The 56,611-nt window shown below is 66.0% G+C and carries 49 protein-coding genes, 1 tRNA gene and 1 pseudogene (2 of these 51 only partly in view); 31 read left to right on the top strand and 20 right to left on the bottom strand.

Annotation, left to right across the window (positions count from 1 at the left end):
• From KXV01_RS14925 to thiS, 4 genes are all read right to left on the bottom strand, one after another.
• A protein-coding gene (locus tag KXV01_RS14925) for an SLC13 family permease (RefSeq protein WP_111096915.1) crosses the window boundary here: on the bottom strand, window positions 1-1,384 show its 5' portion. Its footprint begins 464 nt before the window's first position; 1,384 of the gene's 1,848 nt are visible here — the first part of the coding sequence; the start codon lies at window positions 1,382-1,384; the stop codon falls past the left edge of the window.
• 27 nt (window positions 1,385-1,411) lie between these two features.
• Window positions 1,412-2,146: a tRNA (guanosine(46)-N7)-methyltransferase TrmB gene (trmB, locus tag KXV01_RS14930; protein WP_049412694.1), complete on the bottom strand. Its 735-nt coding sequence runs from the start codon at window positions 2,144-2,146 to the stop codon at window positions 1,412-1,414.
• Window positions 2,146-2,940 carry a thiazole synthase gene (locus tag KXV01_RS14935; protein WP_005418798.1) on the bottom strand — a complete coding sequence of 265 codons (795 nt, stop codon included), beginning with the start codon at window positions 2,938-2,940 and terminating at the stop codon, window positions 2,146-2,148. Before KXV01_RS14935 ends, trmB begins: the two co-directional genes overlap by 1 nt.
• Window positions 2,941-3,093: 153 nt before the next feature.
• Window positions 3,094-3,294, bottom strand: coding sequence for a sulfur carrier protein ThiS (gene thiS, locus KXV01_RS14940; protein ID WP_005418796.1), 201 nt, complete (start codon window positions 3,292-3,294; stop codon window positions 3,094-3,096).
• A 207-nt stretch (window positions 3,295-3,501) separates the two neighbouring features.
• Here thiS and KXV01_RS14945 point away from each other — a divergent pair, with 207 nt between their 5' ends.
• Entirely contained in the window at window positions 3,502-5,337 is a 1,836-nt protein-coding gene (locus KXV01_RS14945) for an autotransporter domain-containing protein (protein ID WP_263467894.1), read from the top strand.
• A 161-nt stretch (window positions 5,338-5,498) separates the two neighbouring features.
• Window positions 5,499-5,572, top strand: a tRNA-Gly gene (locus KXV01_RS14950).
• Window positions 5,573-5,694: 122 nt separating this feature from the next.
• On the opposite strand, the gene KXV01_RS14955 is transcribed toward KXV01_RS14950, so the two are convergent.
• Window positions 5,695-6,522 carry a helix-turn-helix transcriptional regulator gene (locus tag KXV01_RS14955; RefSeq protein ID WP_049439043.1) on the bottom strand — a complete coding sequence of 276 codons (828 nt, stop codon included), beginning with the start codon at window positions 6,520-6,522 and terminating at the stop codon, window positions 5,695-5,697.
• A gap of 130 nt (window positions 6,523-6,652) precedes the next feature.
• On the opposite strand from KXV01_RS14955, the gene KXV01_RS14960 reads away from it, so the two are divergent.
• From KXV01_RS14960 to KXV01_RS15000, 9 genes are all read left to right on the top strand, one after another.
• Entirely contained in the window at window positions 6,653-7,876 is a 1,224-nt protein-coding gene (locus tag KXV01_RS14960) for an FAD-dependent monooxygenase (RefSeq protein ID WP_111096913.1), read from the top strand.
• A 323-nt stretch (window positions 7,877-8,199) separates the two neighbouring features.
• The gene (locus KXV01_RS14965; RefSeq protein WP_099495941.1) at window positions 8,200-8,442 is read left to right on the top strand and encodes a hypothetical protein; all 243 of its coding nucleotides are present in this window, start codon (window positions 8,200-8,202) and stop codon (window positions 8,440-8,442) included.
• 97 nt (window positions 8,443-8,539) lie between these two features.
• Window positions 8,540-9,418 carry a 30S ribosomal protein S6--L-glutamate ligase gene (rimK, locus tag KXV01_RS14970; protein ID WP_005418651.1) on the top strand — a complete coding sequence of 293 codons (879 nt, stop codon included), beginning with the start codon at window positions 8,540-8,542 and terminating at the stop codon, window positions 9,416-9,418.
• 258 nt (window positions 9,419-9,676) lie between these two features.
• Complete coding sequence (locus tag KXV01_RS14975; RefSeq protein ID WP_262257672.1) at window positions 9,677-10,156, top strand: hypothetical protein; 480 nt, start codon at window positions 9,677-9,679, stop codon at window positions 10,154-10,156.
• Between the two features lie 98 nt (window positions 10,157-10,254).
• On the top strand, window positions 10,255-10,725 hold the full coding sequence (locus tag KXV01_RS14980) for a hypothetical protein (RefSeq protein ID WP_049412683.1): 471 nt from the start codon (window positions 10,255-10,257) through the stop codon (window positions 10,723-10,725).
• Window positions 10,726-10,840: 115 nt separating this feature from the next.
• Window positions 10,841-11,302, top strand: a complete 462-nt coding sequence (locus KXV01_RS14985; RefSeq protein WP_049438355.1) for a hypothetical protein — start codon at window positions 10,841-10,843, stop codon at window positions 11,300-11,302.
• 162 nt (window positions 11,303-11,464) lie between these two features.
• Window positions 11,465-12,142, top strand: coding sequence for a response regulator transcription factor (locus tag KXV01_RS14990; RefSeq protein WP_005410804.1), 678 nt, complete (start codon window positions 11,465-11,467; stop codon window positions 12,140-12,142).
• Window positions 12,105-13,475: a HAMP domain-containing sensor histidine kinase gene (locus KXV01_RS14995; RefSeq protein WP_164284512.1), complete on the top strand. Its 1,371-nt coding sequence runs from the start codon at window positions 12,105-12,107 to the stop codon at window positions 13,473-13,475. The genes KXV01_RS14990 and KXV01_RS14995 overlap by 38 nt, the downstream gene beginning before the upstream one ends.
• Before the next feature lie 541 nt (window positions 13,476-14,016).
• Complete coding sequence (locus tag KXV01_RS15000; RefSeq protein WP_072167640.1) at window positions 14,017-14,403, top strand: hypothetical protein; 387 nt, start codon at window positions 14,017-14,019, stop codon at window positions 14,401-14,403.
• Window positions 14,404-14,528: 125 nt separating this feature from the next.
• Here the strand turns inward: KXV01_RS15000 and coaE are convergent, their stop codons facing one another.
• The 3 genes from coaE to KXV01_RS15015 are packed head-to-tail and all read right to left on the bottom strand — an operon-like array spanning window position 14,529 to window position 17,283.
• Complete coding sequence (gene coaE / locus KXV01_RS15005) at window positions 14,529-15,140, bottom strand: dephospho-CoA kinase (RefSeq protein WP_263467895.1); 612 nt, start codon at window positions 15,138-15,140, stop codon at window positions 14,529-14,531.
• Window positions 15,141-15,151: 11 nt separating this feature from the next.
• Window positions 15,152-16,015, bottom strand: a complete 864-nt coding sequence (locus KXV01_RS15010) for an A24 family peptidase (RefSeq protein WP_049416956.1) — start codon at window positions 16,013-16,015, stop codon at window positions 15,152-15,154.
• Window positions 16,016-16,023: 8 nt separating this feature from the next.
• Window positions 16,024-17,283: a type II secretion system F family protein gene (locus KXV01_RS15015; RefSeq protein ID WP_263467896.1), complete on the bottom strand. Its 1,260-nt coding sequence runs from the start codon at window positions 17,281-17,283 to the stop codon at window positions 16,024-16,026.
• 354 nt (window positions 17,284-17,637) lie between these two features.
• Here KXV01_RS15015 and KXV01_RS15020 point away from each other — a divergent pair, with 354 nt between their 5' ends.
• The 6 genes from KXV01_RS15020 (at window position 17,638) to pilB (ending at window position 24,956) form a co-directional block, all read left to right on the top strand.
• Complete coding sequence (locus KXV01_RS15020; RefSeq protein WP_263467897.1) at window positions 17,638-18,042, top strand: pilin; 405 nt, start codon at window positions 17,638-17,640, stop codon at window positions 18,040-18,042.
• Window positions 18,043-18,123: 81 nt separating this feature from the next.
• Complete coding sequence (locus KXV01_RS15025; RefSeq protein WP_263467898.1) at window positions 18,124-20,028, top strand: hypothetical protein; 1,905 nt, start codon at window positions 18,124-18,126, stop codon at window positions 20,026-20,028.
• Window positions 20,025-20,492 carry a GtrA family protein gene (locus tag KXV01_RS15030; protein WP_263467899.1) on the top strand — a complete coding sequence of 156 codons (468 nt, stop codon included), beginning with the start codon at window positions 20,025-20,027 and terminating at the stop codon, window positions 20,490-20,492. The genes KXV01_RS15025 and KXV01_RS15030 overlap by 4 nt, the downstream gene beginning before the upstream one ends.
• Window positions 20,489-22,033 (top strand): NAD(P)/FAD-dependent oxidoreductase, encoded by a 1,545-nt coding sequence (locus KXV01_RS15035; protein ID WP_263467900.1) that lies wholly within the window; start codon window positions 20,489-20,491, stop codon window positions 22,031-22,033. The genes KXV01_RS15030 and KXV01_RS15035 overlap by 4 nt, the downstream gene beginning before the upstream one ends.
• A 97-nt stretch (window positions 22,034-22,130) precedes the next feature.
• Window positions 22,131-23,108, top strand: coding sequence for a UDP-glucose 4-epimerase GalE (galE, locus tag KXV01_RS15040; RefSeq protein ID WP_263467901.1), 978 nt, complete (start codon window positions 22,131-22,133; stop codon window positions 23,106-23,108).
• A 117-nt stretch (window positions 23,109-23,225) separates the two neighbouring features.
• Window positions 23,226-24,956 (top strand): type IV-A pilus assembly ATPase PilB, encoded by a 1,731-nt coding sequence (pilB, locus tag KXV01_RS15045; RefSeq protein ID WP_263467902.1) that lies wholly within the window; start codon window positions 23,226-23,228, stop codon window positions 24,954-24,956.
• A gap of 84 nt (window positions 24,957-25,040) precedes the next feature.
• Here pilB and KXV01_RS15050 read toward each other — a convergent pair whose 3' ends face one another.
• Both KXV01_RS15050 and KXV01_RS15055 read right to left on the bottom strand, forming a co-directional pair.
• A complete protein-coding gene (locus tag KXV01_RS15050) occupies window positions 25,041-26,414 on the bottom strand; it encodes a sigma-54 dependent transcriptional regulator (RefSeq protein WP_263467903.1) in 1,374 nt (457 codons plus the stop codon).
• Window positions 26,415-26,474: 60 nt separating this feature from the next.
• Window positions 26,475-28,088 carry an ATP-binding protein gene (locus KXV01_RS15055; RefSeq protein WP_263467904.1) on the bottom strand — a complete coding sequence of 538 codons (1,614 nt, stop codon included), beginning with the start codon at window positions 28,086-28,088 and terminating at the stop codon, window positions 26,475-26,477.
• A gap of 406 nt (window positions 28,089-28,494) precedes the next feature.
• Here KXV01_RS15055 and sucC point away from each other — a divergent pair, with 406 nt between their 5' ends.
• From sucC to KXV01_RS15070, 3 genes are all read left to right on the top strand, one after another.
• Window positions 28,495-29,664, top strand: a complete 1,170-nt coding sequence (gene sucC / locus KXV01_RS15060) for an ADP-forming succinate--CoA ligase subunit beta (protein WP_049416943.1) — start codon at window positions 28,495-28,497, stop codon at window positions 29,662-29,664.
• Window positions 29,665-29,688: 24 nt separating this feature from the next.
• Entirely contained in the window at window positions 29,689-30,564 is an 876-nt protein-coding gene (gene sucD / locus KXV01_RS15065) for a succinate--CoA ligase subunit alpha (protein ID WP_005418610.1), read from the top strand.
• 179 nt (window positions 30,565-30,743) lie between these two features.
• Window positions 30,744-32,378: an NAD+ synthase gene (locus KXV01_RS15070; protein ID WP_164284056.1), complete on the top strand. Its 1,635-nt coding sequence runs from the start codon at window positions 30,744-30,746 to the stop codon at window positions 32,376-32,378.
• A gap of 36 nt (window positions 32,379-32,414) precedes the next feature.
• On the opposite strand, the pseudogene KXV01_RS15075 reads toward KXV01_RS15070, so the two are convergent.
• Window positions 32,415-32,675, bottom strand: a pseudogene (locus KXV01_RS15075) (lipase); the annotation flags it as partial.
• 80 nt (window positions 32,676-32,755) lie between these two features.
• Entirely contained in the window at window positions 32,756-33,643 is an 888-nt protein-coding gene (locus KXV01_RS15080; protein WP_032960726.1) for an outer membrane protein assembly factor BamD, read from the bottom strand.
• A 113-nt stretch (window positions 33,644-33,756) separates the two neighbouring features.
• Between KXV01_RS15080 and rluD the strand changes: the two genes are divergently transcribed.
• From rluD to KXV01_RS15100, 4 genes are read left to right on the top strand one after another with little or no spacing between them, the layout of a single operon-like run.
• Window positions 33,757-34,746: a 23S rRNA pseudouridine(1911/1915/1917) synthase RluD gene (gene rluD, locus KXV01_RS15085; protein ID WP_080354703.1), complete on the top strand. Its 990-nt coding sequence runs from the start codon at window positions 33,757-33,759 to the stop codon at window positions 34,744-34,746.
• Window positions 34,746-35,516 (top strand): peptidoglycan editing factor PgeF, encoded by a 771-nt coding sequence (pgeF, locus tag KXV01_RS15090; protein WP_111096908.1) that lies wholly within the window; start codon window positions 34,746-34,748, stop codon window positions 35,514-35,516. Before rluD ends, pgeF begins: the two co-directional genes overlap by 1 nt.
• A gap of 20 nt (window positions 35,517-35,536) precedes the next feature.
• Entirely contained in the window at window positions 35,537-36,043 is a 507-nt protein-coding gene (locus KXV01_RS15095; protein ID WP_049416934.1) for a DUF4166 domain-containing protein, read from the top strand.
• On the top strand, window positions 36,018-36,455 hold the full coding sequence (locus tag KXV01_RS15100) for a thiol-disulfide oxidoreductase DCC family protein (RefSeq protein ID WP_099495927.1): 438 nt from the start codon (window positions 36,018-36,020) through the stop codon (window positions 36,453-36,455). The genes KXV01_RS15095 and KXV01_RS15100 overlap by 26 nt, the downstream gene beginning before the upstream one ends.
• A 72-nt stretch (window positions 36,456-36,527) precedes the next feature.
• On the opposite strand, the gene otsA is transcribed toward KXV01_RS15100, so the two are convergent.
• The 4 genes from otsA to KXV01_RS15120 all read right to left on the bottom strand — a co-directional run bounded on the left by otsA (window position 36,528) and on the right by KXV01_RS15120 (window position 43,054).
• Entirely contained in the window at window positions 36,528-37,892 is a 1,365-nt protein-coding gene (gene otsA, locus KXV01_RS15105; RefSeq protein ID WP_005418588.1) for an alpha,alpha-trehalose-phosphate synthase (UDP-forming), read from the bottom strand.
• Entirely contained in the window at window positions 37,889-39,670 is a 1,782-nt protein-coding gene (locus tag KXV01_RS15110) for a glycoside hydrolase family 15 protein (protein WP_049411744.1), read from the bottom strand. Before KXV01_RS15110 ends, otsA begins: the two co-directional genes overlap by 4 nt.
• Before the next feature lie 39 nt (window positions 39,671-39,709).
• Entirely contained in the window at window positions 39,710-40,468 is a 759-nt protein-coding gene (gene otsB, locus KXV01_RS15115) for a trehalose-phosphatase (protein WP_049440966.1), read from the bottom strand.
• A gap of 150 nt (window positions 40,469-40,618) precedes the next feature.
• On the bottom strand, window positions 40,619-43,054 hold the full coding sequence (locus KXV01_RS15120) for a TonB-dependent receptor (RefSeq protein WP_263467905.1): 2,436 nt from the start codon (window positions 43,052-43,054) through the stop codon (window positions 40,619-40,621).
• Window positions 43,055-43,266: 212 nt separating this feature from the next.
• Between KXV01_RS15120 and KXV01_RS15125 the strand changes: the two genes are divergently transcribed.
• From KXV01_RS15125 to KXV01_RS15140, 4 genes are all read left to right on the top strand, one after another.
• On the top strand, window positions 43,267-43,749 hold the full coding sequence (locus KXV01_RS15125) for a DUF3574 domain-containing protein (RefSeq protein WP_049410962.1): 483 nt from the start codon (window positions 43,267-43,269) through the stop codon (window positions 43,747-43,749).
• 36 nt (window positions 43,750-43,785) lie between these two features.
• Window positions 43,786-44,640: an SH3 domain-containing protein gene (locus KXV01_RS15130; protein WP_263467906.1), complete on the top strand. Its 855-nt coding sequence runs from the start codon at window positions 43,786-43,788 to the stop codon at window positions 44,638-44,640.
• Between the two features lie 131 nt (window positions 44,641-44,771).
• The gene (locus tag KXV01_RS15135; protein WP_263467907.1) at window positions 44,772-46,490 is read left to right on the top strand and encodes a thiamine pyrophosphate-dependent enzyme; all 1,719 of its coding nucleotides are present in this window, start codon (window positions 44,772-44,774) and stop codon (window positions 46,488-46,490) included.
• Window positions 46,491-46,778: 288 nt separating this feature from the next.
• Complete coding sequence (locus KXV01_RS15140) at window positions 46,779-48,389, top strand: hypothetical protein (protein WP_111096904.1); 1,611 nt, start codon at window positions 46,779-46,781, stop codon at window positions 48,387-48,389.
• Between the two features lie 165 nt (window positions 48,390-48,554).
• Here the strand turns inward: KXV01_RS15140 and KXV01_RS15145 are convergent, their stop codons facing one another.
• Window positions 48,555-49,265 (bottom strand): glutathione S-transferase, encoded by a 711-nt coding sequence (locus tag KXV01_RS15145; RefSeq protein WP_019660153.1) that lies wholly within the window; start codon window positions 49,263-49,265, stop codon window positions 48,555-48,557.
• A gap of 169 nt (window positions 49,266-49,434) precedes the next feature.
• Here KXV01_RS15145 and KXV01_RS15150 point away from each other — a divergent pair, with 169 nt between their 5' ends.
• The 3 genes from KXV01_RS15150 to KXV01_RS15160 all read left to right on the top strand — a co-directional run bounded on the left by KXV01_RS15150 (window position 49,435) and on the right by KXV01_RS15160 (window position 53,662).
• Window positions 49,435-50,256, top strand: a complete 822-nt coding sequence (locus KXV01_RS15150) for a DUF3014 domain-containing protein (RefSeq protein ID WP_111096903.1) — start codon at window positions 49,435-49,437, stop codon at window positions 50,254-50,256.
• A gap of 181 nt (window positions 50,257-50,437) precedes the next feature.
• On the top strand, window positions 50,438-53,023 hold the full coding sequence (gene clpB / locus KXV01_RS15155) for an ATP-dependent chaperone ClpB (RefSeq protein WP_111096902.1): 2,586 nt from the start codon (window positions 50,438-50,440) through the stop codon (window positions 53,021-53,023).
• A gap of 93 nt (window positions 53,024-53,116) precedes the next feature.
• On the top strand, window positions 53,117-53,662 hold the full coding sequence (locus KXV01_RS15160; RefSeq protein WP_238378509.1) for a hypothetical protein: 546 nt from the start codon (window positions 53,117-53,119) through the stop codon (window positions 53,660-53,662).
• Between the two features lie 39 nt (window positions 53,663-53,701).
• Here KXV01_RS15160 and KXV01_RS15165 read toward each other — a convergent pair whose 3' ends face one another.
• From KXV01_RS15165 to KXV01_RS15175, 3 genes are all read right to left on the bottom strand, one after another.
• On the bottom strand, window positions 53,702-54,502 hold the full coding sequence (locus tag KXV01_RS15165; protein ID WP_100478649.1) for a MipA/OmpV family protein: 801 nt from the start codon (window positions 54,500-54,502) through the stop codon (window positions 53,702-53,704).
• A 140-nt stretch (window positions 54,503-54,642) separates the two neighbouring features.
• Entirely contained in the window at window positions 54,643-55,932 is a 1,290-nt protein-coding gene (locus tag KXV01_RS15170; protein WP_049412122.1) for an ATP-binding protein, read from the bottom strand.
• A protein-coding gene (locus KXV01_RS15175) for a response regulator transcription factor (protein ID WP_005418539.1) crosses the window boundary here: on the bottom strand, window positions 55,929-56,611 show its 3' portion. Its footprint extends 55 nt past the window's final position; the window shows 683 of its 738 coding nt (coding positions 56-738); its start codon lies off the right edge, out of view; it ends in the stop codon at window positions 55,929-55,931. Before KXV01_RS15175 ends, KXV01_RS15170 begins: the two co-directional genes overlap by 4 nt.

Here is a 56,611-nt window from a genome sequence, read left to right on the forward strand (position 1 = left end):
CGCCGGTCAGCAGCATGCCGGCCACGCCGGTCATCAGCGTCAGCGCCACCGGCAGCTTGCTGGTCAGCGCGATCAGGATGGTCAGCGCGAAGATCGCCATCGCAATCTTGAACTTGTGCGGGCGCTGCTCGCCGGTCGGGTAGTCGGTCACCACCACGAAGTCGCGGCTGCGAGCGGCCTGCGCCAGGTCGGTCCAGATGCTGTGGAACACCAGCATGTCGCCGGCGCGCAGCTGCACGTCGCGCACGTCTTCGCGGATCACCTGCTTGTCGCGGTTGATCGCCAGCAGGCTGATGCCGCGCTCCTTGCGCAGGCGCAGATCGGCCGCACTCTTGCCGATCACGTTCGAGGTCGGTGGCACCACCGCCTCGGAAATGCCGGCGCGGCTGGGGTTGAACAGGTCACCCAGGTGCTTCAGGCGCGAGGACATGCGCAGGAACTGGTTCTGCGCGAAGTCGCTGATCTGCTGGCGCGGTCCCATCGCACCAAGCACGCTGCCGACCCAGATGCGCATCTCCGCCGGCGGCGCCAGGCGGGTGTCGTTGCCAGTCTTCAGCGCCAGCAGCAGCGGCGCATCGTGCAGGGTCTCGGCCTCGCCCAGGGTCATGCCCACCAGCGGGCTCTCGGCGGTCACCACCAGCTCGAATACATCGCCTTCGATGCCATAGGTCTTGGCGAAGTAGCTCTCGGTGCGTGCCGGGGTGACCCCGTCATTGACCAGGCTTTCCTCTTCGATCAGCTTGCGGTCGCCGTAGTAGCGGAAGTACAGCAACGAAGCGATCAGCAACGCCGCGCCGATCGGCAGCGGCGCGAACATGCGCAGCGGCTCGATGGTGGCCAGGCCGGAAGGCAGGTTGTTGTTGGCCGAGGCCAGCAGATCGTTCAGCAGGATCAGCGGCGAATTGCCGACCATGGTCAGCGCGCCGCCCATCACGATCGCCGCCGAGATCGGCAGCAGCAGGCGCTGCATCGTCAGGCCCGTGCGCGCCGCCAGCCGCGAGGCGACCGGCAGGTACAGCGCCATCACCGACGGGTTCTGCATGAAGGACGAATTCAGGCCGGCGATGGCGGTAGTCATCATCAGCAGCCGTTGTTCGACGCCGTGGCCGCGCCGCAGCAGCCAGGCCGCCAACCGGTTCAGCGCCCCGGTGCGGTCCAGGCCCGCACCGAGGATGGTGGTGGCGATGATGCTCATCACCGCGTTACCGGAGAAACCGCCGAAGATCTCCTCCGGCGCGATCAGGCCGGTGACACCGAGCACCACCAGCACCACCAGCGCGACCACGTCGGCGCGGATGCGCTCGAACAGGAACATCGCCATCGTGAAGCCGACCAGCCCGAGCACGAGCTTCATGTCGTTGGTCAGCGTCAGCGCGGTATCCATGTGGGGCGCGGCGTCCTCAGGCGATCGTCAGGTGCGGTCGTACAGCAGGTCCCAGACGCCATGGCCGAGTTTCTGGCCGCGGGTCTCGAAGTGGGTCTGCGGGCGCCAGTCCGGGCGCGGCACGCTGCCCCGCGGGCCGGCGCGGTTGACCAGGCCGGCGGTGGCGTCGAGCACGTCCCACATCTGCTCGGCGTAGTCTTCCCAGTCGGTCGCACAGTGCAGGCGGCCCCCCGGGCGCAGCTTGCGCACCAGCAGTTCGGCGAATGCCGGCTGCAGCAGGCGGCGCTTGTTGTGGCGCTTCTTGTGCCACGGGTCCGGGAAGTAGATGCGCACTTCATCAAGCGCGCCGTCGGCGATCTCGTTCTGCAGCACTTCCACTGCGTCGTGGTGGTACAGGCGCACGTGGTCGGCATTGTCCTCGGCCAGCGCGTTCAGCAGCCGGCCCACGCCCGGGGCGTGCACTTCAATGCCGATGTAGTCGCGCGATGGGTCGTGCTGGGCAGCGAAGCGCAGCGCAGCACCATTGCCGAAGCCGATCTCCAGCACCTTGTGTGCCGGGCGGCCGAAGGTGGCGTCCAGGTCACGCGGCTGGCCGGTGTAGTCGAGGCCGAAGCGCGGCCAGCGTTCGTCGAACGCGCGCTGCTGGGCGGGAGTGAAACGGCCCTGGCGCAACACGAAGCTGCGCACCTCGCGGCGACCCTCGTTCACGGTGAAGGGCTTGGGCGGGGCCTTGGAACCGGCGCTGTCGAAAGGATTGGTCATCAGCCGATCAGCCCGTCCACTGGCGAAGAAGCGCTGGCGTAGCGCTTGCGCGGGATGCGTCCGGCCAGGAACGCCTCGCGGCCGGCCTCGACCGCCTTGCGCATCGCGCTGGCCATCAGCACCGGGCTGCGCGCACCGGCAATGGCGGTGTTCATCAGCACGCCGTCGCAGCCCAGCTCCATCGCGATCGCCGCGTCCGACGCGGTACCCACGCCGGCATCAACGATGATCGGCACCTTGGCGTCTTCGATGATCTGCAGCAGGTTGTACTTGTTCTGGATGCCCAGGCCCGAACCGATCGGCGCGGCCAGCGGCATCACCGCAGCGCAGCCGATCTCCTCCAGGCGCTTGGCCAGGATCGGGTCGTCGGAGGTATAGACCATCACCTCGAAACCGTCCTTGACCAGCTGCTCGGCAGCCTTGAGGGTCTGCATCACGTCCGGGTACAGGGTCTTCTGGTCGCCCAGCACTTCCAGCTTGGTCAGGTTGTGGCCGTCCAGCAGCTCACGGGCCAGGCGGCACGTACGCACGGCGTCTTCGGCGGTGTAGCAGCCGGCGGTGTTGGGCAGGATGGTGAAGCGTTCCGGCGGCAGCACGTCCAGCAGGTTCGGCTCGCCCGGGTTCTGCCCGATGTTGGTGCGGCGGATGGCCACGGTGACGATCTGGGCACCCGCGGCCTCGGTCGCCAGGCGGGTTTCTTCCAGGTCCTTGAACTTGCCGGTGCCGGTCAGCAGCCGCGAGCCATAGGTCTTGCCGGCGATTACCAGCGAATCGGGGGAGACATGAACGTTCATGGCGCGATTATCGCTTATCCGCCTGAAGATGGGGTCACGCAATGGCGTGCCGGCCGCAGATCGGTATGGGTAGTGCCGGCCGCTGGCCGGCAAATGCAGGGTGCCTGACAGCGTCGGATTGCCGGCCAGCGGCCAGCACTGCGCGGATAGGTCTCAGCCCCCACCCAGCGCGTGCACGATCTCCACCACGTCGCCCTCGGCCAGCACGTGCTCGCCATGGCGGCTGCGGCTGACGATCTCGCCGTTGACCTCGACCGCGACCCGGCGTTGCAGCAGCTGCTCGGCCTGCAGCAGGTCGTGGAGGGTCGCCGAGGCGGGCAGGGTACGGGGTTCGCCGTTGAGCTGGATGTTCATCACCGCATTGTCGCCTATGGCCTGCGCGGATCGGAACCCTTGCAAATTGCCTCGGCCGCCAGCCCCGGCACAGCGTTGTCCGGCGCTGCCGGGCGACAATCCATGCGGCGGCGCAGCGTGAGCAAAACGCGGCGCAGTGAAACCATTCACCGTGCGCCGGCGTACGTGCGCCGGGTTCTCAACGATATCCCCACAGGAGTTTCTTACATGCTGCTCAGCAAACGCCCGATCCGCTCCCTGATGGCGGCCGCGATCGCGCTGGCCGCGGTTCCGGCCATGGCAGGCGAATCCCCGTATTCCAAGGCCGTGTTCTTCGGCGACAGCCTGACCGACGCCGGCTATTTCCGCCCGCTGCTGCCGGCCGATGTGCGTCCGGTGACCGGCCAGTTCACCACCAACCCGGGTTGGGTGTGGGCGCAGCAGGTCGCCAACTACTACGGCCTTAATGGCGCCGCCAACGGCAACGGCCAGAGCGGTGACAACTATGCAGTCGGCGGTGCCCGCGTCGGCGTGGACGTGGCGAGCCCGATGGGAACCATCCCGTCGCTGAAGTCGCAGGCGGCGCGTTATCTGGCTGCCAATGGCGGCAAGGCTGACGTCAACGTCCTGTACACGGTGTGGGGCGGTGCCAATGACCTGTTCGCGGCCGCCGCTGCGCCGGCGCAGGCACAGGCCATCATCGGCGCCGCCGTCACCGATCAGATCGCCCTGGTCGGCGCGCTGAAGCAGGCCGGTGCCGAGTACGTGCTGGTGCCGAACCTGCCCAACGTCGGCCTGACCCCGGCCTTCCGTGGTCCGAATGCCGCCGCCGCCACCGCGCTGTCGGCCGGCTACAACAAGGCGCTGTACGGCGGCCTGAAGCAGGCCGGCATCGAGTTCATCCCGCTTGATACCTTCACCGTGCTGGGCGAAGTCGCCGCCAACCCGGGCATGTACGGCTTCACCAACGTCACCAGCACCGCCTGCAGGATCGATCCGGCCAACTCGACGCAGAGCATCCTGACCTGCAACCCGACCAGCTACGTCAGCCCGGATGCGGCCAACACCTACCTGTTCGCCGATGGCGTGCATCCAACCACCGCCGGCCATCAGCTGCTGGGCCAGTACGCCGTGTCGGTGCTGGAAGCGCCGCGCCTGCAGCAGGTACTGAGCCACTCGGCGCAGACCATCGGCCGCTCGCGCGCCGACCAGGTCAGCATGCACCTGGGTGGTCGTGCGGCTGACGGCCTGTCCTGGTGGGGTGGCGTGCGCGGTGACCTGCAGCGCTACGACCACGCCGACCTGTACGACGGGCTGGCCCCGGCCGGCCTGTTCGGTATCGACTGGGCCCGCGATGGCATGGTGTTCGGCGGTTTCGCCGGCTTCGGCCGCCTCAACGCCGACTTAGGCAACAGCCGTGGCGACTTCACCCAGAAGGACACCACCGCCGGTCTGTTCGCCGGCTGGTATGGCGACCGCATCTGGGTGAACGGCCAGGTCAGCTACACCTGGCTGTCCTATGACGTGAACCGCAAGGTCCAGCTGGGCCCGGCCACCCGCGAGCATGGTGGTTCGCCGGACGGCAGCAACCTGACCGCGGCCCTGAACGCCGGTTACGAGTTCGGCACCGAAGGCGGCTTCCGCCACGGCCCGATCGCCTCGGTGATCTGGCAGAAGGTGAAGATCGACGGTTACACCGAAAGTGCTGCGGCTGGCACCCTGGCCACCGCACTGGGCTACGACCGCCAGAACGTCGATTCGACCGTCGGCCGCATCGGCTGGCAGGCCCGCTTCGATGGCGGCACCCTCAAGCCGTACGCCCAGGTGACCTACGATCACGAGTTCGAGGACACCAAGCAGGCCAGCGCCTGGCTGCAGACCCTGCCGGAACTGGGCAGCTACCGCGTGCCGGGCCTGAAGTTCGACAAGAACTACGCCACCGTCGTGCTGGGTGCCCGCACCGAACTGTTCGGCCTGCAGAGCAACTTCGGCCTGAGCGCGTCGACCGGCCAGAAGCGCGCGCAGGATGCCACCCTGTTCGCCAACTTCAGCGGCACGTTCTAAGCAGCAACCGCCGGGGTCGGAGCCCTTTCCGCCTAGGAAAGGGCTCTGACCTGTTGCGCCAGGGGTCGGATCCGTTTCCGCCAGGAAACGGCTCTGACCCCATTGCGGCATGCTGCCATTGCGCAACACTGGCCCAACCGCATAGACTTTCACCGCGCACTGCGGGCGTAGCTCAATGGTAGAGCTGTAGCTTCCCAAGCTACTGACGTGGGTTCGATTCCCATCGCCCGCTCCAATCCCGCCACGCCTTGAAGCGTCGGCAGCCGTGACGTCGGTACTGACGTCAGCACTCTTCCTGAAGCGCAAGGTCCCATTGCATGCCGGGCACGACCCGTTTATGCAGTGGGTCGCATACCGTCAGCGGAAGGCGCCATGCTGATTTCTGCTGGAGAAGTAGCGCGCCGGAGAATCGCCAAAGGCTCTGCGGAACATCGCAATGAAGTTGCTTGGCGAAGAATAGCCAAGAACATCCGAAACCTCCGCCACCGGGACGCCCCGCGCGAGCATCTCCAGACCGTGCATCAGCTTCACCTGTTGCCGCCACTGGCCGAAACTCAATCCGGTCTCAGCAAGCGTCAGGCGGCGCAGGGTGCGCGATGACATTGCCCCGGACGATGCCCACGCCTCGAGGGTACGGGGATTTCCCGGATCCCGCAGGACAGCGCGGGCCACGCGAAGAAGGCGGGGGTCCCTGGGCATCGGCACATGCAAGGACTCGTGCGGAGCCCGACGGATTTCGTCTTGAATGACTGTGGCGATGCGCTCCTGCTCAGGCGTCAACGAAGCGCGCTTGTCCCATTCCGTGGTCCTCTGCGCCAGTGCCCGCAGCACGTCACTGATTGCGACAACGCAGGGTGTTGCAGGGAGGTTGCTGCAGAACGAGGGCGCCATCAGCAACGTCCAGCCACTCAGCGCGCCACTCACGCGAACCTCATGACGCACACCGGGTGGTATCCACCCTGCGCGATAGGGAGGAAGAAGCCAGGAGCCCCGCGGTGTATTGACCTGGATCAACCCGGTTTCAACACAGAACAACTGGCCACGCACATGCTGGTGCCAGTCGTATTCGCGCGTTCCCAGCCGGAACTCATGTGCCGGGCTGTCGTCTCCCCTGAGGCCAACGAGAAGCGGGCCGTCAGGCATCTCACTGAAGTCTGCCGTGCTGCCTGTAACGCCATTGCTCATGCTGGCCGAATTTCACTATTTGTGGTCCGAATGACGTTACTTGGCTATGCGGTGCGCGTGCAACCCTTCAGCCATCACCTCGTGGCTCTGGCATCGAGCTGCAACCGAGGGGCCACTATCAGGAGAATCCGTGAGCAGAATCCATGTGAGCATCATCGGCGCCGGTCTGGGTGGTCTGGCGCTGGCGCAGGCGCTGAAGCGCGGCGGGGTTGCATTCGACGTGTTCGAGGCGGACAAGACGCTCAACTCGCGGCCACAGGGCTATCGCATCCGGATCGACGCCGAGGGTCAACGGGCCCTGGCGCGAACGCTCTCCCCAGAACTGTACGATCTCTTCCGCGGAACCGTTTCGACAACGGCGACATCAGGCCGCTTTCTCACGCCAGGTTTGCTGCCTGCACCGGGCCGCAAGCCCGATAGCTGGCGCTCGGCCGACAGCGTGGACGATGGCGCACAGGGGGGCGGGGACGTAAGCGTCAATCGACGCACCCTGCGCGAGATCCTGATGTGCGGGATCGAAGACCGTGTCCATTTCGATCGCGCATTCGATCGCTACGCATTGACCAGCGATGGCAGGGCCGAAGTGCGTTTCCGGTCCGGTGGTCCTGCGTCGACATGTGACGTGCTGGTAGGCGCGGACGGTGTCAATTCTCGGGTCCGCTCCCAGCTGGCGCCGGATGCGCAGCCGGTGGATACCGGCGCAGTCTGCATTTACGGGAAAGTAGATCTGGACCGGTTGGGCGGCAACCCTTCACGTCTCGAAGGAACCACTATCGTCTTTGCAGACAGATTCGCCGCCATCTTCGATCAGATGCAGTTTGACCGGCACTTCCTGGAGCATGCCTGCGCTCACCTCAGCTGCAGCGTCACGCCCACACCTGACTACCTCTATTGGTGCCTGATCGGGCGCGCTGACCGCTTCGGGGTGGCGTCGGATCATCGATCGGATCCGGATCACATCCGCAAGGCGATAGTGGCTGCGACCGATGACTGGCACCCCGATCTTCGGGAAATCCTGCAGCAGAGCAAGGTCGGGGACACCGCGATGCTCCCGATCCGCAGTGGGCGTCCTGAAGTGCCATGGCCGGTTGGGCCGGCAACGCTGCTGGGCGATGCTGTCCACGCGATGACGCCAGCAGGTGGGTTGGGTGCAAACACTGCACTCGCCGACGCGGCCGCTCTGGCCGAGCTGATGCTGGACGCCGACCGTGGCGCGCTCTCCATTTCGAATGCGCTGGCGCAGTACCAGTCGGATATGCGTGAGAGGGCCCGGCATGCGGTGGATATCTCCAACCGAGGTGGGGACAGACTGTTCGGGCCTGCGGTGCCCGAACATTGCCACAGTGCCCGCTGATCAAGCGTCTGGGGCCAGCCGGGATTCGATGGCGGCGCATGTGGCGCGGGCGTTCGGCCTGCTGCGCTATGTCAGCCATTCACGCGGGTGCCTCACTACGCCGCGAGCGCGCTGGCCCCAGGTCTCGGCGCCCGGCAGGTGTCCCCGACGGCGACTGTATGTGCAGGTGCTACGGGCGTTTCCTGACCAGAACCTCCCCGCTCCCTGGCAGCCGAAGCGGAAGCGGTGCTGCCGAGATGGCGCGTAACGCTTCAAACTTTTCCCATGGGCAGGCCGGAGCTGACCGACTAGCGTGAGCGGATATTGATCAGGAGCTGCCTTCCATGAACTGCCGGGACGACGTCGTCGAGCGCATCCACAGGATTTTTCTTTCCGCCGGCGTCGGCTCGAACAAGCAGCTTGAGGCCGTGCGCGCGCTCGGGCGTGCTGGTGGTCCCAGGGCCGCGGAACTGCTCGAGCAGATCTACCAGCAGGCGTTCAGCAATTCCGCCCTGCAGATGGCCTGCGTGGCGGCGCTGGGCGAGGCCGCCCGTGGCTTCCAGGTCAGTACTGAACGGGACAGCTGAAGCTTCACCCACAACGCTCGAGATCGTCGGCGACGGGCATCATCCGCCCGCCACACGCCCGCGCTATGCTGCGCGCCTGCCGACCGATCCCTCCGCGATGAAGCTCGCCATCCTGTCCCGCAACAGCTCCCTGTATTCCACCCGTCGGCTGGTCGAGGCGGCACGCGCGCGCGGCCATACCGTGCGCATCCTCGACCCGTTGCGTTGCTACATGCGCATCGCCGCCGATGGCTTTTCCATGCACTACAAGGGCCGGCCGATGACCGGCGTGGACATGGTCATTCCGCGCATCGGTGCCTCCATCACCCGCTACGGCACCGCCGTGCTGCGCCAGTTCGAACTGATGGGCGCGCGCACGCCCAATCCGTCCGATGCCATCCTGCGTTCGCGCGACAAGCTGCGGGCGCACCAGCTGCTGGCGGCCAAGGGCATCGACATGCCGGTCACCGTGTTCGGCGACAACCCTGATGACACCGTCGACCTGCTGTCCATGCTCGGTCCGCCACCCCATGTGGTGAAGCTCAATGAAGGCACCCAGGGGCGTGGCGTGATCCTGACCGAAAAGGCCAGTGCCTCGCGCGGCATCGTCGAGGCCCTGCGCGGTCTGTACGCCAACTTCCTGATGCAGGAATTCATCGGCGAGGCCAAGGGGGCCGACCTGCGCTGCTTCGTGGTCGGCGACCAGGTGGTGGCGTCGATGCAGCGGCAGGCACCGGAGGGTGATTTCCGTTCCAACCTGCACGCTGGCGGCACCGCCGTGGCGGCCAAGGCCAGCCGTGCCGAGCAGCAGGTGGCGGTGCGTTCGGCCAAGGCGCTCGGCCTGTCGGTGTGCGGCGTGGACCTGATCCGCTCCGCGCGCGGCCCGCTGGTGCTGGAGGTCAACTCCACGCCCGGGCTGGAAGGCATCGAAGCGGCCTGCGGAGTCGACGTGGCCACACGCATCATCGAACACGTAGAGAAGATCAAAAAGCCCTGATTATTCATGGGGTTGTGATTCTCATGGGTGGATGAGCCACGGCTTTAACGAGGCTTTAATCGGCGTCGGCGTAGGCTTCAGCGAACCGCAGCTCTGCCTCTCAGCAGGATCGGTATCGGGATACGACTTCAGGCCCAGGCGGGTTCACCGTCTGGGCCTTTTTTATGCCTGTCGGCTCTGTGCCCAAGGTCTCTTGTGGAGGCCGCGTGACGGTCGTAGAGTTGGCCCTTCGTTCCGGGATGGATCGGGAGGTTGGCGATGTACCGCATCATGACGATCGCGTTGCTGCTGGGCCTGTCTGGCGCTGTTGCCGCCAAGCCGGAGAAAGCCGCTGTACAGATGGACCGGCAGGGCTCGGTCGCCGAACAGATGCGCCAGGTGGAAACCGCGCTGGCCGCCCCCGACTATGCCGAACTGTCTGCCGAGGATCGCGGCCAGGTGCAGCAGTCGCTGTCGCGCATCCGCCAGCACCTGGGCGAGCGCCAGACCGTGCAGGAACTGCCGCCGCAGTTGCAGGCCGAGGTCTTCAACGAGCAGGAACGCATCAACACCCTGATGGCGCGTGGCCATGACGACAGCCGGCAGATCTGCAGGTACGAACGCACCACCGGCAGCAACATGCCCAGGAGCCGCTGCCTGACCGTGGCCGAACGGCGCCGGATCGAGGAGAAGGGCAAGGCGCTGATCAACGACCAGCGCAGCTACAACACGCTCAGCCCACCGCCCGCCGGGCGTTGAGCGCACACTGGCCTGTGGCCTCGCCGACCGTGCCGTGACGGCGCATCGGCGGCAGCGCAGGATCGATGTTCCACTCATGGAAGAACCTGGAGGTAACGATGCAGCGCATGATTCCCGTCGCCCTGATGCTGGGCCTGGCACTGGCCACCACCGGACACGCCAAGCCCGAGAAGGCACAGGTGAAGTTCGACGCCAATGCACCGGTGGCCGAACAGATCCGCAGCGTTGAGGCGGCCATCAACAGCGAGGACTACAGCGAGATCGGGCTGGAAGACAAGAGCCGCGTGCAGCAGGCGCTGGGCCGCATCAAGATCAAGATGGGCGACCACGAACGCATCGAACAGGTCAGCCCGCAGGATCGCACCCAGATCTTCAACGACCAGGAAGTGATCAACACGATCATGACCCGCGCCCATGCCGACAGCCGCATGGTCTGCCGCCGCGAGCGCACCACCGGCAGCAACATGCCGCAGAGCGTCTGCCTGACCGTGGCCCAGCGCCGCAAGGCGCAGGAAGACAGCCGCAAGACGCTCAACGACAACCAGCGCTTCAACAACTACAAGCCGTAACCGTGGTTGGACCGGTCGCAGGTCGCCATCGGTCACCCTGCCGTGCGTCCCTTGTGGACGCATCGGCGGAACCGTAAAGTCGAGACCCTATTCATGGACGAACATGGAGCTCGTCATGTACCGCACCACTACGCTCGCCCTGATGCTGTCGCTCGGCCTGGTGGCCACCGTGCAGGCCAAGGCGCAGAAGGACACCGTGCAGATGGATTCCTTCACCCCGGTATCCGAACAGATCCGCCGCGTTGAAACGGCCATGGGCAGCGAGGACTACAGCGAGATCGGGCTGGAGGACAAGAGCCGCGTGCAGCAGGCGCTGAACCGGATCCGGATCAAGATGAATGGCCGCGAGAAGGTGGATGAGCTGGCGGCGCAGGAGCGCAACGACCTGTTCAACGAGCAGGAGATCGTCAACACCATCATGACCCGCGCCCAGGCCGACAGCCGCATGATCTGCCGCCGCGAGCGCCTGACCGGCAGCAACATGCCGACCAGCGTCTGCCTGACCGTGGCCCAGCGTCGCAAGGCCCAGGAAGACAGTCGCCAGGCGTTGACCGACCAGCAGCGCATCAGCCGCTGATCGCTCGCTCCGGGGGCATTTGCCGGTGTCGCCCCGTCGGTACGAAATGTTAAGAATGGAACCTGTATCGTTCAGCAGGTAGACGTCGCGTCCACCCGCACAGGGGCATCCTGAGCGGGTGGGCCTGGCCCCCCGACGACCCTTCAAGAACCAGAGGTCCCAGTGCGCATTCTCGTAATCGAAGACAACAGCGACATCGCCGCCAACCTTGGCGACTACCTTGAGGATCGTGGCCACACCGTGGACTTCGCCGCCGACGGCGTGACCGGCCTGCACCTGGCGGTGGTCCACGAGTTCGACGCCATCGTTCTGGACCTGAACCTGCCGGGCATGGACGGCATTGAAGTCTGCCGCAAGCTGCGCAACGAAGCGCGCAAGCAGACCCCCGTACTGATGCTGACCGCCCGCGACTCGCTGGATAACAAGCTGGCCGGTTTCGACTCCGGCGCCGACGACTACCTGATCAAGCCGTTCGCGCTGCAGGAAGTGGAAGTGCGCTTGAACGCTTTGTCGCGCCGCGGCAAGGGCGTGCAGACCCGCGTGCTGGAAACCGGCGATCTGGAATACAACCTGGACACGCTGGAAGTGCGTCGCCAGGGCAAGCTGCTGCAGCTCAATCCGACCGCGCTGAAGATCCTGCAGGCCCTGATGGAAGCCGCGCCGGCCGTGGTCACCCGCCAGGAGCTGGAAACCCGCGTCTGGGGCGAAGAGCTGCCCGACTCGGATTCGCTGCGTGTCCACATCCACGGCCTGCGTGCGGTGGTCGACAAGCCGTTTGAAGTGCCGCTGATCCAGACCCGCCATGGCATCGGATACCGCATCGCCACCCCGGAAGCCTGATTCCGTGGCAACCAAGGGGGAGCGCCGGCGTTCGCCGTATCGGCGGCGCCTGCGCAGCCGCATCATCGTCTCGTTCGTGTTGTTGGGCTTCTGCCTGACGACACTGTTCGCGTTCGCCACCAACTGGGCCCGCATGCGCGTGGAAAACCAGCTGGTGGAAGACGTGATGAACCGCAACATCAACGAGTACGTGCGGCGGTTCTACGAGAGCCCGGATCGCAACCCCGACCTGCCCGTGCAGCAGATGCGTGCGCGCCTGATCAAGCCTGACAAGTTCGAGGCGCTGCGCGAGGAAGAGCCGGACTGGTACGAGTTCAAGGATGGCCTGTACAACATGGGCGGCGTGGACGAGCGCGGCCAGCGCTATTCCTACAAGTTGGCCGTGCGCAAGACGCCCGACGCCTGGGCATTCCTGGCCTACGACATGACCGACAGCGTGCGCGGCGGGCAGCAGCTCAACCGCGCGCTGGTGCTGTCCGTGCTGGTGTTCAGCCTGCTGTCGCTGGTGCTGGGCTGGTGGTCGGCCTCGAAGGTGATGAAGCCGGTCTCGGACCTGGCCGCGCGGCTGCGCGCCTATCGCGGCGGCACCAGTGATCCCGAGCCGCTGGCGCCGCGTTTCCCCGATGACGAAGTGGGGCAGCTGGCGCAGGCGCTGGATGATTATTCGTCGCGGCTGACCGAAGTGGTGCAGCGCGACCGTGAGTTCAATGCCGACGTCAGCCACGAGCTGCGCACGCCGCTGGCGGTGATCCGTGGTGCTACCGAGCTGCTGCTGACCCGGCCCGGCCTGGATGAGAAGGTGTTGCAGCGCCTGCAGCGCATCCAGCGTGCCGAACAGCAGTGCAGCGACCTGATCGGCGCGTTGCTGCTGCTGTCGCGCAACGAACGCGGGCAGGGCACCAGCAACGTCGCCCGCGTGGCCGAACAGCTGCTGGACGCCCACCGCGCACAGCTGGGCGGCAAGCCACTGGAGCTGGCACTGGAAGGCGAGCGCAATCTGGTGATCGATGCGCCGGAGGCGGCCTTGTCGGTGGCGCTGGGCAACCTGATCGGCAATGCGGTGAAGTACTCGCAGGATGGCGAAGTGCGCGTCTTTGTCGGTAGCAATTCGGTGTCGGTGACCGACAGCGGCCCTGGCCTGAGCGAAGAGGATGCGGCCAAACTGTTCCAGCGCGGCTACCGCGGCACGCACGCCGGCCATTCGCAGGGTGGTGGCATCGGCCTGTCGATCGTCAGCCGCCTGTGCGATCTGTATGGCTGGCAGGTGAGCGTGCGCCCCGGCGGCGAGCGCGGCGTGATCGCCACCCTGACGTTCTCGCCGAAGCCGTTGTAAGGGGCTTTACTTTGGTGGGTGCTCCACTTTTGTAGAGCCGAGCCCGCGCTCGGCTGCGGTGGCTTCCCGGAGCCGAGCATAGGCTCGGCTCTACAGTGGGTTCGTTTTGCGCCCTGTGTCGCTTGTGCCATCGAATTAACTTCGCAGTCGTGATGCGCCAGAAGCCCAACACGACATCACCGTGATCGCCGCCACGCCGCGCGCGTGTCCGCATGCACGTATTCGTGCCCTCAGCGGCGGCTTGAGAATTTCCTTACAGATCACAGCGCTACGTGATGGCCAGATGGGTCGGCCGGGGCAGGTGCCCTGGCCGGGATTGGCGTCCTGAAAAAAACCTTCAACTCAAGCGCTCCGGGTGGGCTGCGGCTCATCATGGAAAATGCATCGCCTGCCTCGTTTCGGCGGATGGTGCGTGGGGATTCATCAGAATCCGCTGGAGTCTTTTTCCTCGCGCTTGAGTTGTTGGGTCTCCGGTACGCCAACCCGCACCGTCCGCCACCTCGCATCCGCAGGTGGCTCGTCGTCTGCGAGGAGATTCACCATGTCCGCACGCCCCTTGTTCCCCCAACTGCACGCACTGATCGGCGAAGCCGCCGACCTGCTCCCCGCCGACGTCGCCGAGCGCATCGAGACCCTGCTCGATGATCCCAAGGATCTGCTTCCTGCGCTGCTGGCCCGCATGGACGGTCGCGATGCAGCCGACGGCCGGCGACTGGAGGCCGAGGGTCTCAGCCCGGCCCAGGCGGCCACCATGGCCGGCCTCAGCCGCACCCTGGCCGGCTTGAACGCACTCATGCAAGTGCTGCACGCCGCCGAAGCCGCCCGCGAGCAGGGCGGTGCCCACCAGCAGCTCAGCCCGGACGTGGTAGATGGATTGCTGCTTGGCGCACGAGAACTGGCCCGCTATGCCCGCCTGCAGCTGGAGTAGGTCCACGCCATGCGTGGATGCGTTTCGGTAGTGCCGGCCGCTGGCCGGCAACCGAGTCGTCCAGTAGATCCACGCCACGCGTGGATTCGCTTTGGTAGTGCCGGCCGCTGGCCGGCAACCAGGCCTCAACCCCCAGCCAACTCCAGATACCGCTCATGCAGCGCTTCCACCTGCGCCTGCAGGTCTTCTGGGTGGCCATCGTTGACCACCACATCATCGGCCAGTGCCAACCGCTGCGCGCGGCTGGCCTGGGCGGCGATCATCTTGTCGGCCAGCGCGGCGTCGATGCCGTCGCGCTGCATCAGCCGGGCGTGCTGCACGGCTTCGGGCGCGTCCACCAGCAATACCCGGTCCAACCACGGGTAGGCCTGCCGCCCACCGACCTCGGTCAGCAGCGGGATGGCGGCAATCGCATAGGGACTGGTGGCCTGGTCGCACTGCTGTTGCATCAGCAGGCGAATGGCCGGGTGGGTGATCGCTTCCAGCGCGGCCCGTTCGGCCGGGTCGGCGAATACATGGGCACGCAGGCGCGCCCGGTCCAGGCTGCCATCCGCCTGCAGCATGCCGGCGCCGAAGCGCTCGGCGATGCGGCCCAGGGCGGGGCTGCCGGCAGCGACCACTGCTCGGGCGGCAAGGTCGGCGTCGGCCACCACGATGCCCTGCGCCTCGAAGCGCCGGGTCACCTCGCTCTTGCCGGCGGCAATGCCGCCGGTCAGGCCAACCACATACCGGCTCATGGGGATTCCCCTCAGCGCAGTCCGCTCATCACCAGGTACTGCTCCACCACGGGCGCGCCCCACATGAAGTACAGCCAGCCCGCGATGGCCAGGTAGGGGCCGAACGGGATCGGCGTGGCGCGGTCACGGCCCCGGGTGTACAGCCAGATCGAGCCGATGATGGCGCCCAGCACTGACGACAGCAGGATGATCGGCAGGATGCCCTTCAGCCCGCACCAGGCGCCGAGGGCGGCCAGCAGCTTGAAATCGCCGTGACCCATGCCTTCCTTGCCGGTCAGCTGCTTGAACAGCCACCAGACCATCCATAGCGACAGATAGCCCACCGCCGCGCCGACCAAGGCAGGCTTGGCCGGCATGTACAGGTTGTCGATGTTGCCTATCAGGCCCAGCCACATCAGTGGCAGGGTCAACTGGTCGGGCAGCAGCTGGGTGCGCAGGTCGATGCCGGACAAGGCGATCAGGAAGCAGGTCAGCACGATGGCGCCGAAGCCCTGCCAGCCGAAGCCGAACTGCCAGACGCAGGCCAGCACCAGCACCGAGGTCAGGGCCTCGACCAGCGGGTACTGCAGCGAGATCGGCGCCTTGCAATGGCGGCACTTGCCGCCCTGGATGATCCAGCTGAACAGCGGGATGTTCTCGTACCAGCTCAGCTTGTGCTTGCAGTGCGGACAGTGCGAGGGCTCGACCACGATCCCCGGTGGTGGGGGCTCGTAGAAGTCTGGTTCTTCCAGGACCTCGCGCGCATCGCGCTTCCACTGCCACTCCAGCCGCTTGGGCAGGCGCAGGATGACGACGTTGAGGAAACTGCCCAGCAGCAGTCCCAGGGCGGCCGCGGCGGGGTAGCCGAGGCCGGGATGCTGGTCGAGAAATGCCATTGATACCTTCAGCCGACGACGGCACCGAGTTTGAAGATGGGCAGGTACATGCCGATGACCATACCGCCGACAATGGTACCAATGAACACCATGATCATCGGTTCCAGCAGGCTGCTGAGGGCATCCACGGCATTATTCACTTCCTGTTCGTAGTACTCGGCCACCTTAAATAGCATGGTGTCGAGGGCGCCGGCCTCTTCGCCGATACCCGTCATCTGGATGACCATATGCGGGAACAAGTTCAGCTGCTTCATGGCCATGTTGACCGGATAGCCGACCGAGACGTCGTCGCGCATCCGCAGGACGCCTTCCTCGTACACCTTGTTGCCGGTGGCGCCGGCCACGATGCTCAGAGCTTCCACAAGTGGCACGCCAGCCTTGAAAGTCACAGCGGTAGTGCGCGCGAAGCGGGCGATGGCGCTGTTGTTCATGATCTCGCCTAGCACTGGAACCTTCAGCACGATTCGGTCGATCCGGTGCTGCAGAGCGGGTGACCGTTTGAACGCCATGACAAAGCCGACGAGGCTACCTACTGCGACAATCAGCATCAGCCACCACCAAGACACCATGAAGCGTGAGGCAGCCACGATCATCTGAGTGAAGGCGGGTAGATCGGCTCCGAAGTTCTTGAAGACCTCTTCGAACTGTGGTACCACGAAGATCAGTAGGATCGCCGAGACGATGATGGCCACAGCTACCACCATGGCCGGATAGAACATTGCCTTTTTGATCTTGCCCTTCAGGGCTTCGATGTTTTCTTTGTAGCTGGCGATAGTTTCAAGCACCGTCTCCAGTACACCGGCGCCTTCACCGGCACGGACCAAATTGCGGTAAAGCTCATCGAACTGCACGGGGTGCTTGCTGATGGCCTCGTGCAGGGAGGACCCGCCCTCAATGTCGGTGCGGATACCGTCCACCATCTTCTTCATCCGCGGGTTCTTATGCCCGCTAGCTATGATTTCCAAGGACGAGACGATCGGGACGCCCGATTTCATCATTGTCGCCATCTGGCGGCTGAAGAATGCGATGTCCTTCGGCGTGACCCTCTTGCCCGTAGCGCCGAACAACGGTTTTGGCTTTACCTTCACCTGCCCAGGATTAATGCCTTGGCGGCGCAGCTCGGCGCGCAGGAGGTTGGCGTTCTTCGCGAGCTGTTCGCCCTTCATCTTCACGCCCCGCTTGTCGGTTCCCTCCCAGACAAACGGTTGCAAGTCCATCGTGGCACGCGCCACGGGCTCCTTCTTGATCGAACTGCGACTGACTGACATGTTGGCTCCCCGGCCCGCCATCCCCAGACGGGCGTCTGCCGATGGTAGCGGGTTCATCGCCGACTTGGCAGAGCCGCGGCCAGCCGGAATGCGAATTCGTGCTGGTTGCCGACCAAAGGTGACGCACTACGTCACATTGCTGGGTTCGTCGCAGATTGGGGGCTGGGGGGTTCACATCCTGGAAATTGCTGCCATCATGGGCGCGGGGAAATCTAGGGGGGCAGCGTGCCGGGGTTGGCACGCAACCTGCGTTGATCCACCCGCAGGACGCAGAAACCCGCTCAACCAGACAACTCGCTGGCCCGGTCCTGCGTACTGACTCTTAACCACCACCTAATCTTGGGGATGTACCAAATGAAGAACCAGAAGGGCTTCACCCTCATTGAACTGATGATTGTTGTCGCGATCATCGCGATCTTGGCAGCCATCGCTCTGCCGGCCTATCAGGACTACCTGATCAAGTCGCGCGTGTCGGAAGTCGTACTGGCGGCTTCGTCGGCCCGTACCACCGTTGCGGAAGCGGCTGCTTCGGACACCGCCACCACCATGCCGGCCACCGTCGCTATCGAAACCCAGTCGTCCAAGTATGTCTCGGGCGTGACCTACGCTTCCGGCGTGATCACCGCCACCGCGCAGGCTCTGGGCGGTAGCGCCACCGGTAACATCACCCTGACAGGTACCAAGGCCGCCAACGGCCAGGTGACCTGGGTCTGCAGTGGCTCGATCCCGGCCAAGTATCGTCCGGCTACCTGCCAGTAATTCGGCAGGCGTAAGACGCCAGACGTTGTACCCGAGCCCCGCGTCTGCGGGGCTCGCCTTTTCTGGATGCGGACCTCGTTCATGCTGACGTTGCGCAGGATCGCGCCGTGGTGCTTTGCGGCGGCGCTGATCGTCTACCTAAGACCCTATACAGGTATTCGCCATGACGCGACGCTTTATCTCGCTCAGGCATTACGACTGATTTCGCCGGATATCTTCAACCGTGACCTGTTCTTCGTGGCAGGCAGTCAGGCCAGTTTCACTCTGTTTCCCCAGCTTCTGGCGCTCCTGCTCGCCCATGTGGAGCCGGGCAAGGCGTTCATGGTGCTTACCTTTGTCAGTCGCCTGCTTTTCTACGCGGCCAGTGCGTGGTATGTGCATGTGCTGTTCCCGCCGCGCTGGCGCTGGCCCGCGCTACTGGCGTTAATCGTAATGCCCACCGGCTACGGCGCGTTCAGTATGTTTTCCTATGCCGAACCTTTCCTGACCGCACGGCCGATTGCCGAGGCTATCTGCCTGCTGGCGCTGGCCGCCTTGCTCCAGGGACAATGGGTTGGGGCGATGGTTGGGTTCGCCGTGGCGGGGCTGCTACACCCGCTGCAGTCCATCGCGGCGGTGTTGGTGGCGTGGTGTTGGTTGGTGCTGGGGGATCGCCGCTGGCTGTGGTCGCTGCTGCTGGCAGTGCCGGTGCTGGCGCTGGCAGCTCTGAAGGTGGGGCCGCTGGCCGGTCTGCTGCAGGTAATGGATCTACAGTGGCGCGCCTTGATCGATGGCGTAGGCGACCAGGTGTTCCTGAGTGCCTGGGCGCTGCGGGACTGGTGCATCGTCCTCGCTGACATCTATCTGCTGCATCTGGTAGCGCAACGCGGTGGCGCCGGCACACTGCTTGGCCGCCTAGCCAATGCAGTGCTGCTCGCCACGATTGTGGGTCTTGGACTCAGCTATCTGCTGGCCGATGTGCTGAGGTTGATTCTGCCCATCGGCCTACAACTATGGCGCGTGCTGTGGCTGGCCCATTGGCTGGCGGCTGCTGCAATTCCCTTTCTTGTCTGGGAGCAATGGCAACGTGGCGGGCGTGATTGGGTAGGCCCGCTGCTGGTCATTGCCATCGCTGTCATTGGTGCCAGCGTGCCGCGCAGCACGCTGCCTTGGGCGATACTGGGTCTCATTCCATTGCATATGGTCTGGCCTCTGGTCGCCGCCAAGGTCAGCGCTCCCATCCGCCGCCTGTTGCTGGTCGGCCTGATACTGGCGTTGGCCGTGGCCTGCTTCCGATACCAGCTTCAGATATGGACCGTGTACGAGATGACGGGCCGCAACTCCGAGATCATCCGCCAAGACGTGATGATCTTCGCCTATCCGCTGCTGTGCGGTGGAGCTGTGGTCTTGCTGGTCTTGAGCTATGAGCGCAGTGGCGAAAGAGGCCAGGCATTGCTGGGGGGCTTGTCAGTCCTAGCCTTGGCCGGGGCGTTGTGGCTGTGGGATTCGCGTAGCCCGTGGACGCATGCCCAAGAGTCTGAGCACCGCACTCCTGTGTTTACCGAGAATATCCCGTCCAGCGCAGTTGTTTTCTGGTATGCCAGCGAGGCGTCCCCTCGCGCCGCCTGGATGGTGCTTCGTCGCGCTAACTACTTTAGTCCGCAGCAGCTGTCCGGGCAGATGTTCAATCGGCAGACCGCGCTCCTTGGAAAACAATTGAATATCCAGGTTGAGCCGGTGACATTACAGGCAGAAATCTGCGAAGTGTTGGCCAATGTGCAGGAAAATCCGGAGCCCTGCCGGGTGAGCGAGGCGGGGCTACGTCACCTGTGCACCCGACATGGCGAACTGGCGCCACCCGACTATTTTGTGCTTCCGTACGACCAAGAAGAGCATGTGCGCAGCAGGTGGCAGGTGCGCCACCCCGGCACCGATGAAGTAATCACGACCGAGTATCTGTACAAGTGCTCGGATTGGGTGGCATCCGACGGCGGGGGCATGTCATGAGCGACCAGCCGCTAATGGAGTTGGAGGGGCAACTCGCGAGTCGGCGGGGCTGGCTGTCTGAAGGCAGTGGTTACCTGCTGGCTTCTGCGGCAGCGCTGTTGGCTGATCTGGGGATGTTCTTTCTGCTGGCCTATTTGGGGTGGGGCTGGTATATCGCCGCGACCGCTGGCTTTCTGGTGGGCAGTATCGCGGCCTATATCATCAGCGTGCGCTGGGTGTTCGCAGCGCGCAGTTTCCGTTCCCGTTCGGCGGAACTGGCGACCTTCCTGCTGATAGGCTGCTTGGGCCTGCTGGTCGTGCAATGCGTTATGTGGTTGTGTATCGAGTGGTTTGGCGTGCGGGGGGGCACTGCCAGGGTAGTTGCGGTGGGCTTTTCGTTCACCAGCAACTTCGTACTGCGTAAATTGATTCTGTTCCGGTCGCGCGTGCGCGACCGGTCCATTGGGGAACGGGAAGCGGCATGAGCAAGCAGATAGTAATAATAGGTGCCGGCCCCGCCGGCCTGACCGCAGCACTGGAGCTGGTGGGGCAGCCCGACGTGCAGGTGACGATTGTCGAGGCCGATGATTGCGTGGGTGGTATTTCGCGCACGGTCATTCACAACGGGAACCGCATTGATATCGGCGGTCATCGGTTTTTTTCGAAGTCTGATTGGGTAATGCAGTGGTGGGCCAATCTGATGCCCATTGAGCACGTCGAGGATGGGCCGCTGAATCTGCGCTATCAGGGGCAGGTCCGCGAAGGGCTCCCACTGGGCACGACCCGGGCCGAGGGGGGCGTGCCAAAGACCATGTTGGTACGTAACCGTCTTTCTCGGATCTACTTCAACCGTCGCTTCTTCTCTTACCCGCTGAAGTTGAACGCGGACAGCTTCCGCAACCTCGGGTTTGGCAAGACCATACAGTTTGGTTTCAGCTATCTGCACTCACAGATCAGCAAGATCGAGCCTGAGCGCAGCCTTGAAGATTTCCTGATCAATCGCTTCGGTCAACGCTTGTACCGCCAGTTCTTCAAGGAATACACCGAAAAGGTCTGGGGCGTGCCTTGCAACCAGATCAGCGCGGAATGGGGCGCGCAACGCATCAAGAGCCTGTCCATTACCAAGGCGGTGTTTCACGCACTGCGTGGCATGCTGGGTATGAATGGTAAGGCAGTGCAGACTTCGCTGATTGAGAGTTTCCTCTACCCCAAGCATGGCCCGGGTGAAATGTGGGAGACCGCTGCGCAGATCTTCCAAGCACGTGGCGGCACCCTGTTGATGAAGCAGAAAGCCGTAGGACTGGCAGTTGAGAACGGCAAAGTGCGCAGCGTGACGGTGCAGGGCGAATCGGGCGAAGCGTTCCAGCTAGAGTGCACCCACGTCGTCTCCACCATGCCGGTGCGCGACCTAGTGGCGGCGTCACGACAGAACTGGAGCCACGAGGTTGCGGTCATCGCAGATAATCTCCAGTACCGCGATTTCATTACGGTGGGCTTGCTATACCGGGCCGATGAGCTGCCGCGCGCGCTCGGCGATAATTGGATTTATATACAGGAGCCCGGTGTGAATGTCGGGCGTGTGCAGGTCTTCAATAACTGGAGCCCGTACATGGTGAAGGACGCATCCATGATATGGCTGGGCCTAGAGTTCTTCTGTCGGGAGACCGACGATCTGTGGAAAATGTCCGACGCGGAATTGCAGGCGCTGGCGCAGCGTGAAATGCTGCAGATTGGTCTGGTCTCAGCCGCATTGGCGCACGATGCGGTCGTCATCCGGGTACCCAAGGCCTATCCGGGGTACTTCGGTGAGGCCTACGAGAACTTTGATCGACTGCGTGCTGCGCTGGACGCGGTGCCCAATTTGTTCTTGGTAGGGCGCAATGGCATGCACCGCTACAACAACCAAGATCATTCCATGTTGACGGCCAAGGAAGCTGCCGACCAGATCATGAGCGGCGTCGTAGACAAGAGTCGCCTGTGGTCGATCAACGTGGACGACGAGTACCATGAAGAGGCCAAGGCCTAAGATCAATTACTCTTGATCCTGCCTCAATCTGCGCTGTGCGGCGATTGCGGCGTGGCAGGAGTTGTTGGAGTTGGGGATTGTGTGCGGAGACGGGCAGATGTGGAAAGTCCTGGTCTGTGGAGGGGCAGGGTATATAGGCAGCCACATGTCGCAGTGGCTCGCCGAACACGGGCATTCGGTTACCGTGCTGGACAATCTGTCCACGGGCCACCGCGCGGCTGTGAAATGGGGCGACTTCATCCATGCAGACCTGCTAGATGAGTCGGCCCTAGAACGGGCATTTGTGGGTCGCCGCTTCGACGTCGTGATGCATTTTGCAGCGACTTCGCTGGTGGCCGATTCCGTAGTGGACCCTTTCACCACCTACCAGAATAACGTCACCGGGTCGTTGAATCTGCTGCGGCAGATGCGACGTCGAGATGTTGAACGGATAATTTTTTCCTCGACTGCGGCAGTTTTCGGGGAGTCTGCGACCGGGCTGATCGACGAGCAGCACCCCACGTATCCGATCAACGCGTACGGGACAAGTAAGTTGATGGTGGAACGGATACTGTCCGATGCCTGGGCCGCGTATGGCATGTCTTCAGTTGTTCTGCGTTACTTCAATGCAGCGGGAGCGCTTGCGGAGCACGGAATAGGCGAGGCCCATGCCTGTGAAACCCACCTGATTCCCAACGTCCTGCGAGCCGCGGCTGGGCAGGCGCCGCCCCTCCGGATATTTGGGTCCGACTATCCTACCGTCGATGGCACATGTGTCCGCGATTACGTTCATGTCCAAGATCTATCGCGTGCCCATGCCCTGGCGGTGGACTTGCTTGAGCGTTCGCCCGGCGCCCACAACTTCAACCTAGGAAGCGAAGAAGGATCGTCGGTGTTGCAGATCGTCGCGGCGGCTGCCGAAGTGGTCGGCCGCGCCGTGCCTTTTGAGCTGGCTGCGCGGCGTCCGGGTGATCCTGCACGTTTGGTCGCCTCCAGTGGAAAGGCCCAAGAGGTACTGGGATGGACACGCGAGTGGCGCGACCTTGGCGGGATCATTGAAAGCGCCTGGCGGTGGCACCGTGCGCAGTCCTTCTGAGCGTATGCGTGCAGCGCTGAGGTATGCGTTCACGCCAGCTACGCGGTTAGTATGTCACCCGTGTGCATAGCACGGCGTCCGCCTTCGGTGGAGCACCTGCCCTAGTAGAGGAATCGCATGAACACCGTAACCACCGCCAATCTCGTCGGCATCACCGGCCTGGCCCGTCGCTTGGTCCAGGATGGCGCCCTGGACGAGGCTTCTGCCCGTGACGCCATGGCCAAGGCCGCTGCGGCCCGCCAGCCGCTGCCGACCTGGTTCGCGCAGAACAAGGTGGTCGGGGCGGCCCAGTTGGCGGCGGCCAACGCGGTGGAGTTCGGCATGCCGCTGTTCGACGTGTCCACGTTCGACGCCAGCCAGAACGCGATGAGCCTGGTCAGCGAGGAACTGCTGCGCAAGCACAACGTGCTGCCGCTGTTCAAGCGCGGCGGCAAGCTGTTCGTGGGCACCAGCAATCCGACCCATTCGCTGGACGAGATCAAGTTCCACACCAACCTGGTGGTGGAGCCGATCCTGGTGGATGAAGACCAGATCCGCCGCACGCTCGAGCAGTGGCATGCCAGCCATGACACGCTGGGCGACGCGCTGGGCGGTGACGACGATGGCATTGGCAACCTGGAAGTGTCCGGCGGTGACGAGGACATTTCCGGGGGCGGCGACTCCGGCATCGATGCCAAGGGCGACGACACCCCGGTGGTGAAGTTCGTCAACAAGGTGCTGGTGGACGCGATCCGGAAGGGCGCCTCGGACATCCACTTCGAGCCCTATGAAGACGACTATCGCGTGCGCTTGCGCATCGATGGCCTGCTGAAGATGGTCGCGCGCGCGCCGGTGAAGCTGAACCAGCGCATCGCCGCACGCCTGAAGGTGATGGCGCAGCTGGACATCGCCGAGAAGCGCGTGCCGCAGGACGGACGCATCAAGCTCAACCTGTCCAAGACCAAGCAGATCGACTTCCGCGTGAGCACCCTGCCGACCCTGTTCGGCGAGAAGGTGGTGCTGCGTATCCTGGACGGCAGCGCGGCCAAGCTGGGCATCGACAAGCTGGGGTACGAGCCGGACCAGCAGAAGCTGTTCCTGGACGCCATCCACAAGCCGTACGGCATGGTGCTGGTAACCGGCCCGACCGGTTCGGGCAAGACGGTGTCGCTGTACACCGCGCTGGGCATCCTCAACGACGAGACGCGCAACATCTCCACCGCCGAAGACCCGGTGGAAATCCGCCTGCCCGGCGTGAACCAGGTGCAGCAGAACAACAAGCGCGGCATGACCTTCGCTGCGGCGCTGCGCTCGTTCCTGCGACAGGATCCGGACATCATCATGGTCGGCGAAATCCGCGACCTGGAAACGGCCGAGATCGCGATCAAGGCGGCGCAGACCGGCCACATGGTGCTGTCCACGCTGCACACCAACGATGCGCCGCAGACCATCGCGCGCCTGATGAACATGGGCATCGCGCCATACAACATCACCAGCTCGGTGACGCTGGTGATCGCCCAGCGCCTGGCGCGCCGGCTGTGTGGCAACTGCAAGCGACCGGCCAACCTGCCCGAGCATGCGCTGCTGGCCGAAGGCTTCACCCAGGCGCAGCTGGACGCGGGTATCGAGCTGTACGAGGCGGTCGGCTGTGATGAGTGCACCGAGGGCTACAAGGGCCGTACCGGTATCTACCAGGTGATGCCGATGACCGACGAGATCGCCACGATCGTGCTGGCCGGTGGCAATGCGTTGCAGATTGCCGAGGCCGCGCAGCAGATCGGGGTGAACGATCTGCGCCAGTCGGCGTTGAAGAAGGCGGCGGCGGGCATTACCAGCCTGGCCGAGATCAACCGGGTTACCAAGGATTGAGGTCGATCCACGCCATGCGTGGATGCCGCGATTCATGAGGTTGCCGGCCAGCGGCCGGCACTACCAGATTGGGTGACCCTGTGCTTACTCCATCCCCAGTTTCTTCAGCTTGTAGCGCAGCGCGCGGAAGGTGATGCCCAGCTGCGCGGCGGTGCGGGTCTTGTTCCAGCGGTTTTCTTCCAGCGCGCGCTGGATGGCGCTGCGTTCGAGCTGTTCGATGTACGAGGGCAGGGCGGCGTTGCCGGGCTGCAGGTCCACCACCGCTTCGGCATGCGCTGCGCTGCCGGGCGTGCGTGGGGCATGCTGCGGCAGGCGCAGGTCGTCGGCGCCGATACGGTCTTCTTCGGCCAGTGCCAGCGCGCGTTCCAGGATGTTCTCCAGTTCGCGCACGTTGCCGGGGAAGGCGTACTGGGCCAGTGCGTCCAGTGCCGACGGCGCCAGCAACGGCGTCGGGCGGCCATGGCTGCGGGCCAGCCGTGCCAGCACCGACGCGGCCAGTTCCGGCAGGTCCTGGCGACGCTCGCGCAGCGGCGGCACCCTCAGTTCGATCACGTTGATGCGGTAGTACAGGTCGTGGCGGAAGCGCCCGTCCTCGACCAGCTCGGCCAGGTCCTTGTGGGTGGCCGAGAGGATGCGCACGTCCACCGGTTCTTCGTTGGCGGCACCGACCGCGCGCACCGACTTTTCCTGGATCGCGCGCAGCAGCTTCACCTGCATCTGCAGGGGCAGCTCGGCCACTTCGTCCAGGAACAGGGTGCCGCCATGCGCGGCCTGGAACAGCCCGGGCTTGTCGGCGTGGGCGCCGCTGAAGCTGCCCTTGCGGTGGCCGAAGAATTCACTCTCCATCAGCTCGCCGGGAATGGCACCGCAGTTGACCGGCACGAACGGGCCGGCCGCGCGGGCGCCCTGGGCGTGGATGGTGCGTGCGACCAGCTCCTTGCCCACGCCGGATTCGCCGAGGATGTAGACCGGCGCCTGGCTGCGCGCGACCTTGCCGATGGTGGTACGCAGCACGTCCATGGCCGGCGAGTCGCCGAGCAGGCGTGCGCCCTGTTCGGCGGCGGGGCCGGGCACGGGGCGCTCGGTGTTGTTCAGTTCCAGCGCGTGCTTGACCAGGCCGCGCAGCACGGCGATGTCCACCGGCTTGCTGACGAAATCGAAGGCGCCGGCCTTCAGCGCTTCCACGGCCAGGTCCATGCTGCCGAAGGCGGTGATCATCGCCACCGGCGTGCGCGGGTAGTGCTGGGCGATCTCGCTGACCAGCTCGATGCCATTGCCGTCCGGCAGGCGCATGTCGGTGATGCACAGGTCGTACGGATTGCTGGCCAGCAGTTCGCGCGCTTCGGCAAGGTTGGCTGCGGTACTGATGCGCAGCCCCATGCGGCCGAGCGTCAGTACCAGCAGTTCGCGGATGTCGCGTTCGTCGTCGACGACGAGGGCGCTGCGGGTTTCGTTCATGGGCGTGAAAGATAAACGAGGGGGCTGGAAGCGACAAATGTTTGACGCACAGAATCGAGATCAGGTGGGCAACAGCGTATGCGGGCCGGGCAGCACCAGGCGGAAGCAGGAGCCACCGGCTGGAACCGGGATGTAGTCCAGCCGTGCCTGGTTGGCCCGGCACAGTTCGCGGGCGATGTACAGGCCCAGCCCGGTGCCGTGCTCGGAGGTGGTGAAGAACGGCCGGAACAACTGCGCGGCCACGCTCTCGGGAATGCCGGGGCCACGATCCATCACGTCGATGACCGCACTGCGCTCGTGCTGCGCCACGCGCAGGCGCACCCGCGCCGGCTGCTGGCCGATGCGCCCGTACTTGAGCGCGTTGTGCACCAGCACGGTCAGCACCTGGTAGAGGTGCTTGCTGTCGACCTGGGCCAGCACCGAGGTGTCGTTGATGATCGGCTCGATGCTGTCGGTTTCCAGCGTCTGCCCCTGCTTGTACTCCAGCACGAAGCGGCGCACGAAGGCGGCCAGGTCGACGTTCTCGGGCGTGGCGCGCTCGCGCCGGGCCAGGCCCAGCACGCTTTCGACGATGCCGTTGGTGCGCTGGCACTGCTGGCGGATGATCTGCAGCAGGCGGCGGTCGCTTTCGTTGAAGCCGGTGCCTTCTTCCAGCAGTTGCACCGCGTAGTTGATCGCGGCCAGCGGGTTGCGGACCTCGTGGGCGAGGCTGGCCGAGAAGCGCCCCATTGCTGACAGGGTGAGCGACTCGGCGCGGCGCGAGACCACGCTGGAATCGTCCAGGAACACCAGGGCCAGGTCGCTGCCGGCCAGCAGGCGCGCGAAGCGGGGCTGCACTTCGGGCTGGTCGGGGTTGAGCTGCAGCGGCAGTTCGTCCTGGGCCCAGCCGTTGCGCCAGCGCTGCAGGCGACGGGCGAGTTCCGGGGCGGCGCTGGCCAGGTCCAGGCGGCCGCTTTCGCCGCTGCCGTCGCTGTCACCGAGCAGCATCGAGGCGGCCTCGTTGGCCAGGGTGACACGGTTGTCGGCGTCGACCACCAGCACGCCGGTGCGCATGCGGCGGATGATCAGCTCGTTGATCTGGAACAGGTTGGCCACTTCGTCGCCGCGCTGGTTGGCCAGCTGCTGGTTGCGGCGCGCGCGGCTGCCGACCTGGTAACTGATGAAGGCCAGTGCCAGGTAGCTGGTGGCGAACATCGCCAGTTCGGCCAGGGTGCGGGTGGGGTCGCCACCTTCCAGCAGCTTCCAGGTGTATTCCACGCCGGTGGCGAGGCTGGCGGCCAGTGCCAGGCCCAGCCCCAGGCTGAGCGGCAGCAGGGTGGCGGCGGCGGCGATGTTGAACAGCAGCGACATCGAGATGCCGGCGCTGGCACCCGGCAGGGCATGCGACAACAGGGTGGCGGCGACGATGTCCACCAGCACGCCGCTGACCACGATCGGGCGCAGCCAGCGTTCGTTGCGGCCGATCACCAGGGCCAGCAGCGACAGCACCAGGTAGATGGCGGCGACGGTGTCGGCCAGCCGCGGGTGGTCGGCTTCGCCGACCATGGCCGAAAGCGGGCTGTAGAGCAGGGCGGCGATGACCGAGGCGATCAGCACCCGGTACAGCGCGAAGAAATACAGCTCACGCCGCGGAATCGATTCGATGCGGTCGATCAATGAAGCACTGGGTGACACGCCGGAACTCCCCTTCTGGCTGCCTGGGTCTGGAATCTGCGGCGGGCCTGCCCGGCGTCCCCTGAGGCCGGGCGGGCACGTCGCTTCGATGTGGCCTGGGGGGCGCGGCCGAGCAACCCCGACGCGACACACCCTGGCTGACCAGTATAGGGCCCCCGGCAGGGCGCCGCCGGCGCGGTTCGGATCGCGCATTTGGCCCGGGATGGATACCGCTGGCCAGCCGGCCCCCGGGCGCAACTGCCTGAATGACGGCGGAAATCTGGCCGGTTCTGGCGTTTTGTACAGACTTCTTTGCGCCCCGGCGCCGGCTCGGCCACAATAGTGAGCCCGCCGCGGTCCGTGCCGGTGCCTCTTCCAGGGGGCCCTGAGGAATTGCGTGCGGTCGTTCCTATTCCCACGGTGACGCATGAATTTCCACGAATACCAGGCAAAACAACTGCTTGCCGAATACGGCATCCCGGTCCCGGCCGGCAAGGTCGCGGCGACCCCGGACGAGGCGGTTGAAGTCGCCCAGTCGCTGGGCCAGGGCCCCTGGATGGTCAAGGCGCAGATCCACGCTGGCGGCCGCGGCAAGGCTGGCGGCGTCAAGTTCTGCAAGACCGTCGACGACGTGAAGGCCGCAGCGGCCAAGATGCTCGGCACCAGGATGGCCACCTACCAGACCGCCGGCGTCGAGCTGCCGATCAACCTGGTGCTGGTGACCACCGCCGGTGAGATCGTCAAGGAGTTGTACCTGTCGGTCCTGGTGGATCGCGGCACCCGCACCATCAGCTACATCGCCTCTTCCGAAGGCGGCATGGAAATCGAGCAGGTCGCTGCCGAGACCCCGGACAAGATCCACACCCTGAACGTGGACTTCGTCGAGGGCGTGCAGGGTTACCACGGCCGTGATATCGGCTTCAAGATGGGCCTGACTGCCAAGCAGGCCGGCCAGTTCGCCAACATCATGGTGAACCTGTACCGCATCTTCAACGAAAAGGACCTGGCGCTGGTTGAGATCAACCCGCTGGCGATCCTGGACGATGGCAACCTGTACGCGCTGGACGGCAAGTTCAACAGCGACGACAACGCCAACTTCCGCCACAAGGAACTGGTCGCAATGCGCGACAAGTCCCAGGAAGATGAAACCGAAGTGACCGCTTCGGAGCTGGACATCAACTACGTCACCATGGACGGCAACATCGGCTGCATGGTGAATGGTGCCGGCCTGGCCATGGCCACCATGGACGTCATCAAGCTCAACGGCGGCGAGCCGGCGAACTTCCTGGACGTGGGCGGCGGTGCCAACAAGCAGCGCGTCATCGAGGCGTTCAAGCTGATCCTGTCCTCGGACAAGGTGGAAGGCATCTTCGTCAACATCTTCGGCGGCATCGTCCGCTGCGACATGATTGCCGAAGGCATCATCGCCGCCGTGAAGGAAGTGGGCGTCAAGGTTCCGGTCGTGGTGCGCCTGGAAGGCACCAACGTGGAAGAAGGCAAGCAGCTGCTGCGTGACAGCGGCATGGCCATCATCCCGGCTGACAACATCAACGACGGCGCCAAGAAGGTCGTTGAAGCGGTCAAGAACGCCGCCTGATCCACGACACCGAAGGAAATTCCCATGTCTGTTTTGATTAACAAGAACACCAAGGTGATCGTGCAGGGCTTCACCGGCCAGCAGGGCACCTTCCACGCCACTCAGATGATCGAGTACGGCACCCAGGTTGTTGGCGGCGTGACCCCGGGCAAGGGTGGCACCACCCACATCGACCTGCCGGTCTTCAACACCGTTGCCGACGCCGTGCAGAGCACCGGCGCCAACGCTTCGGTCATCTACGTGCCGCCGCCGTTCGCGGCCGACGCGATCCTGGAAGCTGCGGCTGCCGGCATCAAGGTCATCGTCTGCATCACCGAAGGCATCCCGGTGCTGGACATGCTGCGCGTCAAGAACGTGCTGACCCGTTCCTACCCGGACACCGTGCTGATCGGGCCGAACTGCCCGGGCGTCATCACCCCGGGCGAGTGCAAGATCGGCATCATGCCGGGCCACATCCACAAGCCGGGCAAGATCGGCATCGTGTCGCGTTCGGGCACCCTGACCTATGAAGCGGTCAAGCAGACCACCGAAGTCGGCCTGGGCCAGTCCACCTGCATCGGCATCGGCGGTGACCCGATCAACGGCCTGAACTTCGTCGACTGCCTGAAGCTGTTCAACGAAGACCCGCAGACCGAAGGCATCATCATGGTCGGCGAGATCGGCGGTGACGCCGAAGAAGCCGGCGCCGAGTACATCAAGAACCACGTGAAGAAGCCGGTCGTCGGTTTCATCGCCGGTGCGTCGGCTCCGGCCGGCAAGCGCATGGGCCACGCGGGTGCGATCGCCTCGGGCGGCAAGGGCACCGCGGAAGGCAAGTTCGCCGCGATGGAGGCCGCTGGCGTGGTCACCGTCCGTTCGCCGGGCGACCTGGGCGCTGCCATCGCCAAGCTGGTGAAATAAGATCGACTGCCTCGCGCAGACGATGCTGTAGAGCCGGCCGCTGGCCGGCTGCCTGAAACAGAAGGGCCGCCTTGGGGCGGCCTTTCTGCGTCTGGCGTGGGGCCAGATCCTTTTGCTGCGCAAAACGGATCTGACCCCGGCGTTACAATGGAAGCATTGCAACCACAGGCTGGATTCCCATGGCTTCGATCCGCATCGCGATGGCGCAGTTCGACTTCCCGGTCGGCGACGTCGCCGGCAACACCGAGCGCATCATCGAGATGATCGGCCAGGCGCGCGACGAGTACGGCGCCGAGCTGGTGATGTTCCCCGAGCTGGCGGTGAGCGGCTACCCGCCGGAGGACCTGCTGCTGCGCCCGGGTTTCCTGTACGAGTGCGAGCAGGCGTTGACCCGCATCGCTACCGCCTGCCGTGGCATCACCGCCGTGGTCGGCTGGCCGCAGGCGGCTGGCGCGGTGGTCTACAACGCCGCCAGCGTGCTGCGTGACGGCCTGGTCGAGCAGACCTACCGCAAGCGTGAGCTGCCCAACTACGCCGTGTTCGACGAGCGCCGCTACTTCGATGTCGATCCGGATGGCGGCAGCTGCGTGTTCGAGGTCAATGGCATTCCGGTCGGCCTGCTGATCTGCGAGGACCTGTGGTTTGCCGAGCCGCTGGCCGACACCATGCGCGCGGGTGCGCAGCTGGTGGTGGTGCCGAATGCTTCGCCCTACGAGCGTGGCAAGCACGCGCAGCGCGACGCCGTGCTGGCCGCGCGTACCCGCGAGAGCGGGGCGGCCATCGCTTACCTCAACGTGGTGGGCGGCCAGGATGCGCTGGTGTTCGACGGTGCTTCGGTGGTGGCGGATGGTGATGGCACGGTGCACCCGGCCGCTGCTGCCTTCGTCGACCAGTGGCTGGTGGTGGACTACGACGGTGAGACCCGCCGCTTCATGCCGCATGTGTGGATGGACGACGGCGACGAGAGCATGGACGCGCTGGCCTGGCGCGCGGTGACCCGTGGCATCCAGGACTACTGCCGCAAGAACGGCTTCAGCAAGGTGTGGCTGGGCCTGTCCGGCGGCATCGACTCGGCCCTGGTGCTGGCATTGGCCGTGGATGCGATGGGCGCGGAGAACGTGACCGCCGTGCGCCTGCCGTCGCGCTACACCGCCGGCCTGTCCAACGACCTGGCCGCCGAGCAGTGCCGGGCGCTGGGGGTGAAGCTTGAGGCTGTGTCGATCGAGCCGGCGTTCAAGGGCCTGATGGAATCGCTGGCGCCGATGTTCGAAGGCACCGCGCCGGACGTGACCGAAGAGAACCTGCAGTCGCGCAGCCGCGGCGTGATCCTGATGGCGCTGGCCAACAAGTTCGGCGGCCTGCTGCTGACCACCGGCAACAAGAGCGAGTACGCGGTCGGCTACGCCACCATCTACGGCGACATGTGCGGTGGCTATGCGCCGCTGAAGGACCTGTACAAGACCGAAGTGTTCGGCCTGTCCAAGTGGCGCAATACCGTGGGCGGTGCACCGGTGATCCCGCCGGCGGTGATCAGCCGCCCGCCGTCGGCCGAGCTGCGCGAGAACCAGCTGGACCAGGACTCGCTGCCGGCCTATGACGTGCTGGACGGCATCCTGTACCGCTACATCGACCAGGAGCAGTCGCGCGGGGAGATCGTGGCCGCCGGCTACGACGCAGCCGTGGTCGACCGCGTGCTGCGCCTGGTGCGCATCAGCGAGTGGAAGCGGCACCAGGCCGCGCCGGGGCCAAAGGTCTCGCGCCGCGCGTTCGGCCGCGAGCGGCGCTACCCGATCAGCAACGGCTACAAGGGCTGAGGCAGCGCCTGGCGGGTAGTGCCGGCCGCTGGCCGGCATCAGCGGTTGGCTGAAGCCGCGGCGCGGTACGCCGAGATAGTCGTACAGCGCCGCCCAGATGCCCGGCACGCTGGCCAGCGGTGCAGTGAACATGCTGCCGGTGTCGGCGCCGTCCAGCGTGGTGGCCAGTTCGCCCAGGCACTGCTCGCGTGCCACTGCCACATGGGCGCGGCCGGCATCGCTGAGGACGCGGTCGATCTGCGGCGCGACCTGCAGCAGGCCATCGAGCAGGTACGCGTGGTAGGCGTTGACTGCCCCGGCGCCGAGAGGCGGATGAGGAAAGCAGTCGAGCATGGCCCGACTCCACAAAGAAGAAGGGCCCCTTTCGGGGCCCTCGCTTACTTCTTTTCCAGTCGCGCGTTGCGCTGGCCGGTGCTGGCGGACTTCTCGCCGGCGAACGGGTTCAGCTTGCGGATCATCCACGGGTACTTCGGCCACTTGCCTTCCAGCCACGGGTGGTCCGGCTGGTTCAGCTGCAGGACGCGGCGGGCGTCGTCGGCCAGGGTCTTGTTGCCCAGGTGGGTGTAGGAATCTGCCAGCACGGCCACGGCGTCGTACTGGAAGGCGCTCTGCGGGTAGGTCTCCAGCAGGTAGTTGGCGCGGCCCACGGCTGACACCCAGGCGCCGCGGCGCATGTAGTACAGGGCGTTGTCCAGTTCGTGCTGGGCGAACACGTCACGCAGCTCCAGCATGCGCTGGCGCGCATCGGCGGCGTAGCGGCTGTTCGGGTAACGATCCACCACGATGTTGAAGTCCGAGTACGCCTGGTGCGGCGTGGACAGATCGCGGCGGCTGGCATCCAGCGACCATACGCGGCGCAGGAAAACCGTACTGCGGTTGGAGTTGGCCAGGCCGCGCAGGTAGTACAGATAGGCAATGTTGCGGTGGGTCGGGTAGGTACGGATGAAGCGGTCGATGCTGGACACCGCGTCATCGTGCTTGCCGGCCTTGTACTGGGCGTAGGCGGTTTCGATCATCGCCTGCTCGGTGTAAGGACCGTACGGATACTGGGCCACCAGGCGGCGGAAGCTGGCTTCGGCGCCGCTCCAGTTGCCGCCCTGCATCAGCTTGTGGCTTTTCTCGTACAGTTGTTCGACCGGCACGCCTTCATCGGGGCGATCACCCTTCTTGGCGCCGCGATGGCAGCCGGTTGCGGCGATGACCAGCACCAGCAGCAGGGCGGTGAGGCGGACGGGCGCGGAGAGCATGGCGGAGCGTCGGATCATGGGGTCGAGGCGGGACGCGGCTGGAATACGAAGGGTCGATGATAGCCTAGTGTCCTGTCCAGCGACTGAAACCGGCCGCCGGGACCCCAAAATTCCAAAGAATGCCCCCTGCCATGTCTGAACAACCCTCTGAATCGGCCCGCCAGGCCATCGTCCCCGACACCGCTGCCGGCCGCCGTTTCGACGCGGTCGTGGCTGAACTGTTCCCCGAATACTCGCGCTCGCGGTTGACCGAGTGGATCAAGGCCGGTGAGGTCCTGCTGGACGGTGCCCAGGTGCGCCCGCGCGATCCGCTGCGCGGCGGCGAGGTCGTGACCCTCAATGTGGTGCTGGAAACCCAGACCGACGCGCTGCCGGAGGACATCCCGCTGGACGTGCTGTTCGAGGACGAGCACCTGCTGGTGATCAACAAGCCGGTCGGCCTGGTGGTCCATCCGGGGGCCGGCAACCACAGCGGCACCCTGGTCAACGCGCTGCTGTTCCGCGATCCGTCGGTGGCGGTGCTGCCGCGCGCCGGCATCGTGCACCGCCTGGACAAGGACACCAGCGGCGTGATGGTGGTGGCCAAGACCCTGGAAGCGCAGACCGCGCTGGTCGAGCAGCTGGCGGCACGCGACGTGCACCGTCAGTACCTGGCCATCGTGATGGGCGCGCTGGTGGCCGGTGGTACTGCCGATGCCCCGATCGACCGCCACCCGCGCGATCGCCTGAAGATGGCGGTCCGTGAGGACGGCAAGGAAGCGGTGACCCACTACCGCCTGCGCGAGCGCTTCCGGGCACACACCGCGCTGGAGTGCCGCCTGGAAACCGGCCGTACCCACCAGATCCGCGTGCACATGGCGCACGTGCGCCATCCGATCATCGGCGACCCGCTGTATGGCGGCGCGCTGAAGCTGCCCAAGGGCGCCAGCGACGAGCTGGTGGCCGCGCTGCGCGGCTTCAAGCGCCAGGCCCTGCACGCCGAGACCCTGGAGTTCATGCACCCGATCACCGGCGAACCGGTGCGCAACACCGCGCCGGTGCCGGAGGACATGCTGCACCTGATGAAGGTGCTGCGCGAAGACAGCGAAGCCTTCGCCGCCCGCGAGCGGGACCGCTGGTAATGGCGGCCGCGCTGCCGTTGCTGCAGGCCGACTGGCCGGCGCCCGCAGGCGTCCACGCGCTGACCACGCGCAGGCACGGCGCGGGCATCTCGCCGGCGCCGTTCGCGCAGTTCAACCTGGGCAACCGGCACGCGGCAGATGGTGATACCCCGGCCAACGTGGAGCACAACCGCCAGCTGCTGCAACAGGGGCTGGCGCTGCCGTCGGCGCCGCACTGGCTGCGCCAGGTGCACAGCAGCACCGTGCTGCGATTCGATGCACCGCCGGTGCCCGGCGCGAGCGAGCCGGTGGCCGACGCGGCGGTAACCTCGGTGCCGGGCGTGGTGCTGGCGATCCTGACCGCCGACTGCCTGCCGGTGGTGTTCGCCGCCGCAGACGGCAGCGAGGTGGGCGCGGCCCATGCCGGCTGGCGGGGGCTGGCCGACGGCATGCTGGAGGCCACGGTGGCCGCTCTGCAGACGCCGCCGGCGCAGCTGCGGGCCTGGCTGGGCCCGGCCGCCGGGCCGTCCGACTATGAGATCGGCGAGGAGGTCTATAACGCCTTCGTCGGCCATGATCCCGCTGCTGAGCGGGCGTTCGTCGCGACCCGTCCCGGACACTGGAAGGTGGACCTGTTCGCGCTGGCGCGGCAGCGTCTGCAGTCTGTGGGGATGGACCCGGCGCAGGTGTATGGCGGCACGGTGTCGACGATGGCCGACCCGGACCTGTATTCACATCGGCGCGATCGTCGCACCGGGCGCATGGCGACCCTGGCCTGGATCGCCCCCTGACTCCGCCGCTGTTCGCGCGTGTGCTGGGGCCGGCCTTCGCCACCCTGGCAGGACCGGTGCAGGCGCTGCATGCCGCGCCGTTGCCGTGCCGCTACGTGGGGCAGGCCTGCATCGTGAGGGGGCGGCACTGGCTGGTGCCGCTGCTGGCTGCGTTGGCGCGGTTGCCACAGGACGGTGACGCGCTGCCCACCGAGGTGGCGTTCAACCGCTACCGGCAGGGCGAGCAGTGGGCGCGGCGGTTCGGCCGCTGGCCAATGGTGTCGCGGCTGTGGGCGCACGATGGGCATCTGCGCGAGCAGCTGGGCGCGGTGCGCTTCGAGTTCGCGCTGCAGGCCCGCGACGGTGGTATCGACTGGTCGGTGCGCCGGGTCTGGGCGTTCGGGCTGCTGCCGCTGCCGACGCGTTGGTTCGGCGGTGTGCGCTGCCGTGAAGCCTGGCAGGGCGAGCGCTACACTTTCCTGGTCGATGTGACGCTGCCCTGGGCCGGAGCCCTGATCCGCTATGAAGGTTGGCTCGAACCGCAGTGACGCCGCCGCCGAGGCTGGCAGCGCGGTGATCGTGTTCGATGGCGTGTGCGCACTGTGCAACCGCTGGGTGCGGTTCCTGCTGCGTTTCGACCGCAGGGGGCGCTACCGTTTTGCAGCGATGCAGGGGCAGAAGGGCAGCGCGATGTTGCGCGCGCACGGGCTGGATCCGCAGGACCCGATGTCGTTCCTGCTGCTGGACGCACAGGGTGCCTGGACCGATACCGATGCGATCCTGCGCGTACTTGCGGGGCTGGGCGGCGCCTGGCGCCTGGCCGGCGTGCTGCGGCTCGTGCCGCGCGGCTGGCGTGATGCGGCGTATCGCGCGCTGGCACGCAATCGCTACCGCTGGTTCGGTCGGCATGACACCTGCCATCTACCCGCACCGGAACAGGTCGCGCGGTTCCTGGACTGAAGAAAAAGGGGACGGAGGGGATTAAGTCGTTTGTGCACAAACGACTTAATCCCCTCCGTCCCCTTTTTTCCTTCAGCCTTCCAGCGCGTCGAGGTAGCTGCGGCGCCAGTGGTTGATGTCGTAGGTGCGCAGATGTTCCATCATCGCGTGCCAGCGTTCCTTGCGCCTGCTCAGCGACATCGTCGCTGCGGTGGCGATCGCATCGGCCACGCCGTCGAGGTCGTGCGGGTTCACCAGCAGTGCCTGCTTCAGTTCGTCGGCGGCGCCGGCCAGCAGTGACAGCACCAGCACACCGGGATCCTCCGGGTCCTGCGAGGCCACGTATTCCTTGGCCACCAGGTTCATGCCATCGCGCAGCGGCGTGACCAGGCCGACCGCCGCCGCCCGGTAGAAGCCGGTGAGCGTGGCATGGGTGAAGTTCTGGTTGACGTAGCGCAGCGGCGTCCAGTCCGGCTCGGCGTGGCCACCGTTGATGTGGCCGGCGATCTGTTCCAGTTGGCTGCGCAGCTGCCGGTACTCGGTGACATCGCCGCGCGAGACCGGCGCGATCTGCAGGTAGGTGAGCGAGCCGCGCTGGTCGGGGTGGCGCTGCAGGTAGCGCTCGAAGCCGAGGAAGCGTTCGGGCAGGCCCTTGGAGTAGTCCAGGCGATCCACGCCGATCGCCAGCTGGCGGTCCCGCAGGCTGCTGCGCAGGTTCTTCACTGCGGCCTTGGTCGCGGCGGTGCCGGCCTGGCGTGCGATCAGTTCGGTGTCGATGCCGATCGGGAAGGCCGCCGCGCGGAATCGGCGCCCACCGGGGGCTTCCAGCTCACCGTTGTCGAGCACGCGGCCACCACCGAACAGGCGCAGGTAAGTCTGGAAGCGATCGGCATCGCGCTGGGTCTGGAAGCCGACCAGGTCGTAGGCGTACAGCGCGGAGAACAACCGCAGATGATCGGGCATCGCCTGCAGCAGGTCGGCCGAGGGCATCGGGATGTGCAGGAAGAAGCCGATGCGGCAGCCGATGCCGCGCTCGCGCAGCAGTGCGCCGAGCGGGATCAGGTGGTAGTCGTGGATCCAGACGATGTCGTCCTCGCGCAACAATGGCGCGAGCTTGTCGGCGAACAGCGCATTGACCTTGTGGTAGGTCTCGCGGGTGCCGCGGTCGTAGTCGACCAGATCCAGCCGGAAGTGCAGCAACGGCCACAGGGTGCGGTTGGCGAAGCCATTGTAGTAGCCATCGACCTCGCGCTTGCTCAGGTCCATGGTGACGTAGTCGATGTCACCGTCCTTCTGCCGGTGCAGCGTGCCGCTGCCTTCCTTTACGGTCTTGCCGCTCCAGCCGAACCACAGGCCGCCGCGCTCCTTCAGGGCGGCCAGCAGGCCGACCGCCAGGCCGCCTGCGCGGTTCTCGCCGGGCACGGCCACACGATTTGATACCACGACCAGACGACTCACGATGCCTCCTGCCAGGACCGCGACAGGCGCATCGCGGCGGTGATCAGGCCGACATGCGAATAGGTCTGCGGGAAGTTGCCCCAGGCCTCGCCGGTGTCGAAGGCCAGATCCTCCGACAGCAGGCCCAGGTGGTTGCGCTGCTTCAGCAGCAGCTCGAACATCTCGCGCGCCTCGTCCAGGCGCCCGATCGCCGCCAGTGCATCGATGTACCAGAACGTGCAGATGGTGAAGCTGGTTTCCGGTTCACCGAAGTCATCCGGCGCGACATAGCGGTACAGCGAATTGCCATGCTTGAGGTCACGGCCGATGGCTTCGACGGTGGCGATGAAGCGGGCATCCATCGCGTCGATGAAGCCGATGTCGGCCAGCAGCAGCAGCGAGGCGTCCAGGCGATGGCCACCGAAGGTATCGGTGAAGTGGCCCAGCGCTTCGCTCCAGGATTCGGCCATGATGCGCGCGTGGATGGTGTCGGCACGTGTGCGCCAGTAGTGGGCGCGGTCGTCGCGCTTCAGCCGCACGGCGATCTTGCACAGGCGGTCGCAGGCGGCCCAGCACATCGCGCTGGTATAGGTGTGCACCTCGGTGCGGCCGCGGAACTCCCACAGGCCGGCATCGGGTACGTCGTGCAGGGCGAAGGCCTGCTCGCCGAGGGGTTCGAGGCGGGCGAAGGTGTGCGCATCACCCGGGTCCTGCAGGCGCCGGTCGAAGAACAGCTGCGTGGAAGCCAGCACGACGCTGCCGTAGACATCGTGCTGGCGCTGCACCCAGGCCAGATTGCCGCGCCGTACCGGGCCCATGCCGCGGTAGCCGGACAGGCTGGGGACCTCATCTTCGTCCAGCTTCGCTTCGAATCCGATGCCGTACAGCGGCTGCAGTGTGCCGTCGGTCGTGGCCAGGTTGAAGATGTAGCCGAGGAACTGTTCCATCGTGCGCGTGGCGCCGAGGCGGTTCAATGCACGCACCACGAACGCGGCATCACGCAGCCAGCAGTAGCGGTAATCCCAGTTGCGCACGCTGCCGGGGGCTTCAGGAATGGAGGTGGTCATCGCCGCGATGATCGCGCCGCTGTCCTCGTACTGGCACAGCTTCAGCGTGATCGCACTGCGGATCACCGCGTCCTGCCATTCCAGGGGAATGGACAGGTAGCGCACCCATTCGCGCCAGTAATCGCGGGTACGCTGGAAGGCCTCCTGCACATAGCCGCTGATCGAACGGTTGAGCGATTCATCCACGCCCAGGATCAGGTGGATGGGATGGTTGAGCACGAACGGCAGGCCGTCGCGCACGAAGCGCACCGGCACGTCGGTGGTCAGCCGCAGCACGTGTTCGGGCAGCACCCAGCGCACATGGTTACTGCCCCAGGTGGATTCCGGAACGCGCGCGCCCCAGTCCGCCAGCGGGCGTGCGCGTACGGTGATGCGCGGGCTGCCGGCCAGCGGACGCACCTGGCGGATCAGGCTGACCGGGCGGTAGAAACGGTCGTTCTGGCGCCAGCGTGGGGCGAAGTCGAGAATTTCCAGTTCGCCGCCGTGCGCGTCGCGCAGCACGGTGCGCAGGATCGCCGTGTTGGTCAGGTATTCCTGCTCGCTGCTGACAAAATCTTCCAGCTCGATGGCGAAGTCGCCACCGGTCTGCTGGTTGGGGCCGAGCAGCGCACAGAAGGTAGGGTCGCCGTCGAAGGTGGGCAGGCAGCTCCAGACAACGCGGGCACGTTTGTCGACCAGGGCGCCGAAGCTGCCGTTGCCGACCACGCCCAGATCAAGATCGGGTTGGGTCATCACGCGGTACATCTCGGTTGCGGCCGTGGGGTGGCCGGGTCAATAGGCATTCTCACGCAGCCAGGCGTGCACGCTGCGTATGTCGGGCAGCGCGAACACCGCCTTGCTGGGTTCACGTTCGCCCACCAGCACGCTCCAGCCATGCTGGCCGTTGGCGGCGTCGAAGCCGAATTCGTCGGTGAGGTCGTCACCGAGGAACACCGGCAGGCGGCCGCGGAAGGGCAGGTACTGCATCATCCTCCGCACCGCACGGCCCTTGTCGCTGCCAACGGGGACGAACTCGACCACGTGGTCGCCGGGTTGCAGGCGGTAACTGGCGCGGCCACGCACGTGGCGGTCGGCGAAGGCGCGCACATCGCTGGCGGCGTGCGGCGCGCCGCGCCAGTGCAGCGCCAGGCCGACACCCTTGTCTTCCACCAGCACGCCGGGATGGCCGTGGGCGAAGCGCATCGCCTGCTGGTGCAGTGCGTGCAGCCATTCCGCGGTGTCGTCGTCGTGTTCGTCGCGCAGTACGCGACCATCCTGCCCACGCAGTTCATGGCCATGCAGGCCCGCAGCAGGCAGTTGCAGCGGAGCGAACAGTTGATCCAGCTGTTCGAGCGGGCGGCCACTGACCAGTGCCACGGCACCTTCCAGGCGGTCGCTGATGCGGCCGATGGCTTCGCGCACATCCGGCAGCAGCTGCACGGCATCCGGGCGTGCAGCGAATTCGATCAGGGTGCCGTCGACATCCAGGAACAACGCACAGGCGTCATCCAGCAATGGCGGCGGCGGACGCAGGGGGAGCGGTTCAGCCATGAAGCCCAGCTTGCCAGCGTGGGCGTGTACGTCGGGTCGAGGGCAGGCTACGGATCGGGGTAGTGCCGGCCGCTGGCCGGCAACGTGACAGCCCATGGATGCACCCTGCGGTTGCTGCCGGCCAGCGGCCGGCACTACCGGACTGGCGAATCAGAACGTATAGCGGACGCGGCCGTAGTAGTACGCACCGTTACTGCCGATCGGCGACAGCACGTCGTACGGCAGGTTGCCGAAGTAGTGGATATCGCTGTTGGATCGATCCGGATAGTTGTCGGTCAGGTTCTGCCCGCCGAGGGCCACGCTCCACTGCGGGGTGATGCGGTATTCGACTTCCGCATCCAGCTGCCACTCGGCCTGGTAGGTCTGGCGCGGGATGTAGCCGTCACCGAAATTGAACACGCGGGTGGCGCTGCCATAACGGTTCACGCGGGTGCTCAGCGACCAGTGGTCGTTGCTCCATGCGGCCGAGAAACTGCCACGCGTGCGCGGCGTGGCATCGGTGAGCGTATTGGTCTCTTCGATGCCGAACAGCACATAGTTCGGGTTGAGCGCCTGCAGCTGCGCCGGCGTAGCCAGCACGTTCTTCAGCGTGGTCTTGGTATACGCATAGGTGCCGGTCAGCAGCAGCTGGCCATCGCCCAGCGACTGGCGCCAGTTGCTCACCAGCTCGGCGCCACGGGTGCGGGTGTCGGCGGCGTTGACGAAGAAGCTGGCGCTCTGCAGGCCGCTGACGCCGTAGTTGGAGGCCACGTAGTCGGTCAGCGCATCGCCGGTGATGCTCTCCGACAGTGCGATGCGGTCATCGATGTCGATCTGGAAGAAGTCCAGCGACAGGTCGAAATGCTCGCCGATGCGGCTGGTGAAGCCGAGCGAGGTGTTCAGCGATTTCTCTGGCTTCAGGTTCTGTGCACCCAGGCCGCGTGCGATCGGATTGTTGACCGACAGCAGGCGGCCCTGCACCAGCTGGCCACCTGCGTTGTAGCCGGTAGAGGTGGACTCGTAGCCGATCTGCGCCAGCGACGGTGCGCGGAAGTTGTTGGAGATTGCGCCGCGCAGCGCGAACGCCGGGGTGAACTCATAGCGCAGGCCGAGCTTGCCGGTCAGTTCACCGCCGAAGTCTTCGTTGTGCTCGTAGCGCGCGGCCAGGTCGGTGGAGAACTTCTCGCCGAACTGGCTGGACAGGCTGGCATAGGCGCTGGCCACATCGCGCGACAGGCGCGCCGCGTCCTGCGGGGTCAGGCCACCACCTGCCTGCGAACCGGTCGGGCGATCGGTGTACGGGCCGGCGGCGTAGCTGGCTGGGTCACCGGGACGGGTCTGGTAGCGCTCGTGGCGTGCTTCCACGCCCAGGCCCAGGGTGTGGCTGATGCTGTCGCTCTGGGTGAACACGCGGCTCAGGTCGAGGTTTCCCACGGTCTGCGCGTACGCGTAGTCGGCGGTCTTGAAGCGGGTCGGGCTGGTCGGGCCCAGCGACGCGTTGAGCGAATCACGCAGGCGGTAGGTGAAGTCGTTCTGGCCGTAATCCAGGCTGCCGTCGTAGCTCCATTCGCTCCACTGCCCGCGCACGCCGGCCACGGCCTGCACGTCGCGGTTCTCGCCCTCGGAGATCGGACGGTAGCCATTCGGATAGACCTGCTTCCAGTTGGCATCGCCATCGGGATAGCGGAAGTAGTTCGCGCCTTCGGTGTCACGCTGGTTGAAGGTACCGAACGCGTAGAACGTCGAGGTCTGGCCCACCGGAATCTCGGTGTTCAGCCACAGGTTGATGTCCTTGCTCTGGCCATCGCCCAGCACATAATTGCGCCTGCCCTGCAGCGCCAGGTTGCCCGGGGTCTGGTCCCACGGCGGAATCTGGTCAAAGCCGGCGCGGTTGGTGCCGTTGCGGTGCTTGTATTCCAGGCCGACGCGCAGGAAGCCGCCGTCTTCGCCCAGCGAGGTGCCGACCTTGGCGCTGAGGTTGCCGGTCTGGCCATCGGTAAGGGTGCGTCCGATCGGCTTGAGGTCGGTGTGGTTGGCACCGTAGCTCGCCTCGATCTCGCCGCCGTCACCGCCGTTGTCGAGGATCACGTTGATTACGCCGGCCACGGCGTCCGATCCGTACAGCGCGCCAGCGCCGTCGCGCAGCACTTCAATGCGCTTGATCGCACTGACCGGAATCGAATTGAAATCGACCGGGGTGGTGCCCTTGCCGATCTTGCTGTCGGTGTTGACCAGCGCGGTGTGGTGGCGGCGCTTGCCGTTGACCAGCACCAGCACCTGGTCCGGCGACAGGCCACGCAGCTGCGCTGCGCGCACATGGTCGGCGCCACCGGAGTTGGACTGGCGCGGGAAGTTGAACGACGGCAGCAGCGCCTGCAGCGCGCTGCCCAGCTCACCGTTGACCACGCCGGCCTTGCGGATGTCCTCGGCGGTGAGCACATCCACCGGCGAGGTGGATTCGAGCACGGTGCGGTCGGCGGCACGGGTGCCGGTGACGATCACCGTATCCAGGTTGGTGGCGTCCTGGGCCAGCGCCGGGGCGGCGGCGGTTGAAAGCGCGAGGGCGATGGCGAGGCCGAGCGGCGACGCGGGCAGGCGGGCGGACATGGGGGCTCCAGCAACAACGACGGCGGGGAAGGGGAGATAGTTTCACTTACATCCATCCGGATGAAGCGATATATTATCTTCGCGTGATGGCCGGTGCCGATGCAAGTCCCTGCCGGTCCGGCATGAGCTGATGCCCGGTTGGCATCAGCACGCCGGGCCGGTGGCGCTGTACGCTGCCGGCTCGCCTTGTCCCCTTCCCCGGAGCTGTACCGATGAAACACCTTGGCCTCGTCTTCGCCGTGCTGTTGGCCACCAGCGGCTGCGCCAGCCTCTCTTCGCAGGCGCCCAGCGCCTATGCCACGGCCACCACCGCCGAACTGAAGGGCGATGCCGCACGCCCGTCCGCCGGCCACGGCTGGGTGCGCAGCGAGCTGTACTTCGGCGTAGGCGAAGAGCAAGGCGCCGGTAACCGCCCGCAGGCCGACACCATCAGCGAGGCGCAGTGGCGCACCTTCCTGGACAAGGAAGTGACCCCGCGCTTCCCGGATGGCCTGACCGTGTTCGATGCCTATGGCCAGTGGCTGTTCCGCGGCGATGCCGCGCCCAACCGCCTGCGCACCAAGGTGCTGGTGGTGCTGCATGAGGACACCCCGCAGCGCCGCGCCGATATCGAAGCGATCCGCCTGGCGTGGAAGCAGCAGACCAGGCATCAGTCGGTGCTGTGGTCGCGGCAGCCGGTCGAGGTATCGTTCTGAGTTGAAGGTGCCGCCGCGGTGCCGCAGGGAGCAATGATGAACTACAGGGAATGCCTGCTGGGCCTGGCGCTGGCCGGCGCGCTGGCACCGACGGCGCAGGCGGAGGACGAGGGCGAAACGCTACGGTTTCAGGTGGCCGCGCATGTGCAGGCGCATGCCGATCCCCAGCAGGACGGCAGCATTGCAGTGCAGCTGTCGCCGTCGGGCAAGCGCCAGACGTTGGAGGGCGCGGTGGATGCCGACGGCCATTCGCGCTGGTCGCTCGAAGATGTCGATTTCGATGGCTACCCGGAACTGGTCGCACGCGCTTCGGTGGGCATGGTCAACGAAGCGGTGGCGGTGTACCGGTTCGATCCGGCCGTTGAGGCATTCCGCGCGCTGCAGGCCGACACCCACGGCAAGGACAGCTGCGGTGAGCTGATGGGGCTGACGGTTGACCGTCCCAGCCGCACGCTGACCAGCAGCTGCCGCAGCGGCCCGATGTGGTACACCGACCAGTACCGCTTTGCAGGCGCGACGCTCCATCTGTACCGCGCCGAGCGTGTGCTGATGCTGGGCGATACGGTGAACGCCGCGCTGCGTTGGGAGCAGACCGATGAGCAGGGCCCGCTGGCGGTCTGGCGCACCTATGATCCCGCCGGCCGAGTATTGGAAAGTGCCATTGCCGATGGCCTGGGCGCACCGCCGGATGGACCGTTGCGTGGCCAGCAGGCCACCGTGGCACCGGCACGGCTGTTCCTGTTCGACCGGCCCGGCGCATCCACCACCAGGCGTTACCTGGTGCAGGGAGACCGCGTGGAGATGCTGGATGAACAGGATGGCTGGGTGAAGCTGCGCTACCGCAACCCGAAGCAGGGCGCGGTGGTGGGCTGGATCAACGTCAACGATTGACGAAAAAGGGGACGGAGGGAATTAAGTCGTTTGTGCCGTTAACGACTTAATTCCCTCCGTCCCCTTTTTTTGCGGAGGCATCACTTCCTCGGGTCTAGCCTCGGACGTTCCCCCGTTTGAGGATGTATCCGATGAGCAAGCGCGTTGCCGAGATCGTTGTCGAGACCCTTCAGCAGGCGGGCGTCCGCCGCTGTTATGGCATCGTCGGCGACACCTTGAACCACGTCACCGATGCCCTGCACCGAAGTGACATCGACTGGGTGCACGTGCGCCATGAGGAAGTGGCAGCGTTCGCTGCCGGCGCCGATTCGCTGGTGAGCGGCGAGTTGACCGCCTGTGCGGGTTCCTGTGGTCCCGGCGGCCTGCACTTCATCAACGGCGTGTTCGAGAGCAACCGCAACCGTGCGCCAATGGTGCTGATCGCCAGCCAGGTGGTGACCAGCGAGCTGGGCATGGAATTCCCGCAGGAAGTGGATTTCAAGGCCGTCTATGGCAGCTGCACGGTGTTCTGCGAACAGGTGCACAGCCCGGAGCAGGCGCGACGCGTGGTGGCCCTGGCCTGCCAGGCGGCGATCAGCCGGCGTGGCGTGGCGGTAGTGATCCTGCCGGCCGACATCAGCCAGGCCGAGGTGAAGCACGATGTGCCGTTCTCGGTGCATTACACCCAGCCGGTGCTGCGCCCGTCCGATGCCGAGCTGCAGCGCATCACCGAACTGCTGGGGCAGGGCAAGCGCATCGGCATCTACGCCGGTGCCGGTTGCCAGGGCGCGCACGCACAGCTGCTGGAACTGGCCCGGCGCCTGCAGGCCCCGATCGCGCATACCTCGCGCGCGAAGGATTTCGTCGAGCCGGACAACCCGTACAACATGGGCATGACCGGCATCTTCGGCATCGAATCCGGCTTCCACACGCTGATGGAGTGCGACACGCTGCTGCTGCTCGGCGCCGACTTCGCCTGGGGCCAGTTCTACCCGGACAAGGCCACCATCATCCAGGTCGACCGCGATGGCAGCCACCTTGGCCGCCGCCACCCAGTGAACCTCGGCGTGGTCGGCGATATCGCACCGACGCTGGATGCGTTGCTGCCGATGCTGCCGCCGCGCGAGGACAGCAGTTTCCTGGACGAGTGCATCGAGCATCGCGACAAGGCGCTGAAGAAGCGCGAACAGGAGGAGCAGCCGGGCGAAGGCGAATTGATCCATCCGCAGCACCTGACCGCGCTGCTGTCGAAGCACGCCAGCGACGATGCGCTGTTCACCGCTGACGGTGGCTCGCCGATGGTCTGGGTGCTGCGCCATATCCGCGTCAACGGTCGCCGCCGCACGCTGACCAGCCTGCTGCACGGCACGATGGCCAATGCAATGCCGCAGGCACTGGGCCTGCAGAAGGCCTTCCCCGGCCGGCAGGTGATTTCGCTGTCCGGCGATGGCGGCCTGGCGATGCTGCTGGGCGATCTGTTGACGGCGGTGCAGGAAAACCTGCCGATCAAGGTGGTGGTGTTCAACAATGGTTCGCTGAACTTCGTCGAGCTGGAGCAGAAGGTGGAAGGCCTGCTGGACAACTACACCGACCTGAAGAACCCGGATTTTGGCCGCCTTGCCGAAGTGATCGGCTTCCACGGCCGCACGGTGACGCGCAGCGAGGATTTGGAGGAGGCGGTGCAGGATTTCCTGTCGCAGCGCGGACCGGCATTGCTGGACGTGCACACCAGCCGCGCCGAGCTGGTGATGCCACCGCAGATCGAAGCCAAGCAGGTCGCCGGCACGGCGCTGTATGCGGCCAAGGCGGTGTTGAACGGCCGCTTCGACGACGTGAAGCATCTGCTGGTGGACAACTTCCTGAAGAAGTGAGGGGGGCGATGCAGGGCTGCGCCCTGCACCCGCGGTAGTGCCGGCCGCTGGCCGGCAACAGCAACAGCAACAGCAGAAGCGGGTTTCCTGAGGAATGGCGGGGTGGGCCCGGTTACGGCGTCCCCCGCGCCATCTACCCGACCGGCCCAACCCAGGAAATCGCCGTCCGCGACCAACCCAGCCACGAGGGGCCCCGCCGTCGGCTGGAACCCCTCATTCCACTGCGGAATTGGCGCCCAGGCCCCGCTGGGCCTACCATCGGCGGTCCCCACCCCCACCGCCCCTTCCATGTCCGCTCCCGCTTCCGCCGCACCGCGTCGCTGGTTCGTCGCCGGCGACTTCAACGGCTTCTTCGGCCTGGTCGTCGACAACCTCTCCATCCTCGGCTTCATCGCCATGGCCCTGGTCGGGATCTTCCAGTTCCCCGCCGACGTGGTGTTCGGCCGCATGTTCCCCGGCACGGCCTTCGGCGTGCTGATCGGCAACCTGCTGTACACCCTGATGGCGCGCCGGCTGGCCGCGCGCACCGGCCGCGACGATGTCACCGCCATGCCGCTCGGCCTGGATGCCCCGACCAGCATCGGCATGGCTCTGCTGGTGCTCGGCCCGGCGTTCCTCGCTTTCAAGCAGCAGGGCATGGACCCGCACGCGGCGGGCATCGCCACCTGGCAGCTGGGTATGGCGGCGCTGGTCATCATGGGCGTGCTCAAATTCGTGCTGTCGTTCTTCGGTGAAGCGGTCACCCGCGCGCTGCCGCGTGCCGCGCTGCTGGGTTCCATCGCCGGCATCGCGCTGGTGCTGATGGGCCTGCTGCCGCTGCTGGAAACGCTGCGCTCGCCGCTGGTCGGCTTCACCACGCTGGGCCTGCTGCTGTATGTGCTGATCGCCAAGGGCAAGTTGCCGGTGCGTGGCCCGGGCGTGCTGCTGGCCTTCGTGTTCGGCACCGTGCTGTACTACGGCCTCGGTCTGGCCGGGCTGGGTGCGCCGGGCTTTCATGTGCCGGCGTGGGTGCCGCCGCAGGTGGTGCTGCCGCTGCCGACGCTGGGCTTCCTCGACGGCCTGCCCACCGCGATGACCTACCTGCCGCTGCTGCTGCCGTTCGGCCTGCTCATGGTGGTCGGTGGCATCAACGTATCCGAAAGCGCGCGCGCAGCCGGTGACGACTACCGCACCCGCGACATCCTGCTGGTGGAGGCGGTGGCTACGCTGGTGGCAGGCGTCTGCGGCGGCGTGGCGCAGACCACGCCGTACATCGGCCAGCCGGCGTACAAGCACATGGGCGCGCGCAGCGGCTATACGCTGCTGACCGGCCTGTTCGTCGGCATCGGCGGCATGCTCGGCATCATCTCCGGTCTGGTGCAGTGGTTGCCGCTGGCGGTGCTGGCACCGATCATCGTGTACGTGGCCATCGACATCACCACGCAGGCGTTCCAGGCCACGCCGCGCCACCATGCCGGCGCGATGGTGCTCGGTTTCCTGCCGTCGGTGGCCTACCTGCTGGCGATCAAGGCACCCGGCTGGATCGCACCGGATCAGCTGCCGCAACTGCTGACCAAGCTCGACGGCCACGGCCTGCCGGAGCTGGCGGTGATCTTCACCCTGGGCAATGGCTTCATCATCACCTCGATGCTGTGGATTTCGGCGGTGGCGGCGATGGTCGACGGCCGCCTGCGCCGTGCCTGCAGCTTCCTGCTGGTGGCTGCGTTGCTGACACTGTTCGGGCTGATCCACTCGGTGGATCCGCGCGGCGGCATCTACCTGCCGTGGGACCTGGAAGGATTGGCGCGCATCATCAGTTTGCAGTTTGCCGGTGCCTACGTGGCCCTGGCGGTGCTGCTGGGCCTGCTGTCGCTGCAGAAGCAGCCGGTGCAACCGCTGGGTGATCGCACCGATCATTGACCGGTGACGCCGGGCATGGCCCGGCGCTACCGCTCCTTCCACTTCTGGTGCTCTGTAGAGCCGAGCCTGCGCTCGGCTGCTCTGAGCCGAGCATGGCTCGGCCCTACAGGGGCGTGTTGCAGGCGGCGAATGATCACAGCCCGCTCTGCCGGCCAGCGGCCGGCACTACCGTTCGGCGTCCAGCTCCGGGTAATGGCGGAAGATGCCATTCGTGTTGAACGCCAGACGTCGTTCCGAGGCCAGATAGGCGGCGATGTTCGGCCGCTTCGCCACCCGCGCCTGCAGCGCGCGCAGCAGCGGCAGGGTGGACGCCAGTGCCTGCATGCGGCGTGGAAACATGTAGTCCAGCCCACTCAGCAGCTGGAACAGCGACAGATCCACGTACGAATGCTCGCGCAGTGCATGGCGGCCACCGTTGGCGGCCAGCACCCGTTCGAAGTAGCCCAGGAACTTCGGCAGGCGCTCGCTGCGCAGCGACGCGGCACGCGCCTTGGCCTCAGTCTTCTGCGCTTCGTAGTACTTCGATGCGGCAATCGGATGGTGGGTGTCATGCACTTCGGCTACCAGATCGGCGATGGTCAGCTGCAGTTGCAGCGCCTGCATCCGCCGCGATGCGGCCTGCGGCACCAGGTCCAGCGTCGGGCCGAGGAAATCCAGGATCGCGGCGACCTGCGCAATGACCTGGCGACCGGCCTTCAGGAACGGCGGCGCGAAGGGCTGCGGGCCTTCGCTGTGGCCCTCCAGGAACGGCTGCATCACCGCATCACCGTGCACCCGCGCCATGTCGATGTAGTCGGCGCCGGCATCTTCCAGCGCCAGCCGCACGAACTCGCCCCGGCCCTGGATGCCGGTCCAGTAATACAGCGCGTACTGCATGGCAGTGTCTCCGCAGGACAAGGCCCCCAGCCTCGCGCGCGGCATGCAAAGCAGGCGTGAGCGCGGCTTTGGCGCAGGGCGAAGCCGAACGGCAGCGGAACAGGCGGGGAACCGGCTGGAACCGGTGGGGTCACACCTTCTCCATGCGTGTGAAACGAGGTGCTGCATCATGCAGAGTGCAAAGGCGGTATGGCCCTGGGTGCTGGGCGTGGTGGTGATCGGCGGCGCGGGCGGTTGGTTGTTCCGGGATCAGCTGAAGCACCTGGTAGATGGTGTTTCGGTGCCGGTGCAGTCAACTCCCGTCAGCACCAGCGCAGCGCCACAACCGCAGGCGGCCGCGGAACCCTCGCCAGCACCGCCGCCGATCAGGCATCCGCTGGATACCGAGGCCGCCGCCGACCCAGCGCTGCCCAAGCTGGCCGATAGTGACGCGGCCGCCTGGGGCGCATTGAGCCAGCTGTTCCAGGGCGAGGGGCCGATGACCCTGCTGCTGCGCGATCACCTGATCCAGCGCCTGGTCACCCAGGTCGACAACCTGGACAAGCCAAGCGTGCCGCCGACGGCGCTGGCCGCACGGCCGCTGCCGGGCAACCTGCAGGTCGAGCCTGGCGAGGGCGGGGAACGCATCGCGGCAAGCAACTCGGCACGTTACGCGCCCTATGTGCAGGCGTTCACTGCGCTGGATCCGGCGGCAACGGCTACCGCGTACAAGCGGTTCTATCCGCTGATCCAGCAGGCCTATGTGGACCTGGGCCGACCCGACGGATATTTCAATGATCGCCTGGTCGCGGTGATCGACCATCTGCTGGAGACCCCGGAACTGGCGCAGGCGCCGTTGGTGCAGCGCGATGAGCGCGGTCGCTACCGCTTCGTCGATTCCACCCTGCAGTCGCGCTCGATAGGCCAGAAGGCGCTGTTGCGCATGGACGCCCCGCAGGCGCGGACAGTCAAGCAGCAGTTGCGGGCGCTCCGCTCTGCAATCACCCGCTGAACCGGTCCACTGCGCCGAACTGATCGGGATCAACGCGCCGACCACACCCGTTCCGGCATGCTGGCCGCAGGCTGACTGGCCTCGGGGTGCAGTCGCAGCCACCCTTGAAACGGGGTGGGGCAACCGCATCTTCCCAGCATCGCCGGCGCGGGCCGGCCCTGATGACCGATGAGGATTCGCAATGCGGATGGACAAGCTCACCTCGCGTTTCCAGCAGGCGCTGGCAGACGCACAGTCGCTGGCCGTGGGCCGCGACAACAGCATCATCGAACCTGTTCACCTGTTCAGCGCGCTGCTGGACCAGCAGGGCGGCAGCACGCGCCCGCTGCTGGCCCAGGCCGGGGTGAACGTGCCGGTGCTGCGCGAGCGCCTGTCCGAGGCGCTGGACGCGCTGCCCAAGGTGTCCGGCCAGGCCGGCAACGTCTCGATGGGCAATGACCTGGGGCGCCTGCTGAACCAGACCGACAAGCTGGCCCAGCAGCACGGTGATGCCTTCATCGCCAGCGAGTGGTTCGTGCTGGCGGCGCTGGAGGATGGTGGCACGCTGGGCATGGCGCTGCGCGCCGCCGGTGCCGACAAGACCCGCCTGCAGGCGGCCATCGATAAGCTGCGCGGCGGCGAGAACGTGCAGTCGGAGAATGCCGAGGAACAGCGGCAGGCACTGGAGAAGTACACCATCGACCTGACCGCGCGTGCCGAGAGCGGCAAGCTCGACCCGGTGATCGGCCGTGACGAGGAAATCCGCCGCACCATCCAGGTGCTGCAGCGTCGGACCAAGAACAACCCGGTGCTGATCGGCGAGCCCGGCGTGGGCAAGACCGCGATCGTGGAAGGGCTGGCCCAGCGCATCATCAACGACGAAGTACCCGAAGGCCTGCGCGGCAAGCGCGTGCTGTCGCTGGACATGGGCGCGCTGATCGCTGGGGCCAAGTTCCGCGGCGAATTCGAGGAGCGCCTGAAGGGTGTACTCAACGACCTGGCCAAGAACGAAGGCCAGATCATCCTGTTCATCGATGAGCTGCATACCATGGTCGGCGCGGGCAAGGCCGACGGTGCGATGGATGCCGGCAACATGCTGAAGCCGGCGCTTGCACGCGGCGAGCTGCACTGCATCGGTGCGACCACGCTGGACGAATACCGCAAGTACATCGAGAAGGACGCTGCGCTGGAGCGCCGCTTCCAGAAGGTGTTCGTCGGCGAACCCACGGTGGAGGACACCATCGCGATCCTGCGCGGGCTGAAGGAAAAGTACGCCGTGCACCACGGTGTGGAAATCACCGACCCGGCCATCGTCGCCGCCGCCACGCTGTCCAACCGCTACATCACCGACCGCCAGCTGCCGGACAAGGCCATCGACCTGATGGACGAGGCTGCCTCGCGCCTGCGCATGGAGATCGACTCCAAGCCGGAAGAACTGGACCGCCTGGAGCGCCGGGTGATCCAGCTGAAGATCCAGCGCGAGATGCTGAAGAAGGAGAAGGACGAGGCCTCGCGGCAGCGCCTGGCCGACCTGGAAAACGACATCGACGGGCTGGAGCGCGAGTTCTCCGACCTCAATGAAATCTGGAAGTCGGAGAAGGCCGCGCTGCAGGGCGCCACCAAGATCAAGGAACAGGTCGAGCAGGCCAAGCTGGAGCTGGAAGCTGCGCAGCGCCGCCAGGATTTCGCCAAGATGAGCGAAATCCAGTACGGCCTGTTGCCGCAACTGGAGAAGCAGCTGGCCGCCGCGCAGGAAGCCGAGCACAAGGACTTCAAGCTGGTACAGGACCGCGTGACCGACGAGGAGATCGCCGAGGTCGTATCGCGCTGGACCGGCATCCCGGTCAACAAGATGCTCGAAGGCGAGCGCGACAAGCTGCTGCGCATGGAAGAGGTGCTGCACAACCGCGTGGTCGGCCAGGAGGAAGCGATCAAGGTCGTCTCCGATGCCGTGCGCCGCTCGCGTGCAGGCCTGTCCGATCCGAACCGTCCGGCCGGCTCGTTCCTGTTCCTCGGCCCGACCGGCGTCGGCAAGACCGAACTGTGCAAGTCGCTGGCCGAGTTCCTGTTCGACAGCGCCGACGCGATGATCCGCATCGACATGAGCGAGTTCATGGAGAAGCACAGCGTCGCCCGCCTGATCGGCGCCCCCCCGGGTTACGTCGGCTACGAGGAAGGCGGCTACCTGACCGAGGCGGTGCGTCGTCGCCCGTATTCGCTGATCCTGCTGGACGAAGTGGAGAAGGCGCATCCGGATGTGTTCAACATCCTGCTGCAGGTGCTGGACGATGGCCGCCTGACCGACGGCCAGGGCCGCACCGTGGACTTCCGCAACACCGTCATCGTGATGACCTCGAACCTGGGCTCGCACCAGATCCAGGACATGAGCGCCGACGACAGTCCGGAGGCCTACACGCAGATGAAGGCGGCGGTGATGGGCGTGGTGCAGGCGCACTTCCGTCCGGAGTTCATCAACCGCCTGGACGACATCGTGGTGTTCCACCCGCTGGACAAGCAGCAGATCAAGCAGATCGCGCGCATCCAGATGCGCGGGCTGGAGAAGCGCCTGGCCGAGCGCGGGTTGAAGCTGGCGGTCTCCGATGCGGCGTTCGATCTGCTCGGCAACGTCGGGTTCGATCCGGTGTATGGCGCGCGACCGCTGAAGCGCGCGATCCAGTCGCAGCTTGAGAATCCGCTGGCGCAGCGGATCCTGTCCGGTGCCTTCGTCAACGGTGACACCATCGAAGTCGGCAACGACGGGGGACGCCTGGTCTTCGCCAAGGCCTGAACCGGTGGCGCGCCTGCCATGGCGGGCGCGCCACCAACGCCTCAGCAAGGCACAATGATCCCGTTTCACTTTCGCAAGGACGAGGAGAACCGCATGGACGTTACCCGCAGCGTTTCACTCTGCATGGCGCTGGCGCTCGCCGCAGTTGCTGGACACGCCGCAGCCGTCGAACAGGTCCAGCTGCCGCCGATGAAGGGTTACCAGCAGGCCCACCAGAGCACCGACGCACAAGGCAACCGCATCACCGAGTACGTGCCGCAGGGCCAGACGGTGCAGGACTGGACCGACATGGTCACCGTCAACGATGCGCCGAACAGTGGCCATGTGAGTCCGCGCGAGTTCCTTGGCATCATCGAGGCGGGGTGGCGCATGGCCTGTCCTGCTGCGCAGAGCCACTGGATCCGCGAAGGCGAGGAGGGCGGACGGCCATTCGCGCTGCTGATGCTCAGTTGCCCGCTGAACCCCGGCACCGGCAAACCGGAGTTCACCTGGATCAAGGGCATGCAGGGCAGGCAGGGCTTCCACACCGTGCAGAAGTCGTTCCGCGCCGAACCGGAGAAGGACGACGTCGTGCAGTGGATCGGCTGGCTGCGCGAGGTTGGCTTGTGCGGCAGCGGCGACGCCCCGGCCTGCCGCTGATCGCAGCAGAAGAGGGCGCCCAGCGGCGCCCTTCGTGCATCAGAAGCGGTGCGTATAGCCGCTCATCACGCCGAACTGGTTGGCCTTCTGCACGATCGGGCTGTCGGCGGCATCGCCGAGCAGGCGCGTGCCTTCGGCCGAGATGTACCAGTTGCCGTTGCGGCCCACGCGGTGGCTCCATTTCAGGCCGACACCGGCGCTGACCAGGCCGGCCTTCGGCCTGTGCTCGGCGAAGCCGGTGCGCGCCGCCTGTTCCGGGCTGACGCCATACCAGGTCTGCATGTAGCCACGGTTGCCGTAATCGGTGGAGACGCTGCCGCTGACCACGCCGCCGGCCAGGTCGAACAGCGGCATGCTCAGGTTCAGGTGGATCTGCTGGGTGGCCAGGCCGTTTTCGGCCTTGTCCTCGTCCTTGCGGGTGAACTGCCAGGAGCCGCTCAGCACGGCTTCGCCCAGCGTATAACCAGCCGAGACACCGACCAGGGGACGGGAATCGATATCGCCCATGCCGCGCAGGAAGTCCGAACCACCGAGCAGCGAATCCTTGTCCTTGCGGATGCCGCTGGCACCGACGTAGGCGCGCACGCGGGTGTGCTCGCCGAGGGAGGTACCCCAGCCGATGCCACTGGTGCCCAGAAACCAGCCTCCCGGCGAGGTGACATCGAAGGACAGCGAAGGCGTCGCACGGTACTCCTCGCTACCGCTGTAGCGCGGTGCCACGCCGCCACCGGCGGCGAGCTCGAAGGTCCAGTGGTCATCCTTGGCGTGGGCGATCGGGGCAGCGAACAGTGGCAACAGGGCCAGGCAGAGCAGGGTGGGGGAACGGCGAAGCTGGGACATGGAAACTCTCGACAATGGGAGGAAAGCAGCGCGCGCATCCAGCGAGTGCTGCAGGGTCGTCAGCGTGGCGATACGCCGGCGACCGATCCGTCCGCAGTTGTGCGGGAGTTGTAATCAACTGTAATTGCGCCCGTGGGCGTTCAGCTGGCAGCCAGCGGCCAGTGCATTTCCAGGCGTGCGCCGCCGAGGGCGGCGCGACCGATGCGCAGCTCGCCGTGGTGGCGTGCGGCAATGCGGCCGACGATCGCCAGGCCAAGGCCGAAGCCGCCGGTGTCGCGGCTGCGGCTGTCATCCAGGCGGGTGAACGGGCGGACCACCTTTTCGCGGTCAGCCTCGGCGATGCCGGGGCCGTCGTCGTCCACGCGCAGGCAGGCGCGCCCGCCCACACCCACCAGCGACACGTCCACCTGCGAGCGCGCGTGGCGCAGGGCATTGCCGACCAGATTGCTCAATGCCAGCTGCAGCAGGCGCGGTTCCGCGTCTACCCGTGGCAGGGTGCTGGGCTGCACGCGCAGCACCACGCCAGCACGTTCGGCATCGCGGCGGGCATCGGCCAGGCAGGCCTGCAGCCAGTCGTTGGCTTCGATCCGCTGCATCGGTTCGCCCTCGCCCGGATGTTCGAGCCGTTCGTAGGCCAGCAGTTCGCTGACCAGCCGGTTGAGCTCGGCCAGGTCGCCATGCAGGCCCTGCGCCAGTCGTTCGCGGCGCTCGCGGTCATCGCTGTCCTGCATCAGGTCCAGGCCGAAGGCCACGCGCGCGATCGGCGTGCGCAGTTCGTGCGAGATCGCATGGGTCAGGTCGCGCTGGCGCTGCACCAGTTCGGCCACGCGTGCGGCCATGCGGTTGGAGTGATCGACGATGACCCGGATCTGCGAGCGTGGCGAAACCTGCGCGCGTGCCTGCAGATCGCCGGCGCCGATGCGGTCGGCATGCACGCGCAGGGCCTCCAGGTCGCGCCAGAGCAGGCGTACCCAGGCGTACAGGCTGGCGCCGACCAGCAGCAGGATGCTGAGGTAGGCCGCGATGGTCATGTACGTCGTCATCTGCACCGCGCCAGGCAGGCGCAGGTGCAACCAGCGACCATCGATGCCTTCGATGGGCAGCAGGACCTGCTGGTACTGATCGCGTACGATGAAGCCATCGGCCTGCACGGCTGCCTGTTCCTGCGGGGCCAGCGCGGGAGGCTTGTCGAGCAGGGTCAACGCGATGCCATAGTGCGGTTGCCACTGCTGCAGGCGCTCACGCTGCTGGCTACCGTCCAGGCCGGCCAGGCCGCTGCGCAGGGCGTACACCTGCCCGCGCACCTGCTGGACGAAAACGCGATCCTGCACGGGCGTATAGATGCTGTCGAGCACCCGGTTGAGAAAGAACACCGAGGCCAGGAAACAGGCGCCGGTGATGAACCACAGCCACAGGAACAGCCGCTTCATGCCGTCCAGGCCGACGGATTGAACTGGTAGCCGCGGCCCCACACGGTCTTGATCCGTCGTGGTTCGCGCGCATCGTCGCCGAGCTTGCGGCGCAGCTTGCCGATGCAGACGTCAACGCTGCGGTCCAGGCCGTCGAAGCCGATACCGCGCACCGCCTGCAGGATTTGGTCACGGGACAGGATCTGCCCGGGCTGGCTGGCCAGCAGCCACAGGATCTCGAATTCGGTGGTGCCCACGTCCACCGTGGCGCCGTGCAGGTGGACCTCACGCTGCATGCGGTCGATCAGCAGTTCACCGTGCATCAGCCGGCTGGGCGTGCCGGTGTTGCTGCTGCCGTGGCGGCGGCGCAGCAGGGCGCGCAGCCGGGCCAGAAGCAGGCGTGGTTCGATGGGCTTGTGCACATAGTCGTCGGCGCCCGATTCCAGGCCCAGCACCTGTTCGATGTCGTCCTCGCAGGCGGTCAGCATCAGGATCGGCACGTCGGAGAAGCTGCGGATCTGCCGGCACACGTCGATGCCGCCCAGGCCGGGCAGCATCAGGTCCAGCACCACCAGCTCCGGCGCGTGCTGGCGGCAGGCGGCGCCGGCCAGGTCGCCGCGTGCGATGTGCTGCACGGCGAAGCCATGCTGGTGGAGGTAGTCGCTCACCAGTTCGGCCAGGCGACGGTCGTCCTCTACCA

It is taken from the genome of Stenotrophomonas sp. Ps181 (assembly GCF_025697425.1).
Taxonomy (GTDB): Bacteria; Pseudomonadota; Gammaproteobacteria; order Xanthomonadales; family Xanthomonadaceae; genus Stenotrophomonas; species Stenotrophomonas sepilia.

Excerpts from the sequence above, each read along its gene's own strand:
- trmB (WP_049412694.1), bottom strand. The coding sequence starts at position 2,146 with ATGACCAATCCTTTCGACAGCGCCGGTTCCAAGGCCCCGCCCAAGCCC.
- KXV01_RS14935 (WP_005418798.1), bottom strand. The coding sequence starts at position 2,940 with ATGAACGTTCATGTCTCCCCCGATTCGCTGGTAATCGCCGGCAAGACC.
- thiS (WP_005418796.1), bottom strand. The coding sequence starts at position 3,294 with ATGAACATCCAGCTCAACGGCGAACCCCGTACCCTGCCCGCCTCGGCG.
- KXV01_RS14945 (WP_263467894.1), top strand. The coding sequence starts at position 3,502 with ATGCTGCTCAGCAAACGCCCGATCCGCTCCCTGATGGCGGCCGCGATC.
- KXV01_RS14955 (WP_049439043.1), bottom strand. The coding sequence starts at position 6,522 with ATGAGCAATGGCGTTACAGGCAGCACGGCAGACTTCAGTGAGATGCCT.
- KXV01_RS14965 (WP_099495941.1), top strand. The coding sequence starts at position 8,200 with ATGAACTGCCGGGACGACGTCGTCGAGCGCATCCACAGGATTTTTCTT.
- rimK (WP_005418651.1), top strand. The coding sequence starts at position 8,540 with ATGAAGCTCGCCATCCTGTCCCGCAACAGCTCCCTGTATTCCACCCGT.
- KXV01_RS14975 (WP_262257672.1), top strand. The coding sequence starts at position 9,677 with ATGTACCGCATCATGACGATCGCGTTGCTGCTGGGCCTGTCTGGCGCT.
- KXV01_RS14980 (WP_049412683.1), top strand. The coding sequence starts at position 10,255 with ATGCAGCGCATGATTCCCGTCGCCCTGATGCTGGGCCTGGCACTGGCC.
- KXV01_RS14985 (WP_049438355.1), top strand. The coding sequence starts at position 10,841 with ATGTACCGCACCACTACGCTCGCCCTGATGCTGTCGCTCGGCCTGGTG.
- KXV01_RS14995 (WP_164284512.1), top strand. The coding sequence starts at position 12,105 with ATGGCATCGGATACCGCATCGCCACCCCGGAAGCCTGATTCCGTGGCA.
- KXV01_RS15000 (WP_072167640.1), top strand. The coding sequence starts at position 14,017 with ATGTCCGCACGCCCCTTGTTCCCCCAACTGCACGCACTGATCGGCGAA.
- coaE (WP_263467895.1), bottom strand. The coding sequence starts at position 15,140 with ATGAGCCGGTATGTGGTTGGCCTGACCGGCGGCATTGCCGCCGGCAAG.
- KXV01_RS15010 (WP_049416956.1), bottom strand. The coding sequence starts at position 16,015 with ATGGCATTTCTCGACCAGCATCCCGGCCTCGGCTACCCCGCCGCGGCC.
- KXV01_RS15015 (WP_263467896.1), bottom strand. The coding sequence starts at position 17,283 with ATGTCAGTCAGTCGCAGTTCGATCAAGAAGGAGCCCGTGGCGCGTGCC.
- KXV01_RS15020 (WP_263467897.1), top strand. The coding sequence starts at position 17,638 with ATGAAGAACCAGAAGGGCTTCACCCTCATTGAACTGATGATTGTTGTC.
- KXV01_RS15025 (WP_263467898.1), top strand. The coding sequence starts at position 18,124 with ATGCTGACGTTGCGCAGGATCGCGCCGTGGTGCTTTGCGGCGGCGCTG.
- KXV01_RS15030 (WP_263467899.1), top strand. The coding sequence starts at position 20,025 with ATGAGCGACCAGCCGCTAATGGAGTTGGAGGGGCAACTCGCGAGTCGG.
- KXV01_RS15035 (WP_263467900.1), top strand. The coding sequence starts at position 20,489 with ATGAGCAAGCAGATAGTAATAATAGGTGCCGGCCCCGCCGGCCTGACC.
- galE (WP_263467901.1), top strand. The coding sequence starts at position 22,131 with ATGTGGAAAGTCCTGGTCTGTGGAGGGGCAGGGTATATAGGCAGCCAC.
- pilB (WP_263467902.1), top strand. The coding sequence starts at position 23,226 with ATGAACACCGTAACCACCGCCAATCTCGTCGGCATCACCGGCCTGGCC.
- KXV01_RS15050 (WP_263467903.1), bottom strand. The coding sequence starts at position 26,414 with ATGAACGAAACCCGCAGCGCCCTCGTCGTCGACGACGAACGCGACATC.
- sucC (WP_049416943.1), top strand. The coding sequence starts at position 28,495 with ATGAATTTCCACGAATACCAGGCAAAACAACTGCTTGCCGAATACGGC.
- sucD (WP_005418610.1), top strand. The coding sequence starts at position 29,689 with ATGTCTGTTTTGATTAACAAGAACACCAAGGTGATCGTGCAGGGCTTC.
- KXV01_RS15070 (WP_164284056.1), top strand. The coding sequence starts at position 30,744 with ATGGCTTCGATCCGCATCGCGATGGCGCAGTTCGACTTCCCGGTCGGC.
- KXV01_RS15080 (WP_032960726.1), bottom strand. The coding sequence starts at position 33,643 with ATGATCCGACGCTCCGCCATGCTCTCCGCGCCCGTCCGCCTCACCGCC.
- rluD (WP_080354703.1), top strand. The coding sequence starts at position 33,757 with ATGTCTGAACAACCCTCTGAATCGGCCCGCCAGGCCATCGTCCCCGAC.
- pgeF (WP_111096908.1), top strand. The coding sequence starts at position 34,746 with ATGGCGGCCGCGCTGCCGTTGCTGCAGGCCGACTGGCCGGCGCCCGCA.
- KXV01_RS15100 (WP_099495927.1), top strand. The coding sequence starts at position 36,018 with ATGAAGGTTGGCTCGAACCGCAGTGACGCCGCCGCCGAGGCTGGCAGC.
- KXV01_RS15110 (WP_049411744.1), bottom strand. The coding sequence starts at position 39,670 with ATGACCCAACCCGATCTTGATCTGGGCGTGGTCGGCAACGGCAGCTTC.
- otsB (WP_049440966.1), bottom strand. The coding sequence starts at position 40,468 with ATGGCTGAACCGCTCCCCCTGCGTCCGCCGCCGCCATTGCTGGATGAC.
- KXV01_RS15120 (WP_263467905.1), bottom strand. The coding sequence starts at position 43,054 with ATGTCCGCCCGCCTGCCCGCGTCGCCGCTCGGCCTCGCCATCGCCCTC.
- KXV01_RS15125 (WP_049410962.1), top strand. The coding sequence starts at position 43,267 with ATGAAACACCTTGGCCTCGTCTTCGCCGTGCTGTTGGCCACCAGCGGC.
- KXV01_RS15130 (WP_263467906.1), top strand. The coding sequence starts at position 43,786 with ATGAACTACAGGGAATGCCTGCTGGGCCTGGCGCTGGCCGGCGCGCTG.
- KXV01_RS15135 (WP_263467907.1), top strand. The coding sequence starts at position 44,772 with ATGAGCAAGCGCGTTGCCGAGATCGTTGTCGAGACCCTTCAGCAGGCG.
- KXV01_RS15140 (WP_111096904.1), top strand. The coding sequence starts at position 46,779 with ATGTCCGCTCCCGCTTCCGCCGCACCGCGTCGCTGGTTCGTCGCCGGC.
- KXV01_RS15145 (WP_019660153.1), bottom strand. The coding sequence starts at position 49,265 with ATGCAGTACGCGCTGTATTACTGGACCGGCATCCAGGGCCGGGGCGAG.
- KXV01_RS15150 (WP_111096903.1), top strand. The coding sequence starts at position 49,435 with ATGCAGAGTGCAAAGGCGGTATGGCCCTGGGTGCTGGGCGTGGTGGTG.
- clpB (WP_111096902.1), top strand. The coding sequence starts at position 50,438 with ATGCGGATGGACAAGCTCACCTCGCGTTTCCAGCAGGCGCTGGCAGAC.
- KXV01_RS15160 (WP_238378509.1), top strand. The coding sequence starts at position 53,117 with ATGGACGTTACCCGCAGCGTTTCACTCTGCATGGCGCTGGCGCTCGCC.
- KXV01_RS15165 (WP_100478649.1), bottom strand. The coding sequence starts at position 54,502 with ATGTCCCAGCTTCGCCGTTCCCCCACCCTGCTCTGCCTGGCCCTGTTG.
- KXV01_RS15170 (WP_049412122.1), bottom strand. The coding sequence starts at position 55,932 with ATGAAGCGGCTGTTCCTGTGGCTGTGGTTCATCACCGGCGCCTGTTTC.